This window comes from Pseudomonadota bacterium, from assembly GCA_039033415.1.
In the GTDB taxonomy this organism is placed as follows: Bacteria; Pseudomonadota; Gammaproteobacteria; order Xanthomonadales; family SZUA-38; genus JANQOZ01.
This window is the reverse complement of record JBCCCR010000006.1, coordinates 115344-173014: the sequence shown is the minus strand read 5'-3', so window position 1 is coordinate 173014 and position 57671 is coordinate 115344. Positions and strand designations below refer to the sequence as shown.

Here is a 57671-nt window from a genome sequence, read left to right as displayed (position 1 = left end):
AGTCCACGCTGGAGATTGCGGCCACCTGGCTGGCGCTGGGGCTCGATGTCGACCGCGCCACGTTCTACCGGCAATCGGACGTTCCGGAGATCCCGGAATTGACCTGGATCCTGGGCTGCGTGTGTGCCAAGGGGTTGATGAACCGCGCCCACGCCTACAAGGCCGCAGTTCAGGACAACGAAAGTGCCGGCGATGATCCCGATCACGAAATCACGATGGGGCTGTTTAGCTACCCGGTGCTGATGGCGGCCGATATTCTGATGTTCAACGCCACGCACGTGCCGGTCGGCAAAGACCAGAGCCAGCACATCGAGATGGCGCGGGACATGGCGCAGCGGTTCAACCATCGCTACGGTGAAATCTTTACGCTCCCCGAGGCGGTCATCGACGAGAGCGCTGCGGTGCTACCGGGTCTTGATGGGCGCAAGATGAGCAAGAGTTATGACAACACGATCGGTCTGTGGCTGAACGAAAAACAGCTTCGCAAGGCGATCATGCGCATAGTCACCAACTCCAAAGAGCCCGGTGAGCCGAAGGGCACCGACGAGTCCGCTCTCTATCCGATCTATGCACCGTTTGTCTCGGCGGATGAGCGACAGACCTTTGCGGAAGACCTAGCCGCCGGCCTGGCCTGGGGCGAGGCTAAACAGCGCGTATTCGAGCGGATCAATGAGGTCCTTGCGCCTGCCCGGGATCGCTATGCCCAGCTGATCGAACATCCCGCGGAAGTTGAGGCTGCGCTGGCCGCTGGCGCCGTCAAGGCCCGAGATGAGGCCGCCCCGCTGATGCACGCGGTGCGCCGAGCGGTGGGAATCCGGTCGCTGATATGAAAGCGGTCCTGCTGGTGGCCCTCGGCAGCGCCATCGGCGGTGCCTCCCGCTACGGCGTTGGCTTGTGGCTGACGCCGCTCGCCGGTCAGCGTTGGCCCTACGCAACCCTCGCGGTCAACGTCCTTGGCGCGCTTCTCATCGGTTTGGTGGCGGGTAACGCCGTGTCCGAAGGGCGCTGGGTGATCAACGAAAATTTTCGACTATTCTTAATGGCGGGTGTGCTGGGAGGCTTCACCACCTTTTCTGCCTACAGTCTGCAGACGCTGGAGCTGCTGCAGGCCGGCTACCCGGAGCGAGCGTTGCTGTACGCCCTGGGCTCAGTACTTCTATGTCTGGCGGGGGTAGCCGCCGGCTACTGGATCGCAACTTAAGGGACTTAAGCGTATGTGGGATTTCAAGCTCGGCGAAATCATTGGGTTGATCATGAAGACGCTGCCGTTTGTGATATTTCGGCTGGCGATCTACATGGGCATCACGCTGCTCTACATCATCGTCACCGGCGGCGGTGCGGGGATTGGATTTGTCGCCGGCAAGGTGGGCGGTGATCCTGCGGCGGGCGCCGGCTACGGCGGTCTGATCGGCTTTGGGCTCGTCAGTACGGTGCTCTACTTCGCCCGTGAATATCTGCTGTACATGGTGAAGGCCGGGCACATTGCGGTGCTTGAGCGGTTTCTGGCCGGTCAGCCGGTGCCGGACGGCAAAGGGCAGGTGGAATATGCTCAGGCGCGAGTCAAAGAAAACTTCGGTGAGTCGTCCGCGCTGTTTGCGGTCGATCAGCTGATCAAGGGGATTCTCAAGACCTTCAATCGCATCACCTTCAGCATCGCGAACTTTCTCCCGATTCCCGGCCTGGGCGGCGCGATGAAGCTGGTGAACGCGGTGCTCAACATGTCCATGACCTATCTCGACGAGGTGATCCTCGCGTATCACCTGCGCACCGGTTCAGACAATATCTGGCAGTCGTCCCAGCGCGCGCTCGTGCTCTACGCCCAGAACTACAAGTCGATCCTCAAGAACGCGGCGTTTCTGGCATTTTTTATCTGGCTGCTGACCTTCGGCGTATTTCTCGTGGTGCTGGCGCCGGTGGCGGGCCTTATTGCGCTGTTTCCGGCGCTGGCGGGTTTCTGGACCTTCGCCTTTGCCGCGCTGCTGGCCTACGGGATCAAGGCGGCGGTCATCGATCCCATTGCGATGACGGCCCTGATGCAGGTGTACTTCAAGTCGATCGAAGGTCAGGAGCCAAACCCCGAGTGGGAGCAGAAGCTGGCGGGCATGTCCTCCAAGTTCCGCGAACTCAAAGACAAAGCGACCAGCTGGGGCGGCGGGCCGTCGCCGGACCCGTCGCCGCCGCCGGCGGCCTGAGCAACGTAGGACTTGGGCTTGCTGCGCGCGGCGGTCCTCAGCGGCTGGCTGGCGTGGGGCGCTCCCGCCCCGGATTTTGACGAGTGCCTGTCCAGCGGCGCGGAGGACGCGCGACCGCTGGTCGGCGCGTGCGAGCGGTGGCTGGATGACACCGCGAGACCTCAGTCCGACCGAACCAAGCTCTACATCCATCTGGCCATGCTCCACGCCCAGTGGGATGAGCTGGTCAAGGCAAACCAGTACCTCGAAACAGCCCTCCTGCGCGACCCTGGCCTCCTGGAGGACAACCTCTATCGCTACAACTGGCTGAGGCAAAAGGGGATCATAGAACTTCGGCAGGAGGACTATCGGGCGGCGCTGCCGTATTTTGAGGCCGCGCTCCAAATCGTTCGCAGGCTCGGTCGAGATCTGCTCGCCGCCACCGTCCACAACGATCTGGGCACGATCCATCGGGAGATGGGCAACTACCGTGCATCGCTGGCGGCGTTTGAGCGGTCTCTTGAGCTGCTCAAGGCAGGTCCGGCGGATTATCGGAGCGGGCTGACCCTGGCCAACATCGCTGGCGTGTATCGTGATATGGGTAGCGTCGATGAGGCTCGTCTCTACCTTGACCGAGCGCTGGCGATACACCGGCGCGCCCAACAGGCGGACCCCGACTCCGCGGACTACATCGAAAGCTTTATCGCCCACGTCTACGAGGATCTTGGGGCGACCGAAATGGCGGCGGGCGAGCTCGCCACCGCGGCCGCTCACCTCGATGACGCTGCGAGGCGCTATCGGCAGCTCACGCGGAACGCCGAGCTTGCGCGGGTGCTGGTACTCAAGGGGCGTCTGGCCAATGCACAGGGGGATCCAGAGGGCGCGCTGGCGATCCTCGATGAGGCCACCGAACTGGTTCGCCGACTGGAGCAACGGCAGCTGCTCGAGCTCGAGCCCGAGCTTGCTCGGGTTTATCTCCAGCTCGGACGTGCCCAGGAGGCCAGAGCCATCGCGACAGGCGCGCTGGCGCGCGCACGCGAAACCCGACAAGCCCGTATCGCGCTTTCGCTGCAGCGGCTGCTGGTGGATATCCATACTTCCCTGAACGAGCCGGAGCTGGCGCTGGCCGCCATGAAGGATTACGTCGACGGCTATGAAAAGCTGCTGGAGGCAAAGTTTGCCCAGGATTTCTCGGCGCTCAGGACCCGCATCGAAATCGACGAGCAGCGGAAAGCCAACGAGCTGCTGGAGAAGGACAACGAGATCGCGGCGCTGACCGTCAGCCGCCAGCGAATCGCCCTGCTGTCAGCAGGCATGCTTGTGCTGCTGGCGGGTACCATCGTGACCTGGGTCTGGCGGAACAAGCGGCGCGCCGAGGCACACCTTCACGGCGAGCTGGCCGCCCATCGTTCCGAGCTGATGGACCTGTCGCGTCAGAGCGGTCGGCTGCTCGACCTGCTCGACAGCACTCCGTATCCGCTGCTGTGTATCGATGAGGGCGGGCGCATCGTGCACGCAAACGCCGCCTGTCGAGACTGGTTTCCGAAACCTTTTGCCGATGGTGACAACCTTCGCGCCGTCGATCCCGAGCTCCTGGCGCAGGTCACGCGGATTGATCCAGACACGAAGGACACCCATGAGCTGACCACAGCCGCGTCGCCTGACGGCGCTCGAGCCACGGTCTCGGTGCGGTCCCTGGATCAAAGCGACGGCTACCGGCTGATCCTGATCCAGTCATCCGAAGACGCGGCAACGGCGACGGCAGCGCTCGCGCAGATCGCGGACCAGTCGCAGCGGGCGGCGGAGGAAAATCGTGCCGCCTACCGGCAGGCCCTGGTCGATCTGATGCTCGCCTGCGTCAACGCGTGGGAGGCCGTGACCGGCGATGACCGGATCGCGTTGGCGGAGCAAAGCAGTATCTGGCAGGTGGCGATTGACGATGGCCGCGTCAGGACCCGCACAATGGAGAAGTATCTCTCTCTGCAGCGCTTGCCGCAGCGGCCGCGCTGGAGGCAGGTTGTGCGAACCTGTCGCTACATCCTGCTCAATTGCCAGCTTTCAGCGGCACAACGTCGGTCTCTCGAGGAGCTGCTTGAAGGGTTTCTGCGCCTCGAGCGAAGCCGTGCTCTGGAGTCGTAGCGAGCGATCGAGTAACCCAGCGGCTGGACCACCTGGGCCAGGGGGTGGAGATCACAGGCCCAGCTGGGCGCGCGCCATCCCCTCGAGCTGCTCGTAGCGGCTGCGCTCTTTCACCGCCAGAAGTTTCGGCAGGGCAAAATAGTTTTGCGTGATCAAACGCTCGAGCCGCGCCTGATCGCCCGCATCCCGGGACAACTGAAGGCGTGTCACTTCGTATTCGATCCGGTCTATCCGATCGTCCAGATAGTTGCGAATTCTTTCCACGGTAGCGCGGTAGTGTTTCTCGTTGCCCGGGTCGATCGAGTTGGAAAGCAGATCGTTCAGCGCGGCGACGGTGTCCGCCAGCTGCGCCGGGTCAAAGGGAGGCGGAGCGTCCCCCGCGGCGAGGCGTTTGAAGTTCTCGTGTGCCGTCACCAGCGCGTCGAGGTGTAGATCGAGCTGCTGGCGCTCGTCGACGGCAGAGCTGTCCCAGGGCCAGCGAGCCATACCCTGTGGCGTCCAGCTTAGCGTCAGCAACAATAAGAGAATGCTTGTGATGCGCGGCTTCATGGGCGTCCGTCCTTCTTGAGGTTGAGCGGAGAGAGTTTTTGGGTGGCCGCGAGGACATCGGGGGCCCGGTCCAGGATTTGCCGGTTTAACCAACCTTGTCGGTAGGCCAAAGCAGCACCTGCAGCGACCGCCGCCAGCAGCACCAGCCAAAAGAACGACGAGCCGGAGCTGTCCTCTGCGGGAAGATCCACCGCGACCTGCTGCGCTCGCGCCAGCTCGCGGGCGACCTCTGCCTGCGCCGCGGCCTGGGCAGCGCTGACCTCCTCGGCGATCCGCGCCTGATTCGCCGCGTTAGCCTGGGCGATGTCTTGTGTTAGGGCCGTGCGCTTCGCCAGGCGCTGCTCGGCCTCGCGACGACGCCTTTCGCTGATCGAAACCACTTCGGTGGACCCGAGCTCGCGGGCAGCGACGCTCGGCCAGTCGACCGAGGCCAGGTCGAGCTCAGGCGGGCGCTTGCCGGTTGCGGTGCGGTAGGCCTCCTGGGCCGAGCGATACATTTGATGGTAGGGCGTTGGGCCCTTATAGAGCAGGAGAGGCAGGGCAAAGTAATGCCACTCAACCATTTCTGTCAGCCGCGCCAGCCGAAAGTCGTAGTCGGTGGGATCAGCAGCCCGGCCCGAACTCAGGACGGCCGTGGTGACGGCGAGCCTGTCTGACAGCACGGGGTAGTGTGACACCAGGCCCGCAATCACCATCTCGTCGAACTCTGCCTTCAGCCGTTCCTCGTGCTCTGAGACGTGCTGATCATGAAAGGCGGCGTAGACCTGAGCCACCGCGGTGGCCAGCTCGGCGACTTCGCCGGTGGGAGGCAGGTTGGGCCTCGACGGAAAGTTGCGAAGGTAGGCGTACCAAGCGTCGACTCGGGCCAGATTGTCGACCAGCTGATCCTCGTAAGCGGAGGTTTGAGCCAGGGCAGGCGAGGCCGCTGCCAGCGCGAAAAATAGGGCGAAGAAGAAACACCGCATCATCGGTCCTCCAGTTGACGTCAGTATGTGTTGGGTGCGGGGCGGCGATCCGTCCGCCCATTTCGAAGAAGCATCGAGTGGTGCTCTGCCGACGGCAACAAAAAAGTCAGGAAATATCGGGAAGGTGGGGGTAAAACCGGGAAAATCGGCGTTTAGGTTATTGTTCTAGAAAAAGTTTTGCACCGCGGGCCGGCAACCGGCTGACGGAATCTACTGGCCAAAGCGGCGCCCACCGGAGGCCAGGTAGGCGGCCTCTTGCGGTGTCGACGGCCGCCCCAGGGCGACGTTGCGGTGGGGGAAACGCCCAAAACGCTCGATGATCTCGCCGTGAGACCGCGCATATTCGATGTTGGAGTCGAGAATTTTCCGGAGTTCGGGCGGGCATTGTTCCCGCAACTCACGCATCAGCTGCAGGGCCTGGCGCTGGCTCTCCATCGACTCGTGGTGTTCCAGCGGCATCAGGAAAAACACCGCCTCCAGCGGGTGGTAGTGGGCGAGGTCACCGCGTTCGAGGCCGCGGGCCACACAAGCTCGGGCCATTGCATCGCCGGCAAACGCTTGCGCGGTACCGCGATAAACGTTGCGGGTGAGCTGGTCGCTGAGAAGGATCAGCGCCAGGTTCCCCTGAGCGGTTGCGGTCCATTCCTCAAGGCCGCCGGCGAGCGCTTGCTCCACCGCAACACGCCAGCGCTCAATGATGGCCGCATCATTTTTCTTCCCGCCCCACCAAAGCGATTTTCTTTCCTGATATGGTTCAGGTCCAAACCAATAACTCAGTACCTGCGACGGGTGAATCTCAGTTGACATCGGTCACCACTTCGAACCCTAAACAATCTCTGGACGTCATGCTCTCGGATCTGATTTTCTCGGAATTTGAGCGGTACGGGCAACAGTTCAGGGCCATAACCCAGAGCAGCGGCCGGCGGTTTGAAACCCGCGACTGGGCCGGCGCGCAGGAAGACGCGCGCCGGCGAATCGAACTCTACGACCGCTTCGTTCTCGATACCATCGCCCGCATCGATCAAGTCCTGGGTGCGCAGGTTAGTGATGAAGCCCTTTGGGGTAAAGCCCGCAGCCATTACGAAGATCGGCTGGGTGACGCTATCGATCGGGAACTGAACAAAACCTTCTTTAACTCGGTGAGTCGTCGTCGGTTCAGCACCGTTGGCGTTAACGCCGCGCTGGAGTTTGCCGAAACTCAGCTTGGTCCCACGGATCATGTCAGCTCCCGGCCCAGCATTCTCCGCTACCCCTGGACCGGCGATCTTCGCGCAATCTGCCAGCAGCTGCTGCAGGATTATTCCCTGGGGCTGCCCTGGGAAGACCGTCAGCGCTGCGTGCGGCGGCTTGGGGACGCTATCACCAGCCAGCTGGCCCAACACGGTGGGGTATCGAGTATTCGCGATCTGGAGGTCATCCGGCCGCTCTTTTATCGCAATACCCGGGCGTTCATCGTCGGGCGAATCTGTCTGGCTGAAAAAAACTTGCCGCTGCTCGTCGCGCTGGAAAACCCGGCGCCGGGGATACGGGTGGACTGGGTCACCACCGCGGTCGACGAGGCGAGCTCGGTTTTCAGCTATTCGCGTTCGTACTTCCACGCTGATCTGATCAGCATCGCGGACGCGGTCAAGTTTCTGAAAGGGATCCTTCCCCACAAACCCGTGGAGGAGCTCTACAGCATCCTGGGGCGTGCCAAGCAGGCGAAGACCGAGCGATACCGAGGCATCTATCGCCATCTGCAGCGGGGCGAAGACCGCTTCGTGCCGGCCCCTGGCATCAAAGGGATGGTGATGGCGGTCTTTACGCTCGATAGCTACCCGGTTGTGTTCAAGGTGATTCGGGATCGCTTTGCCCCGCCTAAGAAAGTCACGCACCAGGACGTCAAAGATCGCTATCTGATGGTCTATACGCACAACCGCGCAGGGCGTTTGGTCGACGCGCAGGAGTTTAAGCAGCTGCGCTTTCCGCTGGATCGCTTCAGCGAGGAGGTGCTCACCGAGCTGCGCGAGGAGTGTGCCGACAGCGTGAGCGTTGTTGCTGGTCAGCTGGTGATCCAGCACCTCTACATCGAGCGTCGGCTAGAGCCGCTTAATCTTTACCTAAATCGCGTCGACGCAGAACAGCAGCGGCGCATTGTGCTGGACTACGGTCAGGCAATCCGCGATTTGGCCATGACCGATATCTTCCCCGGGGATCTGCTGCTGAAAAACTTCGGGGTGTCGCGGAGCGGTCGGGTGATTTTTTATGATTACGACGAGCTTTGCTCGCTCGACGAATGCCGGTTTCGCAACGTCCCACGGGCCCGCTATGAATTCGAGGAGTTTGGGAGCGACGTCTGGTATGAGGTTGCGCCGGAGGACGTCTTTCCGGCCCAGTTCCCGAGCTTTCTCGGTCTAACCCCTTCGCAGCTGGCGATCTTCCGCGAATCCCATGAAGACCTTCTCACCGCCGCCTTCTGGAACGGCTTGAAGGAACGGCTCGGCGCCGGAGAGGTCTTTGATGTGGCCCCCTATTCCGGCAGCTGGTATGGACAGAGCTGGCGCTGAGGCACGCTGACGGGGCCCGCCTTAGGATTCAGCCGCCTCTGATTCCAGCTGTCGTGCCCGCCGCCACAACTGATCGAGACATCGTTCCAAAACCTCCCGATCCGACGTGCTCAGGGCCTCGAGCAGCGCGTTGCTGTAGGCACTAGCGGTCGGCGCGATGTCATCGAGGATCGCCTGGCCTGCGGCGCTCAAGCGCAGCATCGATCGGCGTCGGTCTACCTCGTCAAACTCTCGCTCGATCAAGCCTCGACTGATCAGCGTTGCCACCGAGCGGCTCACCGCGACCTTGTCGAGTTCACCTCGCTGAGCGACTTCGCCGGCTGAAACGCCCGGATAACAGCCGATTAGACAAATGAGGCGCCACTCGCTGACCTTCAGCTGATAGCGCGAGGCGTAGGTTTCGGAAATGCCCGCGCTGACGCGATTGGACAGGCGGGATAACAGAAACGGGAAAAAGGACTCGAGCTGGAAGGCGTCAGGCATGCGGCGGGTGCAGCAAAATGGTGATGGTCGCACGTTTTGCGGCGGGCTGCAGCAGGCAGGCGGAGAACGGCATTGTCTGCCCCGACCCGCCGAAGAGCCATGGATCAACGGGGGCCACAGTCCGGCCGACGCGCATTTGGTAAGCTACCTTCCGAGGGGAGAAATAAGAAGAAGTAGGGAGCAGCAGCATGGATCTGAAGCTTTACTCATACTGGCGCAGCAGCGCCGCCTATCGGGTCAGGATTGCGCTGAATCTCAAGGGACTCGAGTACGACCTGGTGCCGATCCACCTGCTGCGTGACGGGGGAGAACATCATCGGGCGCCCTTTCTCGAGCTGAATCCTCAGGGTCTGGTGCCGGTGTTGACCGATGGTGGGAGGGTCTACCGTCAGTCCATGGCCATTCTGGAGTACCTCGATGAGGCCTATCCCGAAGCGCCTCTGCTGCCGTCAGAGATTCGCGCTCGCGGTCGGGTGCGGTCGCTGGCGCAGATCATCGCCTGCGACATTCACCCGTTGAACAACCTCCGTGTCAACATGTATCTCGACAAGGAGCTGGGCATCAAAGGCAAAGATCGGGTTCAGTGGATGAATTACTGGATGACCGAAGGCTTCTCAGCCTTTGAATCGATGCTGGCCGGCAGCCCCACCACGGGCGAATTCTGCGAGGGTGATACGCCGACGATGGCCGACTGTTTTCTGGTCCCTCAGGTGTACAACGCGCGGCGGTACGGCTGCGATCTCACCCCCTTTCCGCTGATCATCGACATCTGCAAACGCTGCGAGTCGCTGGCGGAGTTTCGGGTAGCCGCCCCGGAAAATCAGCCCGACGCTGAAAGCTGACCGGCAAGGCACGCGCGAGCGGCCGAGCAAAAAGCGAACCAGCAGCAGCGCTTTCGTTCAGCTTCGGCGTTCGATGCTGAAGCCCGCCAGGTAGGCGAGCAGCTCGGTGTCGCCAGGCAGCAACGTGAGCTGATCCCGGGCTTCCTCCACCAGCCGGTTGGCCATAGTCCGGGAGGCGTCCAGCCCGATGCAGGCAGGGTAGGTGGGCTTATTGCTGTCGCTATCAGAGCCGGACGGCTTGCCCAGTTCTTCGGTGCTGCCCTCGACGTCCAGCACGTCATCATGGATTTGGAACGCCAGCCCCACGGCTTCGCCGTAGGTGGTCAGCGCGGTTACGTGCGCAGCATCGGCGCTATAGAGCAGCGCCGGGAGCGCCAGTGAGCAGCGTATGAGGGCGCCGGTTTTCAGCCGGTGCATCCCGGAAAGCTGATCGAGCGTCAGCGTTTTGCCAACCGCCGCCAGGTCGACGGCTTGACCCCCGGCCATCCCCACCGATCCGCAGGCGTCCGCCAGCGCGGTCACCGCCACGTCGGCTTTGTCGGCGGCGCCTTGCACCAGCACCCGAAAGGCCAACGCCTGCAGGGCGTCACCCGCGAGAATGGCCAGGGCTTCGTCGAACTGTCGATGGACTGAGGGTTTGCCACGCCGCAAGTCGTCGTCATCCATCGCCGGCAGGTCATCGTGGATCAGCGAGTAGGCGTGTATTAGCTCCACCGCGGCTGCGATGTCGTCCACCTGGCGATCGTCCACCTTGAGAGCCGCGGCGGCACCATAGCTGAACAGGGGTCTGATTCGTTTACCGCCGTTGAAAACAGCGTAACGCATCGCCTCATGAAGCCGCTCCGGCGCGACGTCGGCGGTCGGCAGATGCGTCGCAAGTACGTCGTTAATTTGCCGGGTTAGCGCATCAATCCGAGTCTTCAAGCGGCCCGGCTCCCTCGTCGGCGGGTTGTTCCAGCAGCGTATCGACACGCAGCTGGGCGGCATGGAGGGCCACCTGGCAGGTTTTGGTCAGCTCCATGCCCCTTTCAAACTGTGCCAACGAATTCTCGAGCGTGAGCTCACCACTTTCCATCTGCTCCACCAGCGTTTCCAGCTCGGCCAGCGACTGTTCAAAATCTGGTGTGGAATCCTTTTTTGCCATCATGGTCTCGTGGTCTGATCAAGCGACGCATAATGGAATTGCCGGCGCCGAATAGCAACCGTTGCCGACCTCATGCGCTACACCGATTTCCAGGTCAGCTCCTGCTGGCGCTCACTTAGGAACGCCGCCAGGCGTCGGCTGCGCCACGCGTTACCGATCTGGACCAACAGTTCACCCTGAAAGACCAAGGGGGTCGCGGCGCGTGACCAGGGTGGAATACCCAGCTGCTGGAAAATTTTGCTCAAATTTCGGTGTTGACTATCACCCTCCCGCTTCACCGAGCGTCGAAGCAAACCGGTCGAAACCGTGAGCTCGGACAGCGGCTCCTCGCCCTGCCAGGTGAGCTTCGATCCATCGGGTAGCGTCAACGCAGGCTGGCTGGCCGGGGTCCAACGCAGCGTGTTGAGGGTGGAGGACGGTTGCGGTTTGTGGCGTACCAGAAAGAGATGGCGGCGATAGCTCCGCAGGTGGTGCTTCGCCAGCGACAGTTCGGGGTGGCGGTCGTCGGCGCAGGTGGCGCGCTGCTGGAGCAGCTCGCGGAGCCGGCGTGCCGGCGGTAGTTCGACGCCGTGGGTTGTCAGCCAGCGCTGCAGCACCAGGACCTGCGTCTCAAGTGATAGCGGATCCAGTGCCTCTGCGCTGATCGAAGTTGATGGCTCCGAGTGGACCGACAGGTGACGATCGACGAGCTCGTCCAGCGCTGCCGCGGTTTGGCTCTGGCGCTGGGCGGTGGCGGCGAGACTGGCTGCCGCGTCGGGCCAACGCTCAGCCAGCGTCGGCATGATGTGCTGTCTCAGAAAGCTGCGCCGCACCTCGGATGACGCGTTGGTCGGGTCTTCGAGCCAGGCAAAGTCGGACTTTTTGAGCAGAGCGATCAACGTTTCTCGCGACACGGCCAGCCACGGTCGGCAAACCTGGCCCCTACCCAGCGGTCGGAGGCGCGGGATGCCCGCAAGCTCGTGGCTGCTGCCGCCGCGCAGCGCAGCGAGCAGCACCGTTTCGGCCACGTCGTCAGCGTGGTGGGCCGTTAGCAGCACATCGTCCTCGCTCAACGCCTGAGCCAGCAGCGCGTAGCGGGCGTCCCTCAGCTGACCTTCGTTCGGCTGGCTGGGCAGCTGGTCGCTGGGGACAGCCAAACACTCAAAACGTACATCGAGTTTCTCGGCCACGTCGCGACAGTGTGCGGCCCAGCGATCCGAATCAGCATGAATGCCGTGATTGACATGGACCGCGCGCAGAGGTCCCCGGAAACACTCGATGGATTGCAGCAGCAGTGCGGTGGAATCCGGCCCCCCGCTGAAGGCGACGATGACCCGCTTGGGCTTCAGCTCGGCGAAGGCCCGTTGCAGTAGCTCGACGGGCTGGTCAGTCACCCTTGAAGCGACCGAGAGCCATCAGCCGCTGGTAGCGTTCGGAGAGGAGAGAATCGGTGTCCCGCGCTGCGAGATTCTCCAGTTTGGTACAGATCGCCGCCTGGAGCGTGCTAGCCATAGCCTTCGGGTCTCGGTGTGCACCACCGAGAGGCTCGGGCACAATCTCGTCAATCAGCTTGAGCTTCTTCAGCGCTTCGGAAGTGATTCCCATAGCGCTGGCGGCGTCCTTGGTCAGTACGAGCTTTTCCAAAGGATCGACGCACAGCCCTCCGGTGAAATCACCGAATAGGTGCTGTACTCCAGCATCATCAGGTGGTCGCCGACCCCAATGGCCAGGGCGCCACCGGAGCCCCCTTCGCCGATGACGCAGCAGATGATCGGCACGCGCAGTCCCGCCATGACCTGGAGGTTCTTAGCAATCGCCTCGCTCTGGCCGCGTTCCTCAGCCCCGATTCCGGGATAGGCGCCAGGCGTATCGATCATCGTGACGATCGGCAGGCCGAATCGTTCCGCGGTCTCCATGAGCCGCATCGCCTTGCGGTAACCCTCGGGCCGCGGCATGCCGAAGTTGCGCAGGACCTTTTGTTTGGTGCTGCGTCCTTTCTGCTGGCCGATCAGCATGACCCGATGTCCACCGAGCCTCGCTAGCCCGCCGACGATGGCCGGGTCGTCTTTAAACGCCCGGTCGCCGTGCAGCTCATGGAATTCTTCGGTCAGGTGCTCCACGTAGTCGAGGGTATAAGGGCGGTTTGGGTGCCGGGCCAGCTTGGAAATTTGCCAAGCATCGAGACTCGAGAAAATGGACTCGGTTTTGTTGCGCAGCTTTTCCTGCAGCCGCTCAACCTCTTCCTCGATGTTGATAGCGTTGTCAGAACTGACGTTACGGAGTTCGTGGATCTTGGTCTCCAGCTCCGCGATTGGCTGTTCAAAATCCAGGTAGTTGGCTTCGGATTGCGTCATGCGGCTAATTATACGCGTTATCGGTTTCCAGAAGCTCGCTGAACAGCAGCCGAGCGCCGGCCACGCCGGGGACGCCGGTCAGTCCTTCGAGCAGGCTCCGGGTGGGTTTGACGTTGAAGGCATCGCCGAGCTGGATGTGAGCTTCGGCCGTGTCGTTGTGGTAGCTCAGCACGACGGGCGTATTGCCCGGCTGGTGAGGCAGCAGCGTCTCGCGCAGCGCTGCGAGATCCAGCTGGGTGCGATTGAGCGTCAGGCGCAGAGCGCGAGCGTAGCTAGCGAGCGTGTCGTCGATCGTCTTCAGTCGCTCAACGCGCATCTTGACGCTGCCGGAGACGTCGTCCGGCAGCAGGTTTCCCTCAGCGACCACCAGCTGGTCATTGTTCAGCAGCTCAACGTTCTCACCCATCGCTTTGCCAAAGAACGCGAGTTCAATTCTGCCCGTACCGTCATCAAGCTGGGCAAACGCATTGCGCTCGCCGCGCTTGCGCAGCCCCATGATCAATCCGGCGAGGGTCGCCGGAACGCCGCGTCGGTTGTCGCTGTTGAGCTTGCCAAAGCGCTTGTCGATCCCGCCCAGCGGACAGTTGACCACGTTTTCCAGCGAGGACCGGTAAGGGTCCAGTGGGTGGCCCGACAGGTAAAGCCCCAGCGTGTCCCGCTCGCCGCGCAGGCGGCGGTCGTCGTCAAAATCGGCCAGCACGGTCAGGGTCGGATCGGCCTTCGCGACCGGTGCCGGCGCGCCAAACAGATCGCTCTGGCCGGCGGCTCGATCCCGGGCACTTTGCTCCGCCGCTTTCATTACCTCCGGCAGGGAGGCAAAGAGGGTGGCCCGGTTCTGGCCCAGGCAGTCCAGCGCACCAGCCATGATCAGGGCCTCTAGGCCCCGCTTGTTGAGGCGGGACATATCCACTCGGTTGCACAGCTGAAGCAGGTCGGTAAAAGGCCCGTGTTGATCGCGTTCCTCGATGCAGGCATCGATGGCGCTGCGCCCGAGGCCTTTGATCGCACCCAGGCCGTACAGCACCTGATGATCGTCGAGGGCCTTAAAGGCATAAGCGGACTGATTGACGTCCGGCGCTAGCAGCTCCAAGCCCATTTGCTTGGTGTCGTCGATCAGCACAACCACCTTGTCGGTATTGTCCATATCCGCGGACAGCACCGCCGCCATGAACTCGCCGGGATAGTGGGCTTTCAGGAACGCGGTCTGGTAGGACAGCAGCGCGTAAGCGGCGGAGTGCGACTTATTAAAACCGTAGCCGGCAAACTTTTCCATCAGGTCGAAGACCGACTCCGCCAGGGCGCCGTCGATCCCCCGGGCGGTAGCGCCGTCAACAAATATGGATCGCTGCTTGGCCATTTCCGCCGGCTTCTTCTTACCCATCGCCCGACGCAGGATGTCGGCGCCGCCGAGCGTATAGCCGGCCATCACCTGGGCGATCTGCATCACCTGCTCCTGATAGAGAATGACGCCGTAGGTGGGTTCGAGAATCGGCTCGAGCTCGTCGTGGGGGTAGCGCACCTCCTGCCGGCCGTGTTTGCAGTCCACATAGGTGTCCACCATGCCGGAGTCGAGCGGCCCGGGTCGGTACAGCGCCACCAGCGCCACGATGTCGTCGAAGCTGCCGGGCTGCAGTCGGCGAATCAGCTCTTTCATGCCCCGAGATTCGAGCTGGAAAACGGCGGTGGTCTGGCACGCCTTGAGCAGGTTGAATGCTGCCGCGTCGTCCATCGGCAGGGAGTCGACGTCGAGCGCCGGCTGGTCGGGCCGATGATTGATGGCGCTCACGGCCCAGTCGATGATGGTGAGCGTACGCAGGCCGAGGAAGTCAAACTTCACCAGGCCGATGGCCTCAACGTCGTCTTTGTCGAACTGGGAAACCACACTTTCACCCGCCGTCTCGCTGTAGAGCGGGGTGTAGTACTCCAGCGGGCGTGGTGCGATCACCACGCCGCCGGCGTGTTTGCCGGCGTTGCGGGTCAGCCCTTCGAGGGAGCGCGCGGTTTCCATGAGCTGCGCCACGTCGTCGTCGGTATCGACCCTTTCGGCCAGCTCGGCCGATTCTTTCAGCGCGCCTTCCAACGTAATCCCCAGCGTGTTGGGAACCAGCTTGGCGACCTCGTCGACAAAGCCGTAACGCAGACCCAGCACCCGGCCTGCGTCACGCACCACGGCTTTTGCCGCCATCGTGCCAAAGGTGATGATCTGCGAAACCTTCTCACGTCCATAACGTTCGGCAACGTACGCGATCACCTCATCGCGACGGTCCATGCAGAAGTCGATATCGAAGTCGGGCATGGACACGCGCTCTGGATTCAGAAAACGCTCGAAGAGCAGGTCGTGGTCCAGGGGATCGAGATCGGTGATGCCGAGTGCGTACGCCACCAGCGACCCGGCGCCTGATCCGCGCCCCGGTCCGACGGGAATCGACTGCTGGCGGGCCCAAGAGATGAAGTCTGCGACAATCAGAAAATAGCCGGGAAACCCCATCTGGCCAATGACGCTTAGCTCGTGACTCAGCCGCGCGTCGTAGTCGGCGCGGGCGATCGAGGTGGGCGGTCGAGACTGGAGACGTTCCTCGAGCCCCTGCAGCGACTGCTGTTCCAGATAGCTGGCCTCGGTTTGCCCATCGGGCAGCGGGAACGCGGGCAAAAAGTACTGGCCGAGCTCCAGGTGTAAATTGCACCGCTGCGCCAGCTCCGCCGTGTTCTCCAGCGCTTCCGGCAGATCGTGAAACAGCTCCGCCATCTCGCGAGCCGAACGCAGATACTGCTGATCGGAATAGTCCCGCGGCCGGCCGGGGTCGTCGAGCAGCCGACCCTGGTTGATACAGACCCGGGCTTCGTGAGCGGCGTAGTCCTGCATCGTTAGAAAGCGGACGTCGTTGACCGCCACCACCGGGCACTGGTGAGCATGAGCCAGCTTGAGGGCCTGCTCCAGATACTCTTCTTCGCCGGGCCGCCCAACGCGCGAGATAGCCACGTAAAGCCGATCGGGCAGTGCCGCTGCCCAGCGCGCGAGCGTGTCGCTGGCGCGGTTGGGTTTGCCGTCCGCCAGCAGGCGCCCCACGGGACCCTGCTGCTGGCCGGTCAGCACAATCAGCCCGTCGTTATGCGTCAGCAGCCACTCGGGGTCCACGCAGGGCAGGGCGTGTGACTGGCGTGTCGCAAAAGAGCGAGACAGCAGGGCCGACAGGTTGCGATAGCCGGTTTGGTTCTGGCACAGCACCGTGCAGCGCGCTGGGCTGTCGGCCTCCTCGTCCAGCAGCCAAAGATCGGCACCGGCGAGAGGTTTGATGCCGGCACCCTCCGCGGCCCGCACAAACTTCACCAGCCCAAACAGGTTGTGCTGATCGGTCATTGCCAGGGCCGGCATCTCCATCGCAGCGGCCTGCTGAACCAGCGGTTTGATCCGCAGCGTGCTGTCGACCAGCGAATACTCCGTGTGGAGCGACAGATGGGAAAACCAGGGGGTCACAGGAGCTCTCCCTGAATCATCGCTCTAACCGGCGCAAAGCTGGAGCGATGCAGCGGGGTAGGTCCCAAGGACCGCAGCGCGGCCAGGTGCTGCGGCGTGCCGTAGCCCTTGTGGCTGGCGAAGCCGTACTCGGGATATTGGCGGTCCAGCTCGGTCATGAGGTCATCACGGGCCGTTTTTGCGAGGATCGATGCCGCACCAATACACTTCACCAGCGCATCACCACCCACAATCGCTTTGCAGGGAAGCGTCACGTCAGGCGTTCGGTTGCCGTCGATCAGTACTTCTGCCGGCGGCTGCGCCAGGCGCTCTACGCAGCGCTTCATCCCGAGCAGCGTTGCCTGAAGAATGTTGATTTTGTCGATGGTCACAACATCGATCATTTCGAGGGTGTAGTCCAGCGCGCCGGCGCGGATCTTTTCCGCCATCTCCGCACGCTGCGGGGCACTTAGCTTTTTCGAATCATCTACCCAATCCCAGTTGAGGTCGGGATTGAGCACCACCGCGGCCACTGCGACTGGTCCGGCCAGACAGCCCCGGCCTGCCTCGTCGACGCCCGCAGTGTTCACCGCGACCCTCCACGTTCGGCGAGAAAGGCGGCCACCTCGTCGCCGGCGCTGGTGTCGGAGCGAAGGCTTTGATGAATTTCGGCAAATCGTTGGATCATATGGCTCCGGCGCGGCGAATCGGAGAGCAGCGCCAGCGCTTCCTCGGCCAGACCCTCGGGGGTCGCCGCAGCCTGCATCAGCTCGGGGACCAGCCGCTCTCCGGCCAGCGCGTTCGGCAAAGAAAACTGGTCGACCTTCATCATGCGGGTCACTCTTACGATCAGGTGGGTGATCGGCGAAATCCGGTAGGTGACCACCATCGGCGTCTTGCAAAGCAACGCCTCCAGCGTGGCGGTGCCGGAGGCGATAATGGCCGCATTAGCGGCGCAAAGCGCGGTGAAAGATTGTCCCTCCAGCAGCTCGACGCGATCCCCCAGCCCCTCGGCTGCCAGCATCTGGCTGAAGCGCTGTCGCGTGGCGGCCGTTGCGGTGGGGGTGACAAACCGCACCTCCGGCTTCTCGGCCAGGATGCGTCTCGCGGCGGCGGCGATCACCGGACCGAGGCGCTTGATTTCGCCGCCGCGGCTGCCGGGCAGCAGGGCGACCAGCTGCACGTCGTCCGGGATGCCCAGCTCCCGGCGAGCCGCGGCGCGGTCGGGTTCGAGCGCCACCGCCTGCGCGCTTGGATGGCCAACAAAGCGGGCCGGGACCTGGTAGCGCTCATAGATCTGCGGTTCGAAGGGAAACAGGGTCAGCATCAGATCGATACAGCGCCCAATTTTTCCAGCGCGGCCCTGACGCCAGGCCCAGATCGAGGGGCTTACATAGTGCACGGCGGGGATGCCTGCTGCCTTGAGCTTTCGGGCCAGTCCCAGATTAAAGTCCGGTGCATCGATACCAATGAAACAGTCCGGCGGGTCGTCCAGCATACGCTGCCGAATGGTCCGGCGCAGACGCAGGAGTTCCGGCAGGTGTCCCACCACCTCGGCAAAACCCATCAGGGCGAGCGCCTGACAGTCGTACCAGCTTTCGACGCCGGCAGCGTTCATCGCCTGGCCGGTAATGCCCGACAGCTTGACGTCCGGGTATCGGGCCCGTAGCTGACTTGCCAGGCCGGCACCCAGCCGATCGCCCGAGGATTCTCCGGCGACCAGCACGATGTGGCGCGGATCGGTGTTGCTGCTGACCATGCTCTAGCGCAGGATGCTGCGCTGGCTTTTCTGAATAAACTCCACCATGGGCGCCACTTCCTCCCATTCGGCGGCGAGCTCGCGGATCTGTTCCAGCGCCTCGCTCAGCGGCCGGCCCTGGGTGTACAGCATTTTGTACGCGCGCTTGACGGCCGCGATCTGCTCAGCGGAGAAGCCGCGTCGACGTAGCCCCTCCGAATTGATCCCGCGCGGCTCCGACATCTTGCCGGCGACCACCACGTAAGGAGGCACGTCCCGGTTGACGCTGGCACCCATGGCGGTGAACGCGTTTCGCCCGACCCGGCAGAACTGATGGATGAGGGAAAATCCGCCCAGGATGGCGTGGTCTTCGACCTCAACGTGGCCGGCCAGGGAAGCGCAGTTGGCGAAGGTGGTGTCGTTGCCGATGATGCAATCATGGGCGATGTGCACATAAGCCATGATCCAGTTTCGATCGCCGATGCGGGTGACTCCGCCGCCGCCCACCGTGCCGCGGTTGATGGTGCAGTACTCACGGATCGTGTTGCCGTCGCCGATTTCCAGCCGGGTGTCATGCTCGGGTAGAAACTTCTTGTCCTGTGGCTCTTCACCCACCGACGCGAACTGAAAGATCCGATTGTTTTTGCCGATGGTGGTGGGCCCTTTGACCACCACGTGGGGGCCGATCACCGATCCTGCGCCGATTGTGACGCCGGGGCCGATAAACGAAAACGGACCAACTTCGACGTCCTCGGCGAGCTCCGCTGTGGAGTCCACCACCGCCTGTGGATGAATCATGTAGCGCTCCGCTCAGCGCACAGGATCTGCGCGCTGGCCACCTTTTCGCCGTCAACCTCCGCGGAGCACTCGTACTGCCCCATGTTGCGCAGCATGCGCTTCAGGCGTACTTCCATGTGCAGCTGGTCCCCGGGGCCGACGAGCCGGGTGAAGCGAGCATTGTCGATCTTCACCAGATAGAACATCGGGCTATCCTGCGGGTCGTCGATCGTATTCAGGTAACACAGAACGCCAGCACACTGCGCCATGGCCTCGAGGATCAGCACGCCCGGCATCACCGGATGGTCGGGGAAATGGCCCTGGAAAAACGGCTCGTTGATCGTGACGTTTTTAATGGCCTTCACCCACTTGCCGGTCTCGTAGTCCACCACGCGGTCGACCAGCAGAAAAGGGTAGCGGTGCGGAAGCGCCCGGAAAATGGTTTCGATATCCACGACCTTACTGTTGTTGTCTTTGTCAGTCACTGGGAGTCCTTTTCAAGTTTAAGCAGGCGCCGGGCCAGCTGATCGAGATTGCGCAGCCGCGCCACGTTGCGGCGCCAGGTGCTGGCGGGCTGAAACGGAATGCCGGAGGAATAGGTGCCGCCGGGTTCCTTGATGTCGTGCGTCACCATGGTCATGGCGGTCACGGTCACGCCGTCAGCGACCTTGATGTGGCCGGCGAATCCGGCGCCGCCGGCAACCATGCAGTTGCGACCGATTCGAGCGCTGCCGGCGATGGCAACACAGCCCGCAATAGCGGTATGGGCACCGATAAAAACGTTGTGGCCGACCTGGATCTGGTTATCCAGGCGGACGTCGTTCTCGAGCGTCGTATTATCCAGCGCGCCGCAGTCGATGGTGGTGTTCGCGCCGATCTCGCAGTCGTCGCCCAGCTCAACGCCGCCCAGCTGCGGCACTTTCACCCAGCCGGACGCATCGCGGGCGAGCCCAAACCCGTCAGCCCCCAGCACGGCGCCGGGGTGGATGATCACGCGCTGACCCAGCTTGACGCGACTGACCAGCGTGACCTGCGCCGTGAGCCTGCTGTTGTCACCAATGACGCAGCCGGGGCCAACCACGCAGCCGGCGCCGATAAAGACGTTGCGCCCGATGGTGACGCCAGGCTCGAGGACACTGTTGGCGCCGATCCAGCACCCTTCGCCCAGCGTTACGTTTTCGCCGACGACGGCGCTCTGATGGACGCCGGGAACGAAGTGCCCACTCGGGTCAAAATTGGCTGCACCGCGGGCGTAATCCAGGTAGGGATCGGGGCTGATGATGACACCCCTGCTGTACCCCTCGCTGTCTTCCTCGCGCAGAATCACGGCGCCGGCCTGGCAGTCGTGGAGGTCCGACCGGTATCGTGGGTTGGCCAGAAAGCTGAGATCGCCCTCGCCGGCGCGGCTGAGCGTCGCGCAGCCGCTTAGCGGGAGATCCGGGTCGCCGCGAAACGGTCGACCGAGCTGATTCGCCAGCTCCTTTAGCGTCAGGGTAGGGGGTTCTGGGTGCATCTAGGCTGCTGGTCAGTTGACCGCCGTCGACGGGATGCGACTGGCTTCCTCCAGCCGTTCCAGCAGACGCTGGGTCAGATCGATGGACTCGGAATAGTAGATGGCCGGCGAGGCGAGGATCAGGTCATACCCTTCGTCTTTGGCATACCGCTCCACGACCACGTAGATTTCGTCTCGGAGCCTCTTCAGCTGCTCATCGTGCGCCAGCGACACGTCTTCAGCGAGGTCTTCCTTGGAGCGCTGGACGTCACGGCGCAGATTGCGTATCTGCCGCTCCAGGGCCTGGCGACGCTCTTCGCTCATCACGGCGGTGTCCCTCACCAGACGGTCCTCCAGCTCTTCCAGCTCCTTTTCATTGGTGTCGATTTCCAGGTAGCGGCCCTCAAAGCGGGCCTGCAGCGCTTCTTTGCGGATCTTCCGCTGGGGGGAGCTCTCCAGCAGGAATTCAAAGTCTACGTAGCCGATTCGACCGGGGGCTGAACCCTCAACCTCCTGCGCCTGCGCGACTCCTGACAGCACAGTAATGCCTGCCAGGAACGCTGCCAGCAGCAGTCGAAGAGAAATTGGCCGCTTGCTCAAATCACCGAAGACCGTTCGTACAAGGACCGTATGCTAGCAAAAACCCGTTGCTCAAGTCCTTGAACGGTTGCCGGATTCAGCGCATCGAGAAGCTAGAAAAAATTGCCAAAGGCAAACTGCAGCGTCTCGGTTTCGTCGCCAGGTTCGTCGTTCAGCGGCGCAACCAGGTTGATAATCACCGGACCGACCGGCGCCTGCCACTGGAGTGACAGCCCGGTGGTATAGCGCATCTGGCCCGCGTCGAACGCATCCAAATCTTCGTAGACCTGGCCGAAGTCGACAAACCACGACAGGCGGGTTGTGTTGCTGTTCTTAGCGAACGGTATCGGGAAAAACAGCTCAGCGGAGCCGGTAATTTTAAGGTCGCCGCCGATTGGACGGGGGTTTGGGTCGAAGATCGGCTCACCAGTATCGGGATTTTCTCCCAAGACTCGTGCCACCCTCGGTCCTAGCGTATTGTCTTCGTAGCCACGGACCGACCGCACGCCGCCGGCAAAAAAGTGTTCGAAGAACGGCAGACCGAACTCCGAGTCTCCGGCGTCGCCGTAGGTGTCGCCGTAGCCGAGGTCACCCGACAGCGCGAAGGTGAAGCTCCGGCTCAAGGGGAAATATTTGCGGGCGTTATACGACATCTTGAAGTATTCGATCGTGCTGCCCGGAACTGCAATTTCCAAACCCGCCCGCTGAATGGACCCACGCGTTGGGCTGAAGAATCGATTTCGAGAGTCGCGGGACCAGAGCAGCTCGGTACGCAACGTGAGCGCGTTGTCGATCGTCCGGTAACCGGTTTGATCAGGCGGCTGGTCTGCCGGTACGTCTGCCGGTGAGAAACAGTTCGGGTCGATCGCCGTGACCGGCGGGCCGGGGTCTGTCCGAAGGTCGCAGTACTCACCGAGATCGTAAAACACCAGTTCCTCAAAGATATCGGGTCCAACGCCCAGGAACGGCGTGATCGCCGTGTCCTCGACGCCGATCAGCAGCCTCACGCGATCGACTTCGGTGATGGGTATGCCGAAGCTCGTGGACAGCGCCTTGGTATCCGCCAGGTAGCTGGCGATGTTCGCTTCGCCCTGATCGAGCTCCCGGATACTGAGGTTGTATCCGCGGCTTACCCCGTCTTCTGTCCAATAGGGATCGACGTAGGACAGGTCGAAGCGGCTGAAAAACCTCGAATTCTGCAGGCTGACCCCAGCCTGTTTGCCGGAGCCCAGGAAGTTCTCCTGGTTAATTGACAGACTGCCGAGAATGCCCGTTACCTGGGAGAAACCTAGACCAAAGGTGAACGAACCGGCGGTACGTTCTTTGATCGCGATATTGACGTCCACCTGATCTTCCGAAACGCGGGGCGTTTCGATGTTCACCTCTTCGATGAAGCTGAGTCGCTGCAGGCGCAGTCGTGATCGATCGACCATGAACTGAGAAAACACCGACCCCTCAAACTGGCGCATCTCCCGGCGCAGCACCTCGTCCTTGGTCTTGGAATTACCCGTGAAGTTCACCCGCCGCACGTAAACACGCTGCCCGGGATCGACCAGCAGCGTAAGCTTTACGGTTTTGCTCTCTTTATCGATATCGGGAATCGGATTGATGTCGGCGAACGCGTAGCCGACGCCTGACAGCCGCTGGGTGATGTTTTCGGTGCTGGCCTCCAGCAGCCGACGGGAGAAGGTCTGTCCTTCTCGCAGCACAATGAATCGGCGCAGGTCTTCCTCCGGGAGAACCAGATCGCCGGTAATCTGGACCTCGGATATCGTAAAGAGGTCGCCCTCGCGAACGTTGGCGGTGATGTAGATGTCTTTGCGGTCGGGGCTGATGCTGACCTGCGTGGACTCGATCTCAAAATCGATGTAGCCGCGGTCCATATAGTACGACTGCAGTGACTCGAGATCCCCCTGAAGCTTCTCCTGCGAGTACTGGTCATCCCGGGAGTACCACGACAGCCAGTTGCCGGTACTCGACTCAAAATCCTCCAGGATTTCCTCATCGGTGAAGACCGTGTTGCCCACGACGTTGATGTGCTTGATCGTGGCCGCGTCACCTTCGGTGATTTCGATGTTGACGCGGACGCGGTTGCGCTGCAATTCGTCCACCGACGCGTCGACCAGCACGTTGTACTTGCCTCGGTTGTAGTACTCCTTCGTCAGGCTCTGCTGCACACGTTCCAGCGTTCGGCGTTCAAAGACGTCACCCTCCGACAGGCCAAAATCCGATAAGGCTCGGAGCAGGTCTTCAGATTTGATGTCCTTGTTGCCCTCGAGGCTGATTTCGGTAATCGCGGGACGCTCGCTGACCCGGACCACCAGGATATTGCCCTCGCGGTCAAACTCGATGTCTTCGAAAAAGCCCGTGCGGAACAGCGCCTGCATGGCGTCTGCGGTCTTGTCGTCGGTCAGCGTATCGCCAACCTCAACCGGCAGATAGTTGAACACAGAGCCCGCGGAAATACGTTCCAGCCCCTCAACACGGATATCGGAGATTTGGAACGGCTCAGCTGCGCTGATACAGACGCTGACCAGCAGCAGCATGAGCCCGATCGGCCATTGGCGCGCCGCCAGGCTTCGTTGATGGTTATCCATTTTCTGCAACACCTTTCTAGTCACGCCCTCGTTTTACCTAAGGCCGCCTGCAACGGTGCGCAGTTTACCCTGCCTGGGCCCACAGTTGTGGTGTTCAGCGCGATTTCCTGCCGTGCCGGCTGGCGAGGCCGAAGCTACGACATTAATCGTAAAATATCGTTATAAAAGGTGAGCGTCATCAGGCCAAACAGCATCGTCAGCCCGACGTATTGGCCGGCGATCTGGACTCTTTCGGAAACCGGTTTACCGGTGCCCCATTCAATTAGGTTATAGAACAGCTGACCGCCGTCGAGCATCGGTATGGGCAGAAAGTTCAGAATAGCCAGCGACAGGCTCAGCACGCCCAGGAAAAAGAGAAAGCGGGACAGGCCAAGGCGCGCGGAATCCCGGGCGTATTGTGCAATGGAGATTGGTCCGGAAAGATTCTTGAGGGATGCAGAACCGGTCAACATGCGCCCGATCAGCCCCACGGTTGCGGTGGTGATGCGATAGCTTTCTGAGAAGGCTGCGCCAACGGACTCCAGCGGTCCGTACTGAAAAATCGTCCAAAAACGCTTGTCTTCGGGGTCGTAGGGGTAGAGACCGAGCACATATCGCTGCTCTTCGCCACGGCCCGTCAGCTGAGGCTGCACGTCAAAGCGCATCCGCGTCTCCCCCCGTCTGACGACAACCTCCAGCGCCTCGTCGGGTCTGGCGTGACGCTGCACCGCCTCCGACAGGGCCAGCGAGGTGCTGACCGGGTCACCCCCGACAGTAAGGATCAGATCACCGGCCTGGATGCCCGCCTGATCAGCCGCGTCACCCTCGATAACCCGGTCGATAAAGGGTCGACCTCGAGAAGTGTGCAGGTTCAGACCGGTCTCCTCCAGCAGCTTTTCTTCGTTGAAGTCGTCCGGCAGCCGGGAAAGCTCGAGCTCAACCGTTCGCTGCCGGCCCGCCGCGTCTTCAGCGACGATGGTCACGTCGCGTCGGTCCAGCGCGTGGCCGAGGAGTTCGATGCTGGCATGCGTCAGCGTCTGGGTCTCGTTGCCGTCGACGGCAACCACCTGGTCACCACGCTGGAGCCCCGCCCGCGCCGCCAGACCGCTGGTGTCGCCGAGCAGGAGCCGGAGCTCCGAAACGCCGACCATAAACATCAGCCAGAAGGCGAACAGTGCAAAAAAGAGGTTAAAAATCGGGCCGGCAGCGATGATCGCCGAGCGTTGGCCCAGCGATTTGGCGTTAAAAGACTCGTGCCGCTCGACGGCCGCCACTGGCGTTTCGCGCTCGTCGAGCATTTTGACGTAACCGCCGAGGGGCAGCGCGGCCAGCACCCACTCGGTGCCGTTGCGCCCCACACGCCGCATCAGGGGCGCACCAAAGCCGACGGAAAACCGCAAAACCCTGACGCCGCAACGGCGAGCCACCCAGTAGTGACCAAACTCGTGAAACGTGACCAGAAGGCCTAACGCCACAATCAGCCACCAGACCGAGCCGAGAAATTCACCCATGCCTTGCACTTCCTATGATCTGTTGTAGTTCTTAAGCCCCATGACGCCACTTTTCAATAGGCCATCGGTTGGAGTGACCTCAGCGGAGCCAGTTAGACGCCGCTCTGAATCATCGGCCGGGATACCCCTCGGCCTCACTTAACGTCCAGGCACCAGGCTTGAGTGTCGGTCGAAACGGTTGAAGAAACCGTCGACGCCGGCCAGTGCCGGAGCGGTGCACCTTATTATTGGCGCTAACGCGGTCTGAAAAGCGACCCTCTTCTAGCCCAGGACCCTACCACCTCGTCAGCAATAGACCACAAAGGAAAAACGGCGCAGCGGCAAACGCGCTGTCGAACCGGTCGAGAATTCCGCCGTGGCCCGGGATGACGCGGCCGGTGTCTTTGAGCTGCCGCTGGCGCTTAAGTACGCTGATAAAGAGATCGCCCACCACAGAGATCGCGGCGGTCACTGCGGCCAACAAAAAAAGCCAGGCCCCAAGCTGCACTTCGTCGATCATGGCTTCGGGTAGATACCTCAGCAGCGCGGCGCAGGCCGCCGCCACGAGCAGCTGCCCGCCCAACACCCCTTCCCAGGTCTTGCCGGGACTGATGGTGGGCGCCAGCTTGTGGCGGCCGAACAGCCGACCGGCAGCGTAGGCACCAACGTCGGCGGCCCAAATAATCAGCAGGAATACGATTGTCAGGCCCACCCCGTAGGCGAATTGGTGGATGCGGGAAAGGCTCGTTGCGGCCGCCACCAGGACCATGAAACCCAGCGCCAGCTTGATCAGTCGCGCCGCACCGTCAGGCGCGCTCAGAAACTGGGTTTGTGCCAGCCAGCAGAGATTGAGAAGCCAGATGAGCATACCCAGGGATATGACGATCGGCGTCCACGCATGGTCAGCCAACAGCACCAGCGCCAGCACGGCGCCAGCGACCAACGCTCCCAGCAAGGCGCGCGTCGCGGGGTTTTCACTACCGGCGAGGCGGCCCCACTCCCAGCCTCCGACAGCGCCGAGCGCCGCGACAAAAAAGGCGTACTGCGCTTCATCGGCATACCAGACGATCGCCAGCATCGCCGGTGCAAACACCAGCGCGGAGATAACGCGGACGAGGAGTTCCAAGCGATTAACCTGTCAGATGGGTTTGCCGGCCTCAGCCGGCAGAGCGACAGGCCAGGGTCACCCGTTGCCCACCTGTTTTGGCGTCGGGACACGACCGAAGCGGCGCTGCCGAGACGCGTAGTCGTCTAGCGCCAGCTGAAGCTGTGCCGGGCCGAAATCCGGCCACAGCGTCTCGCAGAAATAAAGCTCCGTATAGGCGAGCTGCCAGAGAAGGAAATTGCTGATGCGCTGTTCACCGCCGGTGCGAATCAGCAGGTCGGGTGAGGGCAGGTCAGCCAGGGCAAACTCGGCTTGCAGGCTGCGTTCATCGATCTCTTCCGGTGCCATTTCGCCGCGTGCCACCTGCTCCGCCAGCTTCCGGGCGGCCTGCGCGACGTCCCAGCGGCCGCCATAATTTACGGCGATGGAAAGCGTCAAGCCGTCGTTGGCTTCCGTCTTGCGTTCGGAGAGCGCCATGCCGTGACGCAGGTCAGGAGAAAAGGCGGTGAGGTCACCGATGAACCGCAGTCGCACCTTATTACCATGCAGCTCGTCCACTTCGCGATTGAGCGAGCGCATGAACAGATCCATCAGGCGGCTGACCTCGTTGGCGGGCCGGTTCCAGTTCTCGCTGGAGAAAGCGAAGAGCGTGAGCGCCTCGATACGGCGTTCCGCGCACACACGGACCACCTCGCGGGCGGCCTTGACGCCTGCCTGATGTCCAAAGGACCTCGGCCGGCGGCGGCTTTGCGCCCAGCGGCCATTTCCGTCCATGACGATCGCGATGTGGCGGGGAAGATTCACGGCGGGTTGAGACCTTTGCTCAGATTTCCATCAGCTCGGCGTCTTTGGCTTTGACGACCTCATCGATCTGAGCCACAAACCGGTCGGTGAGCTGCTGGATCTCGGATTCAGCGCGACGCTCATCATCTTCGCCGATCTCTTTTTCCTTCTGGAGGTCTTTCGCCATGGAGATCGCATCGCGGCGAACGTTCCGAACCGCAATCTTGGCGTTTTCTCCCTCGTGGCCGACCACTTTGGTCAGCTCTCTGCGCCGCTCTTCAGTCAACGGTGGCAGGATAATGCGGATCGTGGTTCCCGCCGTGTTGGGGTTGAGACCCAGGTCGGACTCCATGATCGCTTTTTCGATCTTCGCCACCATATCTTTTTCCCAGGGCTGCACCGTCAACGTCCTGGCGTCGCTGATGGAAACGGAGGCGGCCTGAGAAAGGGGCACGTCGCTGCCGTAATAATCCACCTTGAGGTGGTCCAGCAGGCTGGTATGGGCGCGGCCGGTGCGAATCTTGGTGAGCTCTACCTTCAGGTGCTCAACGGCTTGAGTCATCCTCTTTTCAGCGTCTGCCTGAATCTCCGTGAGCATGTTGAAAGCCTCCCATGGCAAAAATATCTCGCCAGTCTAGCAAATTGCGGGCAGGGCACCGCCTGCCGTGGTTGGCCGCGTTTAGGCGACCAGCGTGCCGATCGGCTCTCCCTGCATGATCCGCAGCAGGGCGCCAGCGTTATTGATGTCAAAAATTCTTAAAGGCACCGACTGGTCTCGGCACAGGACAATCGCCGAGGTGTCCATGACCCGCAGATCTTTTTGAATCACCTCGTCGTAGGATAGCCGTTCAAACCGCTCGGCGTTAGGGTTGGATAGCGGGTCTGCGGAATAAATTCCGTCAACTTTTGTTGCCTTTAGCACCAGATCAGCGCCGATTTCCACCGCGCGGAGGCTGGCGGCGGAGTCGGTGGTGAAGAAGGGATTCCCGGTGCCTGCCGCAAAAAGCACCACGCGGCCCTTTTCCAGATGCCTGATCGCTCGCCGGCGAATGTAGTCCTCGCAGACCTCGTTGATCTTGATCGCCGACATCACGCGCGCCGTGACCGAGATTTTTTCGAGCGCATCCTGCATCGCCAGCGCGTTGATGACGGTCGCCAGCATGCCCATGTGGTCACCGGTGACGCGATCCATGCCGGCGGCGGCGAGGCCGGCGCCACGGAAGATGTTTCCCCCTCCGATGACAATGCCGACCTGCACCCCGAGCGCTGCCACCTCCCGGACTTCCCGGGCGAGCCGCTGAATCACCAGCGGGTCAATGCCGTAATCCTCATTGCCCAGCAGCGCTTCGCCGCTGAGCTTAAGCAGGATACGCCGGTACTTCAGAGGCTCAGCGTCCGCCATCAGGTGTTGTCGTCGCCCAGCTGCTTGCGCACTTCCTCAGCGAAATTTTCTTCGACCTTTTCGATGCCTTCGCCCACCTCCAGCCGATGAAACTCGACCACCTTCGCGGCGTGTTGCTTGAGCAGCTTCTCCACGGTCTGATCGGGGTCTTTGACAAAAGGCTGCCCGAGCAGCGTGATCTCAGCCAGGTGCTTGCGGAGCCGGCCGCCAACCATCTTTTCGATGATCTCCGGAGGCTTGCCAGATTCGGCGGCCTGGGCGACAAGGATCTCTTTCTCTTTTGCCACCTCAGCCTCAGGCACGTCGTCGGCGCTGATGTAGGCTGGATTGGTCGCCGCGATATGCATCGCCACGTCTTTGGCCAGCTCGTCAGAACCGCCTTCCAGCGCGACCAGCACGCCGATTCGACCACCGTGGATGTAGCTGCCGACCACGTCTTGACCGGCAATCCCTGCGAGGCGTCGAACCTGGATGTTTTCGCCGATCTTCGCAACCAGTGCCTGCCGTGCTTCCTCGAGGGTCGCGGCGCCGCCCGCAGGCAGGGCCATCAGGGCAGTCACGTCCTCGGCGCCGCCGAGCGCCGCCTGTGCAACTTCGTCAGCAAACCCGAGGAAGTTGTCGTCTTTCGCGACGAAGTCAGTTTCGCTGTTCACCTCCACCAGCACGGCGCGGTCGCTGCTGGTGGCCGTGACAATCTGCCCTTCAGCTGCAACTCGACCGGCTTTCTTGTCCGCTTTGGCCAGACCCGTCTTTCGCAGGTGTTCGGCGGCTGCTTCCAGATCACCGTCGGTTTCCACGAGTGCTTTCTTGCACTCCATCATGCCAGCGCCGGTGCGCTCGCGCAGTTCTTTGACCAGTTTGGCTGGTACAGCCATGATCGTTTCTCCGTTTGTTTAGATTGCCGACGCGCCCGAATCAGGCGTCGTCGTCAGCTTCAGCTTTCTTGGCGGCCGTCTTCTTCGCGGCGGTTTTCTTAGCCACTTTTTTCTTGGTGGTCTTCTTTGCCTGCTTAGGCTCGGCAGCTTCCTCTGCATCAGCCTTGGGCGCCTCAGCGGCAGCCTCGGCTGGTGCGTCGGCGCTCGCCTCTGCTTCGGCCGGCGCATCGCCTTCAGCAGCGGCCGGTTCCGGCGCAGCTTCAGCGGCTGCTTCAGCCTCTTTGGTGGCCTCCGGGGCAGCGGCTTCCTCGGCGTCAGCTTTCACCGTCTTCGGCTTGCTGGCCGTCTTCTTCCGAGGCGTCTTCTTGCGTGCAGGCTTAGCGGCCTTGACCGGCTTACCGTCAGCGTCGAGCTCGACAAACTCGTCGGACCCTTCCTCGGCCTGGGGCACAGACGCTCGACCTTCCAGGACCGCGTCAGCCACGAGCTGCGTGTAGAGCGTAATCGCGCGGATGGCATCGTCGTTGCCGGGGATGACGTAGTCGACCTCGTCCGGGTCGTTGTTGGTGTCGACGATCCCGACAATCGGAATCCCGAGCTTGCGCGCTTCCTGCACCGCGATGTTCTCGTAGCCAACGTCCACAATAAACAAGGCGTCAGGCAGGCCGTTCATGTCTTTGATGCCGCCCAGGCTCTGCTCGAGCTTGTCGCGCTCGCGGGTCAGCGACAGCACCTCTTTCTTGATCAGGCGCTCGAACGATCCGTCGCCGGCCATCTCTTCGAGCTCCTTGAGCCGCTTGATCGACTGCTTGACGGTGCGGAAGTTGGTCAGCATGCCACCGAGCCAGCGGTGCGACACGTGTGATACGCCGCAGCGCACAGCCTCTTCGCGAACCACGCTGCGGGCGGCGCGCTTGGTGCCCACAAACATGATCTGGCCGCGGCGCGCAGCGACGCCGCTGATGAAGTTCAGCGCGTCTTTCAGCAGCGGAAGGGATTCTTCCAGGTTGATGATGTGAATCTTGCCACGGGCTCCGAAGATGAACGGGGCCATCTTGGGATTCCAGTAGCGGGTCTGGTGACCGAAGTGTACGCCGGCTTCGAGCATCTGGCGCATGCTAATACTAGGCATGTTGTCTTACCTTTCATGACGCGAGGCATCGCCCTGCGGTCGGCAGTCGATGATCCTCTGGGTTAGTCCTCCGCAGACCCCATGCAGCAACCCGTTGTATTGCCATTAAGCTGGCGTCGGGCACCCCGCTGCACGTGTCGGCCTGCGTGTGAATTTACCGCGCAGCTTTGCGCGGCGCGCGAATTATAGAGGTCTGGCGGGAGCGGGGCAAGCGGGCGCTGGCCAAGTTTCGCACGACCCTCTCCGGCGGCGCCGACGCCTCGTGCAGGGTGCCGCAGGCCTTGGGGCGCCCCGGTACTGGTTCGACTGACGGCATTTGCTTACCATAGGCGTCCGAAATGACGCGACGGGTCGCCCGGTTTTTGCCCGTTGATCAGCACACAAAGGTCAACCCCAGACGCAATGTCCATCACCCTGAAATCGCCAGAGCAAATCGAGAAGATGCGAGTCGCCGGTCGGCTGGCCCGTGAAGTGCTGCACATGATCGAGCCTCACGTTCAGCCTGGCGTCACCACCGAAGAGCTCAATCAGCGCTGCCACGACTTCATCGTCAACGAGCAGCAGGCAATTCCCGCCCCGCTTAACTACCGCGGCTTTCCCAAGTCGATCTGCACATCCGTCAACAACGTGATCTGCCACGGTATACCGGGTGATAAAAAGCTCAAGAATGGCGATATCGTCAACATCGACGTGACCGTGATCAAAGATGGGTTTCACGGCGATACCAGCAAGATGTTCGGCGTGGGTGAGACCGGGGTTCTGGCGAAACGGCTTTGTAAGGTCGCTCACGAAGCGATGACTATCGGCATTGAAATGGTCAAGCCCGGTGTGCGGCTGGGTGACATTGGCCACGCGATCCAGGCGCATGTCGAGAAGAATCGCTTTTCTGTGGTGCGCGAGTACTGCGGTCACGGGATCGGCGAAATCTTCCACGAGGACCCGCAGGTCCTGCACTACGGCCAGCCAGGAACCCGGGAAGAGCTGATTCCCGGCATGACGTTTACCATCGAGCCCATGGTGAATGCCGGCAAGCGCCAGTCCCGGCTTTTGCCGGACGGCTGGACGGTGGTCACCAAAGACCGCAGCCTCTCGGCCCAGTGGGAGCACACGATCGGCGTAACGGATGACGGTTTCGAGGTCTTCACGCTGGTTGAAGGAGAATCCATCTGATCCTGCCGTCGGCCGGTGAGCAGGCTGACATCGGCTGGGATTGGCCGCCCCTCGCCGACGACGCGACCGCCAAAGTCCTCCGCAGCTGGCTTGATAAGGTGGATGAAACGCTCAATGCGGCGTTTCACGATCAGGTCGATATATCTCGCATCGTTCATGGCCGGGCCCAGGCCATGGACCAGCTGGTGGTGGCGCTTTGGCGCCGAATTCTGGATCCATCGGCTCGCATCTCGCTGCTCGCCGTCGGCGGCTACGGCCGCGGTGAGCTCCACCCATTTTCCGATATTGATCTGCTGATTTTGCTGCCGAACGGCAAGCCCCCGGAAGCGGTCAGCGGCTTTATCACGCAGCTGTGGGACCTGAGGCTCGAGGTCGGGCATTCGGTGCGCACGGTTAAGGAGTGCGTCAAGGCCAGCCGAGACGATGTGAGTACCGCCACCACGCTCATGGAAACTCGGCTGCTGGCTGGCGATGAGATCCTGCCGCAGCAGCTTCGCCAGGCCCTTTCCCCCAAGCGCATCTGGCGCGGTGAGGCCTACTTCCGGGCTAAGCTTGCAGAGCAGAAAACCCGCCACAAGCGTTTCGGTGGCACCGCCTACAACCTGGAGCCCAATGTTAAGGAGGGACCAGGGGGGCTGCGCGATATCCAGACGATCGCGTGGGTGGCGAAACGACACTACGGCGCGGAATCCCTCCTGGAGACCGCGCGCGCCGGCTTCCTCACCGAGGAGGAGTACCAGGCGGTGATGGAGGGGCAACGCTACCTGTGGCGGGTCCGGTACGGCCTCCACCTCGCGGCGAAGCGTAAGGAAAACCGGCTGCTTTTTGCGCACCAGCGCGAGCTCGCCGCCCAGTTCGGCTTTGCCGACGTGCCCGGCGCCAATCTGGCGGTCGAGCAGTTTATGCAGGATTATTTCCGCCGCGTCATGCAGCTGGAGCGGCTGAACGAGCGCCTGCTGCAGGCTTTTGATGAGGATATCCTGGGGCGACGCAAGCGCAGCAGCCTGACCCGCGTCGACGACGACTTTCAGGTTCGGCAAGGCTATCTGGAGTTTGCGAGGCCAAATCCGCTGCCCGAGAACCCGCTGCTGCTGCTAAGACTGTTTCGGGTGCTGCAGGAAATTCCGGAGCTGCGCGGGGTCCGCGCCGATACGCTCCGGCAGCTTCGGGCCTCTCGGTCCCTCATCGATGAGTCGTTCCGCCGCAGCTTGGAGGCGCGCCAGATCTTTGGCGACCTGTGGCGAGACGGACGCCGGCTGCCGGAAATCCTGGAAAAAATGCATCGGTATGAGGTGCTCGACGCGTACCTGCCGGTGTTTCGGCAGATTGTCGGCCGCATGCAGTTCGACCTTTTTCATGTGTTTACGGTCGATCAGCACACGCTTGAGGTCATGAAGTATGTGCACTACTTCGCTACCCGGCGGGACGACAAAACCTATCCGATGGCCCACGACCTGTTTCGATCGCTCGCGGCCCCGGAAATTCTCTATCTCGGCGCGTTTTTCCATGATATCGCCAAGGGGCGGGGCGGCGATCACTCCGAGCTTGGAGAGCAGGATGCGCGCACCTTCTGCGCCGACCACGGGTTTTCCGAGAGCGACAGCGCGCAGGTCGCCTGGCTGGTTCGCCACCACCTGCTGATGTCGATGACTGCGCAGCGTCAGGACATCGCGGACCCGGCCGTGGTGGCGCAATTCAGTGAGCTGGTCGGCACCCGCCGCCGGCTCGACCTCCTGTACCTGCTGACGCTGGCGGACATCTCCGGCACCAGCATCAAGCTGTGGAATTCCTGGAAGGCCCGACTTTTGTCCCAGCTTTATGTCCTGACGGTGGAGGCGCTGGAGCGTGGCCCGAATAATCTGGCGGAACGCTCGGACACCATCGCTGACACCCGGGCGCGCGCCAGCGTGCTGCTGGAACGCGAGGGGATTGGCGCGGCCGCTCGCGAAACGCTGTGGGGTGACCTGAGCGACGAGTATTTTTTGCGCCACACGCCCGATCAGGTTGCCTGGCACACCCAGGAGCTGATGATCGACGGTCCGCAGGGGCCGGTGACCATGCCGCTGGTCGCCATGCGGCAGTCGGCCGATAGCGGCGCTGCGGAGCTGATGGTGTACGCGCCGAACATCGAAGGCACGTTTGCCAGCATTGTGGACTGCCTGGGTCGCAGCGGGCTCAGCGTGGTGGACGCTCGAGGTTTTACCACCGCTGACGGGCACGTGCTCGACACCTTTCTGGTGCTGGATGCCAGCGGCTCGGCGACGCTCGACAAGGCGTCGGTGCAGCGGCTGAATCAGCGGGTGCTGGATCGGCTGCGTCGTCTGCCCGACTTTGAGCCGACCAACCAGGGGAGCCGTATGCCGGCCCGCCTCAAGCCGTTTCAGCGTCGCCCAAATATCTGGTTTCGCCCCGACGCGGCCGGCCGATTCACGGAAATGGAGGTGTTCGGCTCCGACCGACCCGGACTGCTGGCGATCATCGCCGGCACGCTGATGGCCCAGAAGGTGCGTATCCACGGCGTTCGGGTGGTCACGCTGGGCGATCGAGTAGAAGATGTGTTTGTGATCAGCGATCGGGACGACCGGCCGCTGGACGAAAAGGCCAGTCATCAGCTGGAAACCGCTATACAGGAAGCCCTGGAAAATGCCTGAACTCAACGTGGAATCACTGCAATCGAGGATCGACGAGGCGTTCGAGCGACGAGCTGAACTGTCCCGCGACGAGCTCAAAGCGAAGGCAGGCGACGCCGTGGCACAGGCTATCAGCAGCCTCGAAGCGGGTACGCTGCGGGTCGCGGAACCGGGCGCCCGCGGCTGGCAGGTCAATCAGTGGCTGAAGAAGGCCGTGCTGCTGTTTTTTGCGCTCCATGACAATCGCGAGATCGACGGCGGCTACACCCGCTACTTCGACAAGGTGCCGTGCCGCTTTGCCAGCGATGATGATAGTGTCGCCGCCACCGGAGCGCGCATTGTGCCGCCGGCGACGGTTCGCCGAGGCGCTTATCTGGCGCCCAACGTGGTCGCCATGCCGAGCTATATCAACATCGGGGCCTACGTTGACGCCGGCACGATGGTGGATACCTGGGCCACCGTGGGATCCTGCGCCCAGATTGGCAAGAACGTGCATCTGTCTGGCGGTGTGGGTATCGGCGGCGTGCTCGAACCCCTTCAGGCTGGCCCCACCATCATCGAAGATAACTGTTTCATCGGCGCTCGATCTGAAGTGGTCGAGGGGGTGGTGGTCGAAGCGGGCTCGGTCATTTCGATGGGGGTGTTCATCGGTCAGAGCACCCGGATCTATAACCGGGCCACGGGGGAAGTCAGCTATGGCCGCGTCCCGGCCGGCTCGGTGGTGGTCTCGGGGTCGCTGCCGGCGGCTGACGGAAGCCACAGCCTCTACTGCGCCGTGATCGTCAAACAGGTGGATGAAAAGACCCGCGCCAAGGTGGGCATCAACGAACTGCTGCGGTCCGGCGAGTGAAGGTCTACGGCATCAAGCAGTGTGATACCTGCCGCAAAGCGCTGAAGTTTCTGGACGGACAGGGCGTCAGCTATGAGTTCGTCGACCTCCGGGAGTCTCCGGTCTCCAACGGCCAGCTTGAGAGCTGGTTTGCCGAACTGGGCGCGGACAAGCTGATCAACCGCCGGTCCACCAGCTGGCGCCAGCTCGCGGGCGACGAACAGGAGCAGGTTATGGCGGGTGACGTGGCGCTCCTGGCGGCCAACGTCACGCTCATCAAGCGCCCGCTCGTCGACTGGGGTCGGGAGCTGTCGGTGGGCTTTAGCGAAGCGCAGTGGCGGGAGCGGCTGTAACCCAGCTTTGATTGCTGCCTGAGCCGCAAATTCACGCGCTGTTGCCGATTACGGCGCTAGCCTCCCGCGCTCACTGATCTTCACCACGGAGCTCGCGTGTCCGAGTCGTTGCGCAGCGGCCTGCTGATCACCGGCAGCCAGCTGTTCCCACCCAACCTCCTGCCCGACGACGCCGGGCCAGTCTTCATGTGCGAGGACGTGGGGCTATGCATCTACGTCAAGCACCATCAGCAGAAGCTGGTGCTGTTCCTGGCCGCCATGCGCGAGTACGCGGATGAGCTGGCGCGGCGGGATTTTGACGTCACCTACCGGCAGCTCGACCCGGCATCCGAGGAGAGTTACGAGGATCGGCTCGAGGCGTTTGTCGCCGCCAACGGGCTCCAGAAGCTCGTCTGCTTCGAGCTGGAGGACCACTTCTTCGCCGAGCGCATCAGCGATTTTTGCAATGTTCATGATCTTGGGCTGGAGACGCTTCGCTCACCGATGTTCATGAGCAGTCGGGACGACTTCGCGGGCTATCTGGACTCGGTGAAAAAGCCGTTCATGGCGGATTTCTACAAGCGACAGCGCAAATCGTTTGGCCTGATGATGGACGCTGACGGCAAGCCGCGCGGGGGGCAGTGGAGCTTCGACCAGGACAACCGAAAGAAGCTGCCAGCGAAGCTGGACATTCCGGCGATGCCTGAGATGGCCTGGACCGACCATACCAAAGAGGTGGTGGCGCTGGTCAAAGAGCACTTTGCTGACCACCCGGGCAGGGCGGATGACTTTTGGTGGCCGGTCACCCGGCGCTCCGCGCTGGTATGGGTCAACCGATTCATCGAGGACCGGCTGCCTGATTTCGGGCGCTACCAGGATGCCCTGAGCAAGCGCAGCGATACCGTCTTTCACGGGGTGATTTCACCGATGATGAATCTCGGATTGATCACCCCCGCGGAGGTGCTCGAGCGGGCGCTGGAAAAGGCGGAGCGCGACGATATTCCGCTCAACAGCCTCGAGGGGTTTGTGCGGCAGGTGATCGGCTGGCGCGAGTTCATCCGTGGCGTCTACCAGCATTTCGATGAGGAACAGCGGCAACGTAACTTTTGGAACCATCATCGATCGCTCACCGACGCCTGGTTCACCGGTGAGACCGGGATTGAGCCGCTCGACCACGCGATCGACACCGTGAATAAGCTCGGTTGGTCGCACCACATCGTCCGGCTGATGGTGGTCGGCAACCTGATGAACCTTTGCGAAATCGAACCGCGCCAGGTCCACGACTGGTTTATGGTGACTCACGTCGACTCGGCGGATTGGGTCATGGGCCCGAATGTGTACGGCATGGCGCTGTTTTCCGACGGCGGGGTTTTTGCGACCAAACCCTATATCTGCGGCTCGAACTATTTGCTCAAGATGAGCGATTATTCCCGGGGCCCGTGGTGCGACGTGGTGGACGGCCTCTACTGGCGTTTCGTGGATCGGCACCGCAGCTTTTTTGCCGGGAATCACCGCCTGTCGATGATGGTCAAAACGCTGGACCGAATGAAAAGCGAGCGCCGCGACGGCATTTTTGCCGCCGCTGAACAATTCTTGAACGACTACACCGCCTGACGATGACCGACTCAAACGCACCCGTAATCTGTTGGTTTTTCAACGACCTAAGGCTCAGCGATCACGCCGCGCTGGCGGCTGCCGCCGAGCTGGGCCCGGTGCTGCCGATTTACATTCGCGATCGCGCAGCGGCCGGCACCTGGCAGGAAGGCGGCGCCAGCCGGTGGTGGCTGCATCACAGCCTGGACGACCTCGCTCGGCGAATCCGGGAGCAGGGCGGGCGGCTGGTCCTGGCCGACGGTGCCGCCGAGGAGATCCTGGAGTCGGTGGTTGAGGCGACTGGCGCCCAGGCAATCTTTTTTTCCCGGGCCTACGAGCCCTGGGCCGCTGAGCAGCAGCGGCGCGCGCATGCGCTGCTGGGTGAGCGGCTGAGCGTCAAGCGTTTTCCCGGCCGGCTGCTGCTGGAGCCCGAGCAGGTTCGCACCAACGATGGTCGCCCGTACAAGGTGTTCACGCCGTTCTGGCGTGCCTCGCTTGCGCAGATCGGCGATCGGGCCGCGCGTGAGATGCCGGATCAGCTGGACTGGTATGAAGGCGATAACGTCGCCAGCGACGATCTTGCCGCCTGGGCGCTGCTGCCGACGAAACCCGACTGGGCCGGTGGCCTGCGGGAGAGCTGGCAGCCGGGCGAGGCCGGTGCCCACGAGCGGCTCCGCGATTTTGTGACCCACGCAGCGGATGACTACGCTGAAGGCCGCGATCGGCCCGGCAAAGACCACACCTCCCGGCTTTCACCGTACCTGCACTTCGGTGAGATCAGCCCAAACCAGGTTTGGCAGGCGCTCAAGATGGCCGCCGGCTTTGGCGAGGTCAGCGGGCAGGCGAGCGACGCCTATCTTCGCGAGCTGGGCTGGCGCGACTTTTCGTACCATCTTCTGACGCTGTTTCCCGAGCTGCCCGAGGCAAATTTCCGCGACCAGTTCGATCGCTTTCCCTGGCGAAGCGACAACGTCGAGCTGGAGCACTGGCAGCGGGGCCAGACCGGCTATCCGCTGGTGGACGCGGGCATGCGTCAGCTGTGGCATACGGGCTGGATGCACAACCGGGTTCGTATGGTGGTGGGCTCGTTTCTGGTGAAACACCTGCGCCAGCACTGGCGTGCCGGTGAGGACTGGTTCTGGGATACGTTGGTCGACGCAGACCTTGCCAGCAACGCCGCTAGCTGGCAATGGGTTGCCGGCAGCGGCGCCGACGCTGCGCCTTACTTCCGCATCTTCAATCCGATGAGTCAGGGCGAAAAATTCGACCCGGATGGTGCCTACGTTCGACGCTGGGTGCCGGAGTTGGCAAAGGTGCCGCAGAAATTTCTGAATCGCCCGTGGGAAGCGCCGGTGGAGATCTTAAGAAAAGCTGGCGTTGAGCTCGGGACGGACTACCCACATCCCATCGTCGACCACCGAGAGGCTCGGGAAGCCGCGCTGGCGGCGCTTCAGGAGAGCAAGGGCTAGCCTAAACTACCGGGCCTGCGGCGCCGGCCGCTGCGCCTCAGTGTGAAGCGCTTCTTCTCGGGAGCGTCTCGGTGAGCGAGATCCCCTCATGCGCGGCCACCTCGGTGAGCGCCGCCTCAAAGGCAGCGCGTGCTCGTGATGCGGTGAGGTGGAGGTTGCGGTGAATCTGGGCGTCGGCGGCGTTTTTTGACTCGCAGTTGGCGCTGTACGCCTCGAAATCCATCAGCGTTGCGACAATCTCCGCAACGTGCCCCGGACACTCACAGCCGATGCTCGGCTGGATGGTCATCAGACGCGCCAGCAGCTCCTTGCTGTAGCGCTGCGGCGGCGGCCTGTCGCCATTGAGGTTCGGTTCGGTTCGCGCGGCCACCATCGATACGACCTGACGCTGCAGCTCCTGGTAATCGACCGGCATACGCAGGCAAATCACGTCAGCGGCGCGCAGGCGGGCGGCGTCGGTGCGGGTGCTGAATCGATAGAGCACCACCAGACACCGGGCGCCCGTCAGCCGCCGAATCGTGTGCAGCGTTTCTTCGGGCTGCTCCCCGAGGCTGCAGGTTTCAACGATCACCGCGTCAGCGCGCGTCCCGTCGAGTTCAGCGGCATCGCTGCCGCTGGCAATGACGTCCAGCGACGGGGACAGCGGGTTGTGATACTCCAGCAGCGCGGGCAGGAATTCTCCCAGCACAGCTACCTTAAACGCGTTTTCGCTTCGCGGCTCGCGGGGCATCAGGGTTGCCAGCGAGCGGGCTTTGAGCCGTTCGGTTGTGAGTCCAGCCAGTTCGCTGATGCTGTGGCCGGCGTCGACCAGCTCCTTCAGCAGCGTCAGCCGCGCCACCTGCACGCTCGTGTAGCGGCGGTCACCGCCGTCGCTGCGCAGCGGCGTCACCACCTGATATCGGTCTTCCCATTTGCGGAGGCTATGCGTGGTTAAGCCCGTCAGGCGGGCAACAGCCCCGATGGAGAACAGATTGTGAGCATTTTCGGCCATAGTCATTGGACGGAGGTAACCATAAAGGCGAAGATTCTAGACAAAATTCTTCGACAAGTCCTCCTATTTGGGCAAGAAATTAGAAAAATCTGAAAAGCGTCTAGATTTTCACCGGAAATTCACGAGCATTGTCTAGAATAGGGGTTGTTGAAAGCGGGGGCCCGGCCGAACGTTCCTCCCCATTCTCCCCTCCCTCGGTCGGGTCCCCTCCCTCTACAAAGCTACGCCCGCGGCATTCCTTAATTTTCTCCCTTAAACGCGTTGCCGCACGTTTGGACGTCGTCCTTTTTGTCCATGGCGACCGCAAAAAAAAGGCGCTGAACCCGCAGGCCAGCGCCTTTTTCGAAAAAGGTTTGGGTTTTCTAGCGAGCGATTGCCGCCTGGATGGCCTTGACGAGTTCAGGATCGTTCGGCTGCGTTCGGGGCGTGAAGCTCCGGATTAACTTGCCGTCGCGCCCAACTAGGTACTTCTGGAAGTTCCAGGTCGGCGCTTTATCGGCCGCCGCGAGCTGCTTGAAAAGCGGATGTGCGTCGCCGCCTTTGACCAAGGTCTTCTCGAACATCGGAAACTCCACGCCGTAGGTCAGACGACAAAACTCCTCGATCTGCTCTTCGGTGCCAGGCTCCTGACCCATGAAATCGTTGGAGGGGAAACCCAGCACGGCGAAACCCTGCTCGCGGTATTCCTCATACATGGCTTCCAGACCGTCGTACTGAGGCGTATTGCCGCATTTGCTTGCCGTGTTGACCAGCAGCAGTACGTCACCTTCGTAGGTTTCGCACAGGTTGACAGAATCGTCGGACGCGAGCTTACGGAAATCGTGGTTGAGTAGATCGCAGCTCTGGCCGGAGGCGGCCAGTAGCAGTATTCCCATTAGGCTTTGCATGGTGCTGTCTCCAAAAACCGCGAACGGTATTTCACGCCCGGTCAACCGCTTGTGAAGGTTGGCAGACGGGGCAGTAATAAAGCCGCCGACCGGAGGCTTCGATGCGCCTCACCAGCGTGCCGCAGCGGTGACACGGAAGCTCCGCGCGCGCGAAGACAAAATGCCGCAGCGCTGCCCGCTTGAATCCCTGCTTCTTCAGCTTGGCGGCAATTTTGGGGTCGTTGGTGATGCCCCCGGTTTCGTAGCTTCGCTGCGTGATGAGCAGCGTTTGTTTGGCCAGCTTTCGCACCTGAGCGTCGCTGAGATCCGCCAGACGACAATCGGGCGGCAGCCCGGCGCAGAACAGGATTTCCGACCGCAGATAGTTACCCGTGCCGGCAACAAAATGTTGGTCGAGCATCAGGGCGGCCAATGACCGCCTGGCGAACCGCGGCTGGCGAAAGTGTTTGAACAGCTGCTGGGGCGTCGGATCATCGGAAAGCACGTCAACGCCCGCGCGGGCAAGAAACGGGTGCTCCTGCAGGCGGTCTGACTCGAGCACCCGGATCTCGGAGGCGCTGTATAGCAGCGCCGCACGGTTCTCCGTTTCCAGCTGCCACCGCAAGCTTCGCCGGGTGTTGGGATGCCGGTCTCGCGCCACAAAATACCAGCGCCCGTAGAGCTGGTTGTGGCTGTAAACCGTGAGACCACAGTCAAAGGCGGTCAGCAGCGCCTTTCCCCTGGTCTTCACGCTGATGACCCTACTGTTAGTGAGTGCTGCCGCGTGTCGTTGCGCGTCGGGATGGGCAAACCACACGGTTTCCAGCGGCTCCCCGAGCACGGTTTTGGCCAGCTTGTCGGCCACACGTTTAATTTCTGGACCCTCAGGCATGCCTCATGGAATCAGAGCAACTGTCCCCGCTTCGTGAACGTTAATGAGCCGAGAGAGAGAATCAAAAAACTGTCGGGTCTGTGGCCGGGTCATCACCTGGCGCAAAAAGTGGGCCCGAGACTGGGACCAGGTGCGGTATTGCTCCAAAGCCTGCAGCCAGAGCGGGCTCCGCGACGAGGACCAGGAGCTGGAGGCGGCGATCGTGACGCTGCTAAGCGAGCGGGCCGCCGGTGCCACTATTTGTCCGAGCGAGGCCGCGCGACGCGTTGCACCCGATGAGGACAACTGGCGGCCGCTGATGGAACGGACGCGGATGGCTGCCCGTCGGCTTCACCACGTGGGGCGACTGGAAATCCTTCAGCGGGGACGCCCCATCGATCCCTCCAGGGCAAAAGGCCCGGTGCGCTTGCGCCTGGTGAAATAGCTGGCTGACGGGCCCATCACCGCATCCCCTTGAGATCCCTCTATGATCGAATTTTTGCCGAGCCGACAAGCCGGCCTTGAGCGGCTGGACGCTTTTTTGCCGCGCGCTGGTCGCCGATACCAGCGCGATCGTAACTTCGACCTGGGTCCGGATCGTCGGGACAACGTCTCGTGTTTGTCGCCGTGGCTGAGCCATCGGTTGCTGAGCGACTGGGAGGTTGTGCAGGCTGCGATGGATCATCACGGCTTGGATGCTGCCGAGAAGTTCGTCGACGAAGTGATGTGGCGCACCTACTGGCGTGGCTGGCTGGAGCAGCATCGTCAGGTTTGGGACGATTATCAGGCAACCCTGAGCGCTCCTTTGCCGGCGGCACTGGAAAAAGCCGTGGCGCGGGCGACCGCCGGCCAGACGGGTATCGAGTGTTTTGACGTCTGGGCTGATGAGCTGACCCGCTTTGGTTACCTGCACAACCATGCCCGCATGTGGTTTGCGAGCATTTGGGTCTTTACGCTCAAGCTGCCCTGGGAGCGCGGTGCTGACTGGTTTTTGCGCCATCTCGTCGATGGCGACGCAGCGTCAAATACGTTGTCGTGGCGCTGGGTGGCGGGGTTTCAAACGGTCGGCAAAACCTATCTCGCGCGCGAAGACAATATTCGCCGCTTCACCGAGGGACGCTTCTCGGAGACGCCTGGGCTCGCTCAGAGCGCCGGCGAGCTTCCGGACGTGGAGCGCCCCGCGCTTAACGCTGTTGAGCATCAGCGGGATGTCATTGACGGTCGTGCCGTGTTTCTTCTGACGGAAACCGACCTATTCCGTCCAGAGCTGGACGCCGGTTGCGAGGTTGCGGCTATCGGATCGCTGTCGCTGCGGCGATTCAAGTCAAATCAGCTGCGGGGTGACGTCGCGGATTCTTTCAGCGGCGGCGCGTTGTCGGACGCCACCGCGAGGCTGAACGATCGCTTTGGCGTGGGAGCGTCAAGCTCACTGGCCGACGTGGGTGAAGTGGTGGCGTTTGCCAGAGACCACGGTGTGGCCAGCGTGGTCATGAGCCGCTGCCCCGTCGGGCCAGGACGTACGCAAATCGACGACCTGTCCAACCGGTTGGCCGACGCAGGGATTCGATTTAAGGAGATCAGCCGGCGCTGGGATGAAGTGTGCTGGCCTTACTGCAAGAAAGGGTTTTTCCAGTTTCGGCAGCGGATCCCGGAGATTGTCGCCGATCTGTCGCAGTTTCCCGGAGCGTGAAGCTCCGGGAAACTCGAAAGGCAAGCTGGCTTAGCTTTGCGGCGGCAGGATCACTGCGTCGATCACGTGGATCACGCCGTTGCTGGCCATGATGTCCGTCGCGGTCACGGTGGCTTGATTCACCTTCACGGTGCCGCCTTCCACGGCGATGCTCACGGGGCTGCCCTGGACGGTGGTAGCTTCGGTCAGGTTAACCACGTCAGCGGCTTTCACTTTACCGGCCACCACGTGATAGGTCAGAACCGCCTTCAGCTGGTCGATGTTCTCGGGCTTCAGCAGCGTTTCGACCGTGCCGGCCGGCAGAGCGGCAAAAGCGGCGTCGGTGGGCGCAAAAACCGTGAACGGGCCGTCGCCTTTCAGCACGTCGACCAGGCCAGCGGCGGTCAGGGCTGCGGCCAGCGTCTCGAAGCTGCCTGCGGCAACAGCGGTGTCGACAATGTCTTTCTTTTCGTGGTGACCCGCCAGGGCCGGAAACGCCATCACGGCGGTCAGAACAGAAGCAAGAAGAAATTTCATGAGTGATGCTCTCATCAGGTTTGGGAAGAGCGGCGAGTAGAACCCGGAGATCATGCTTTTGCGGTTAAGCCGACGTGACGAGCGCCTTGATGTACATGAAATTGCCGTGAATCTATTGAGGGTGGTGCTGGTCACACTCTGGACGCCGCGCCACTCCCCCAAAAGCCGCTCAGCATTAGGTATACTCGCCCGCTTCCAATCCCCGTCATCCGCTGCAGGAGACTCCGAAAAGCATGGACATGAAGAGACTGACCACCCTCGCCGCAGCCATCGCTGTAGGCCTCAGCTCCACCGCCTCTGCGCAGGTTCTGGAAGAAATTGTCGTAACAGCCCAGAAACGCTCTGAAAACCTTCAGGACGTGCCGATTTCCATCGCCGCGCTAGACAACAGTACGGTGACTGCCGTCTTGTCTGGCGGTGCCGATGTGTTGGCGCTGTCAGCGCGCGTCCCGGGACTCTATGTGGAGTCTTCCAACGGTCGCGTCGCGCCGCGTTTTTACATTCGTGGCCTCGGCAACATCGATTTTGATAACGCCGCATCGCAGCCGGTGTCGGTGATCATGGACGATGTGGTCATGGAAAACGTGATCCTGAAAAGCTTCCCGCTCTTCGATATCGACCAGGTTGAAGTGGTTCGGGGGCCGCAGGGAACGCTCTTCGGCCGAAACACGACAGCAGGTCTGGTGAAGATCGACTCAAAAGGGCCCAGCCAGGAATTCGAGGCCGATCTCGGTTTGACGGTTGGCCGGCTAGGCACCGTGATTGCTGAGGGCGGCATCGGTGGCGGTTTGTCCGAGACGCTGTCCGGTCGCATCTCCTTCCTCGCCAACCGGCGCGATGACTGGATCGACAACCTGTTTACCGGTGCTGACGACGTCGAAGGCGGGCACGAAGAGTTCGCCCTGCGCGCCAAGCTGCTGTGGGAACCGAGTGACGATCTGAACGCGCTGTTTACCCTCCGGTGGCGCGATCTGGACGGTCCCGCTTCCTATTTCCGGGCCAACATCCTGACGCCGGGCAGCAATCGCCTGAATCAGAACTTCGACCGCGACGGCGTCTACCACGATGCCGGCCAGGCGATCGGCGACATGGAGCAGTGGGGCTTCACCGCCAAGGTTAACTGGGATCTGGGTGACATGGTGCTCACGTCCATCACCGGCTTCGATGACGGCGAACGTACGGCGTTTGGCGACATCGACGGCGGGTTTGGCGCGGGTTTTCTGCCGGTAGAGTTTCCCGGGCCGATTCCCTTTCCTTCAGCTACCGGCGGCACGGCCGACACCGATCAGTTCACCCAGGAAATTCGACTGGCCAGCGACACCGCTGAATCGTTCCGCTGGCAGGCCGGCTTCTATTATTTCGAGAGTGAGCTGACTGACGTCACCGACCCGGGCTTTGTGCCGCCGTCGACCATCACGCGCGATGATGAGCTGTGGGCGCTGTTCGCACAGGGCGCCTGGGACCTCAATGACCGCACTACGGTGACGGCCGGCATTCGCTATACCAATGACGAAAAAGAGCTCAACGCGTTTAACAACCCCGGTGCTCCGGTGCCGACCACTAACCTTGAAGACGATGAGCTCAGTGGCGACATCAGCCTGACTTACCGCGTCAACGACGACGTCAACGTGTTCGGCCGCTACGCACGAGGCTTCCGCGGCCCGTCGATTCAGGGCCGGGACATTGCGTTTGGCGGACAGCCGTCAACCGCCGCGTCCGAGATCATCGATTCGCTGGAGTTCGGCGTCAAGAGTCAGCTGTTTGATGACCAGCTGCGGGCGAACGTCACGGCTTACGTCTACGATATCGAAGACCTGCAGCTGACCGCTGTCGGCGGCACCGGCAATAACGTTCAGCTCGTCAGCGTCGAGGGCGGTGCCGGGTACGGTATCGAGGCCGACATCCAGTGGGCCGCCTCTGAGAATCTGACGATCGCCGCCGGTTATGCCTATAACTACACCGAAATCGAGGATTCCAACCTCCTGGTGCCGGTTTGTGGTTCCGAGATCTGTACCCCCACCGATCCGCTGGTGATGTCACCGGCCGGTCTTGTGGCCGAGGTTGACGGCAACCCGTTCCCCAACGCGCCGCGCTCGACGTTCAACGTGACGGCGGACTACGTTTATCCGCTGAGCAACGGTAACGAAGTGTTTTTTGGCCTCGACTACGTTCGGACCGGACGCACGGAGATCTTTATCTACGAGAGCCGCGAGTTTAACCACAGCGGTAACTCCGAGCTGGGTCTGGAAGTTGGCTACTCGATGAACAACGATCAGTATCGTTTCTCGTTGTTCGGTCGTAACGTCACCGACGAAGAAAACCTGATTGGTGGTATCGACTTCAATAACAACACCGGCTTCGTCAACGAGCCTCGAGTGTGGGGCCTGACATTCCGGGGTCGGTGGGAATAAGACAACGCGCGAAGCTGTAATCCCGCAAAAAAAATGCCCGGCGAGAGCGCCGGGCAAGCGGGGAGGGTCAAACTGAATTGTCCATCTGCATCAGACTGCCATCTGATGCGGGGCGAAGCATAGCCGATCAATGTTGCGGCTATATGAAAACGACAACTTCACAAGACTCAACCAGGAGGGGACCTTCCATGGTGATGAAACAGTTTCGTGCGGCCACATTCCCACTGAAATCGCGCGCGCTCGCCGCGGCGTGTCGCAGGCTGACCCGCGGTGCCCAGCGGGGTCAGCTGCCGGCGCGCGGTGACGTGGTCCGCTTGGCGCTCGCCTGGGGCAACCTGGGTTACGCCGCGGGCTTTTCTTACCTGAACTTTGTCGCCGGCCACGTCGGCCGTAACCCAGGCCCTATCTTGGAGTGTGGCTCCGGAGCCACAACCCTGCTGATGGGGGCCCTGACGCGCCACCGACAAACGCCGATACGCGTGCTGGAACACAACCGCGACTGGTACGACTACCTGTGTCGGATTCTCGAGGCTCTGCGGTTCGAGCATGTTCAGATGCGGTATGCACCGCTCACCGACTATGACAACTTTCAGTGGTATCAGGCACCTGCCCAGATCGTTGATCCGTTTCGTCTAGTGGTCTGTGATGGCCCGCCAAGTTCCACCTCTGGAGGGCGCTACGGCCTGGTGCCCGTCATGCAGGACCAGCTCGCTAAAGATTGCGTCATCCTGCTCGACGACACCCATCGTCGCGGCGAGCAGGACGCGATCGCTGGCTGGCAGCGTCTGGGTCAGCTTCGCGCGAACCGGCAGGGTCGATTGGGCCGCTTTGCTGAGGTATCACTCGGGGTCACCAGCGCGGCGCAATGAGCGGTGTCCTGGTCACCGGCAGCAGCGGCCATCTGGGCGACGCACTGGTCCGCCGACTGACCGGGGAATGCCGCATTGTCGGCTTGGATCTGACCCCTTCATACACTACCTCACACGAGGGTTCGGTCGACGATCCCGAGCTGGTGGCCGAGTGTATGCGCGACGTGTCGGTGGTGTATCACACCGCCACCCTGCACAAGCCGCATGTGGCCACCCACAGCCGCCAGCAGTTTGTAGATACCAATATCTCCGGCACGCTGACGCTGCTGGAGGCGGCCCTGCGTGCTGGCGTCAATGCCTTCATTTTTACCAGCACCACCAGCGCGTTTGGGGGCAATCTGAAGCCTCCGGCCGGCGAGCCTGCGGCCTGGATCACCGAGCAGATGCCCTCGGTGCCCAAAAATATCTATGGCGCCACCAAAACCGCTGCGGAGGACCTCTGCCATCTATTCCAGCGTCGCTTCGGCTTGCCGTGTCTGGCGCTGCGCACCTCGCGGTTTTTCCCCGAGGAAGACGACAGCCGGGAAATCCGGGAATCCTATGAGGACGCCAACGCCAAGGCGAATGAGTACCTGCACCGCCGAGTCGATATCGCGGATATCGTTGACGCTCACCTGCTCGCGGCGGAGAAGGCGCCTGAGCTGGACTTCGAGCGTCTGATCATCAGCGCAACCACGCCGTTCCTCAAGGAAGACCTGGAACTGCTGCGCCGGGACGCGCCGGCGGTTCTGAAGCGGCGGATTCCTGCGTTTGAGGCGATTTATCAGGAGCTGGGTTGGAAGATGTTTCCGACGCTCGATCGGGTTTACGTCAACGAGCGGGCTCGCTCGATCCTGGGCTGGCGACCCAAATACAGTTTTGAAACGGTGCTCAAGGCGCTGGCCGAAGGGCGCGATCCTCGGAGCGAGCTGGCGCGGACTGTGGGCAGTAAGGGCTATCACGACCAGTCGTTCGATGAGGGTCCTTACCCGGTAGAGACTGAGTGAGTTCAATGGATCTGGTATTCATCCACGGCCCGGCGGCGGCCGGCAAATACACCATCGGTCGGGCGCTGAGTGAACTCACCGGTCTGCCGCTGCTGCACAACCATCTTGCCGTCGATGCGGCCAGCACGTTATTCGAATTCGGTACGCCGGGATTTCAGGAGCTGCGGGCGGCGCTGTGGCGAAGCTGTTTTGAGGCAGCCGCCCGGCACCGCCGATCATTCATCTTTACCTTCCATCCAGAGGCCAGCGTCGACCCGGCGCTCATCGATCAGCTGACTGCGGCGGTCACCGATCCGCACGGTCCCGCAGGCCACGTGCATTTTGTGGCGCTGACGGTCAGTCGTGATTCGCTCCTAGGGCGCCTGGACAACGCCAGCCGGCACGAGTTTGGCAAGTTGACGGACCCGAAGCTGTACGCGGAGATTGAGCGCGCCGGTGGCTTCGATTTTCCCGCGTTGCCCGAACCGCTGCTGACCGTCGACACGGATCGCTACAGCGCCCAGGCCGCAGCCGAGCTGATCTACCGCGGGCTGGTCGACGCGGGTGCTGACCTTTGAAGCAATCGGGTTCCGGTACGGATACTGAACCGGACTCTGAGCCAGACTCTGACCAAGGGCAGCAGGCGGCCGACGAAAGTAACCTGCCTTAACGGCACGCCGGCGGCGGCGGGCTAAACTACTCACTGAATTCTCCGATTGAGTTGTCGTTGTCGATGAACCACTCACCGTACATCCAATGGAAAGCCCGACCGGCCAAGCTTACGCGCACTCTGTTGGCCGGCGTGGCCCTCACGGCTCTGCTGGCGCTGCCTTGGCCAGCACCGGCGGAGGAGGCACTGTGGTCTGCCGTCGGCGGTAAGGCGAGCTGGTGGTTCGACGCCAAAGCACTGCAAAACCTCGGTCTCAAAACGGAGGGAGCAGACGAACCGCAGGCTGATGGCCGCGGCAGGCTGAAGCTCGATGTGCCAATCAGCCGGACCGGCACGCTGGAGTTTGACGGGACGCTCGGTCGCTTTAACCGGCTCCGCGGCGGCTCGCTGCTGCTCGACGGAGGATCGGTGCTTGCGGGTCCCGGGGGGCGAGTCGACCTGCGTAACCTCCGGCTCACACCGCTTGCCGGTACCCGGGACACGGCCCTCGCGGCGCGGCTGCCGGGCGGCCAGGTAGCGCTGACGCTCCGCTATGGACACTTCGAATATCTGCCGACCGCGTCGCGCCTCAATGCCCACATCATGGACGCATTTGCCGGCCCCGCGCTGGCGGTTGCCATCGGCGGCGCCGAGGCGGAGGGTCAGTATGTCGGGCAGGTGAGCCTGTCGCTGGAGGTCATCGCGCCGCAGCGGGCGGCGGCAGCCAAGCAGACGGCCTGCGGCGCTAGCCCCAACTGGCCAACGCTTCCCGGCTTTGCAGCAAACCTCGAAATGCAGGCGATCGACCAAATTGTGGAGACGGCGACGAGCCGAGCCGGCGGCCGGGTCGCCATCACGCCGTCCGCTTTCTTCCGCAATATCGGCAATGCCGACATCCCCTGGTACTCCATGTTCACCGTGCCGAGCTCCGACAGCGTGATCGGTAATGAGGGGCCGGATCAGAACGACGATCCCGACTGCCTGGATAACGGCAGCGGCCATTGCCAGCCCTACGGCGTAGATCAGGGTGGTTTGCTGGTCTGGAACGTCTACCGGCTAACAGACGGCGTGCTGGAGCAGCTCGGTCGGTCGGCGGTGAAACACGCCTGGAACTCGATCAACGGGAGCTGCAGCTGTTCCGGTGGCAGGATCGTTGGCGCTGGCTGCACGGACCTCTACGGGGTCGGCAACAACTCGGACCGGGACGTCCTGGGTCCGCGGAGCGAGGTGGTGCCCGCGCAGGCCCTGTGGGAGAGCGTCGATTCGATCTGGGACGGCGACGGCGACGGTCGGTGCGATACGCTGAACCCCGGCGGTTTCCCGCACGACGCTTCCTGGTGCCGCAATACGCCCACCGACGAGTTCGATCGGCGCTTGGTCGTACAGGAGGCTGATCTTCAGGACCCGGCGGCCCGCTACTTCCTGGAGGCCTGGTACCTGGTGCGAGATGACGCCGACGTATTTGATTCGATGGGCTTTCAGGAGATCAGTCCCGAGTTTGTGCCCGGGCTGGGCGCCAACGGGATCTGGCGTTTCCCCTGCACCAACGGCAACTGCAGTCAGACGTTTGTCGGCGGCCCGGTCCTCAACCGGTTTGTCGATCACGGTGCACCGACCGCAGACCAGACGTCGGACGAAGCGGCGGGACCCGAAGGGCATTACCGTCTCGCCAGCGAAGTGACGCCGCTGCCGGGCGGGCGTTTCCGCTATCGCTACACGCTCATGAGCTTTGACTACAACCGAGGCTTTCTGGGCGCCTCCATACCCTTAAGCGCGGGGGCAGACATCGACGCCGCGTACTTCACCGACGGTGACCCGGATCCCGGCAACGACTGGCAGCTGACTATCGACAGCAACTCGGTTGACTTCCTGGCGCCAGCCAGCGGGAACCTATCCTGGGGTGGCCTCGTCAGCTTCGGCTTCGACGCGGCGTCACCCCCCACCGAACAGCCGGTCCGTTTGAGCATCGATCTCGGCTCGGTGCCTGGCACCACCACACTGAGGGCTGCCGCGCCGGTGGAGCGTATTTTCGGCGACGGTTTCGAAACGCGCTGACCAGCGCTCACTGGGACCGGGTCAGCGTCCTGCAGTAGACTAGGGCCTCAAACAAGAATGAGGCCTTTTCCATGACCGAACATCTCGCGCACACCGTTGCCGGCGGCGGGGAGCCCGCTGGCCAGATCGAGGTCCGCTGCCCCTTTGATGACGAACTGCTGGCCACGGTGGAGACCATTGGCGAGGAATTGGCTGAAAAGGCAATGGCCACAGCCCACGAGCTGTACCGGGACCGATCGCAATGGCTCCCGGTAACTCGCCGGATCGAGATCCTCGAAAAGGTCGCCGAACTGATGCGCGCGAGGGCGGACGAGCTGGCGCTCACCGCGGCCTCCGAGGGCGGTAAGCCACTGCCCGACTCGATTGTCGAGGTGAATCGCGCGATCGAAGGCGTTCACCTCTGCGTGGACGGGCTGAAAAACCAGGCGGGTCGACAGTACCCGATGGGCGTGTCGGCCGCCTCAGCCAACCGCCTGTCCTTTTCGATCCATGAACCGATCGGCGTGGTGGTGGCCGTCAGCGCGTTCAATCACCCGCTGAACCTCATCGTGCATCAGGTGGGACCCGCGGTGGCCGCCGGCTGCCCGGTGCTGGTCAAGCCCGCCAAGGCGACGCCAATTTCGTGCTTTCGCTTTGTGCATATGCTTCGCGAGGCCGGCCTGCCGGACGAGTGGTGCCAGATTGCCATGACCGAAAGCAACTCCCTGGCCACCAAACTTGTCAGCGACCCACGGACCGGGTTCTTCAGCTTCATCGGGAGCTCGGCCGTCGGCTGGATGCTCCGCTCGAAGCTCGCGCCTGGCGCGCGCTGTGCCCTGGAGCATGGCGGCGTGGCGCCGGTGATCTTCGCCGCGGACGCTGACCTCGACGCGGCAGTGCCGCTGCTGGCCAAAGGCGGCTTCTATCACGCCGGTCAGGTCTGCGTCTCCGTACAGCGGGTCTACGCCCACGAGAGCGTGGCGAAGGACCTGGCGACCCGGCTTGCGGCGGCAGCCGATCAGATGACGGTGGGTGATCCGCGGAGCGCGGACACCGAGGTTGGACCGCTCATCGATCCGGGTGAGGTCGACCGTATCGACGGCTGGGTCAAGGAAGCTGTTGAGGGCGGAGCCACCCTGGTAACCGGCGGCGGCCGGATCGACGGCAACTGCTACCAGCCGACCGTGCTGCTGGACCCGCCCGACGGCGCCACCATCAGCGGCAACGAAGTCTTTGGTCCGGTGGTTTGCGTTTACTCGGTGGCTGATGAGGACGAGGCGCTCCAGCGGGCGAACTCCCTCGACGTGTCTTTTCAATCAGCCGTCTTTACCCGCAGTATCGATACCGCGATGAAGGTCTACCGCGGCATCGACGCCAGCGCGGTCATGATCAACGACCATACGGCCTTCCGGGTGGACTGGATGCCGTTTGCCGGCCTGCGTACCTCAGGCCACGGGGTGGGCGGTATTGAGTTCACCTTTGAAGAGATGCAGGTCTCGAAGATGGCCGTGCTTCGTTCGCTCGAACTGTAGCGGTGATGAGGGGGGTTGACGTGCGGTACGCTGGAGGCAAGCGATGAATATTCCCGGCTGGGTGCTGACCACCCTGGAGATCCTGACCGGCCTGTTTATCCTCGTGCTGGGGGTGGGTTTCCTGGTGCTGGTTGCGCTGTTTTTCATCGACAAGTTCCAGACGGAAAGCACCGTGAAGCGGAACTACCCGGTGATCGGGCGGTTTCGGTTCCTGTTTGAGCACCTCGGGGAGTTCTTTCGGCAATACTTTTTCGCCATGGATCGCGAGGAGATGCCCTTTAACCGGGCTCAGCGTTCCTGGGCTTACCGCGCCGCCAAGGACGTGAACAACACCGCCGCCTTCGGTTCAACCAAAGACCTGCGGCCGGAGGGCACGGTGATCTTCGCCAACTGCCCGTTCCCGCCGCTGGAAAGCGAAAAGCCTGAGGCAACCCCAATCCTGTTTGGGCCGGATTGTCAGCACAGCTTTCGCACGACGGCGTTTTTTAATATCTCCGGCATGAGCTATGGGGCGCTCTCAAAGCCGGCGGTCCAGGCCCTGTCCTTTGGCGCCGCCAAAGCGGGAATCTGGCTCAACACCGGGGAAGGGGGGCTGGCGCCGGCCCACCTCCAGGGTGGTTGCGACATCATCTATCAGATCGGCACCGCCAAATACGGCGTGCGGAACGAGGACGGCGAGCTGTGCGATGAGCGCCTGGCTGAGGTCGCGGCCCACGAGCGGGTCAAGATGTTTGAGCTCAAGCTTGCGCAGGGCGCCAAGCCCGGTAAGGGAGGCATCCTGCCAGCGGCCAAGGTCACGCCGGAAATTGCCAAGATCCGCGGCATTCCGGAAGGCGAGGCCTCGGTCAGCCCCAATCGGCATCGCGACATCAGCAGCTGCGAGCAACTGCTCGACGTGCTGAACCGGATCCGGCGAGTGACCGGGAAACCGGTGGGGATCAAGGTGGTGCTGTCGAGCGCCAGCTGGCTGGACGAGCTCGCGCAAGAAATCCACTCGCGCGGCATCGAGGCCGCGCCCGATTTTATTACCGTGGACAGCGGCGACGGCGGCACCGGTGCCGCGCCACAGCCGCTGATGGATGAAATGGGGCTGCCGCTGCGCGAGGCGCTGCCGATGCTCGTTGACAAGCTCAACGAGTACAGCCTGACCCGGCGGGTCCGGGTGATTGCCTCCGGCAAACGGGTGACGCCAGCGGAGGTGGCCTGGGCACTGTGCGCGGGCGCTGACGTGGTGACCAGCGCGCGGGGCTTCATGTTTGCGCTCGGCTGTATCCAGGCGCTGCAGTGCAACAAAAACACCTGTCCGACCGGAATAACAACCCACGACAAGACGCTGCAGCGGGGTCTGGTGCCGAAAGAAAAATCTCGGCGCGTGGCGAACTATGCCAAAAACATGGTCAAGGAAGTGACGATCATCGCGCACAGCTGCGGCGTCAGCGAGCCGCGTCGCCTGGCCCGTAAACATGCTCGGGTGGTGAGCGACAACGGCCTCTCGATCCCGCTCAACGAGCTGCATCCGGACGTGCCGCCAAGGGTGACCTTCCCCGGTCGGGCCGCCTAGCCCGAAAGCTGGCTGAAATCAGTCGACGGTTTTGATCAGCTCGCCGGGCTGCGGTTCGCCGCGCGGATAGGCGCCGTTGATCAGGCGTAAATTCTGCTCGGGATAGGTGGAAATTGCCGATTCACGAGCAAGTAGGTTGTAGGTGGTTCCCTGCTCGACGCGCACAATTTTCAGCTTCGGTGCTTCCGCCAGCGAGATGTCGGTTGGATCCATTCGATCGAAGCTGAAAATGGTCGAAATGAACTCAGCGTCGGAGGCGATACGGCTGAGGTCTCGCTTGCCGGTCCCGATAAACACGTAGGCGCGCCGGAAGCGGTTGTCCAGGATCGCCGCAACCCGAGCTGGCCGGTTGCCGAACGGCCCACCGGAATACCGGGAAATGGTTGCGATATGGGCCCGCATGCCCGCGATCGTGATGTCTTTGCCGTCGACGAGCTTCTCGACGCGATACTTCTTTTTGATCACGTCAGACGCGGTCATCTTGCGACCCGGCACGACCACGTCAACCTGCAGCGCGGCGTCGTTGGTCTCCGACAGGGCCTGGATCTGGGAAGACTTACCGCCGACGCGCCAATCCTCGGGAAACTTCATCTTGATCGCGTACTTGCCGTTGTAGAAGTAGTTGCGGCGAACCGTCCCTGGCGTCCTGCTAGGGCCAAACGCCATGCCGTCGATCATGTCCAGAAAACGCTGCTGCTCGTCCGCCCGGATCTCTGCCGGCCGAAACTTCTGCGCGGCAATCAGCGCTTCGCGAAACCGCTCGTCGTTGTCCGGGTGGGTTCGGTTGGTGCCGTGAGGGACTCGAGGATCACGCTTTTCGATCCGCGCGCGCTCGAATTCAAACTGTTCCCGTGTTTTCAGGAGCGCCACGGTGTCGCTGATCGCCTCGGTTGAGTAGCCCGTTTTGGCCATAAACTTGGCGCCGAGCGCATCGGCCTCCAGCTCCTGGTCACGGCCGTAGCCGGTCACCATGACGTCGCCGACAATATTGGCGGCCTCGCCGCCGATGTTGCTGCGTGTGGCAATTGCGGACAGCGCCGCCAGCGCCCCCCACATTTTCTGTTTGCTTTGCCGCTTCAGACTGTGGCGCGCAGTAACGTGGCCGATTTCATGGCCCAGTACTGCCGCGAGTTCTGCTTCACTGTTGAGGTGGGCCAGCATGCCGCGGGTGATGTAGATGTAGCCTCCCGGCAGCGCAAACGCATTCACCAGCTCGTCGTCCAGCACCGTAAAGGTGTACTGGATGTCCGGCATGTCGCTGTTTCGGGCAATTTCCTGCCCGATCTCGTCCACATATTCCTGGAGCTGAGGGTCGGGGTAGGTGGTGACCTGAGCCATCATCCGCAGGTGCAGCTCCGCGCCTAGCTCGGCCTCTTCTTCGATGCTCATCAGCGCCTGAACCGGCCCGTTGGCCACCAGGCCCAGGAGCAGCAGGGGGATGAATCTAGCGAAGGTTTTTGCCACGGCGATGCCTCAAGTTCCGATGTCTACTCATGATAGACCACTCGAAGCAGCGATTGGTTTCAGGGGCGAGGCTTAGCGATCCGGCGCCTTCCGCGCCGTTTGGCGGATCACGAGGGTCAAAATAGTGCCGGTCACAAGGAAATTGATCAGCTGAGGCCAGCCGGAAAACCCGTAGCTGGGGTCGTCCAGCAAGTAGGCGTGACCCAGAATCGGCAGCATCACGCCCGCGATCAAGAGAAAAAAATTGACGCTGGACTCGGCCAGCGCCACCAGCTGGCTGGTTTGAGGCACCTTCCACAGCAGCACGGTGCAGCCCACGAGAAAACAGTAATACAGAATCCGATGGCCTGGGTCGGCCAGGCCAGCGACGCGGAGATTCAGGTCCAGTACCCAGTCCAGCAGCATGAACAAGGGCGTCAGCAGGTAGTAGGCCCGGATCAACCCGGTTCGCTACCGGGCTTGCTGACGATGCGCAGCACGACATAGCCAAGGACCGCGGCCAGGCCGGATCCCATCAGGATCCCCAGCCGGTCATAGACAAAGTTTTCGGCACCGGTTTCCTGAAACGCCAGCGAGGCAATAAACAGGCTCATGGTAAAGCCGACGCCGCACAGAATCGACATGCCGTAGATCTGCGGCCACCGCAGTCCTTCGGGGAGCTTGGCGATCCCGGTGGCGACCAGGAGACCGATCAGCGACATCACGCCAAGCTGTTTGCCGATAATCAGGCCGAGCATAATGCCCAGCGTGATGGGGTGCCCGAGGGCATCCAGCGAAAGGCCGCCCAGTGACACCCCCGCATTAAAAAACGCGAAGATGGGCACCACGGCGTAGGCGATCAGCGGGTGCAGGTCGTGCTCCAGCGTCTCGAGCGGTGAATGGTCGGTATCCGGGAGCTTCATGGGAATAAACATTGCCACCGCGACGCCGGCCAACGTGGCGTGGACGCCCGATTTGAGGACGCAGACCCAGACCAGCAGCCCGACGAACAGGTAAGAAGTGATGCCGGAGACGTTGCGGAAGTTCATTACGGCGAGGATGACCAGTCCGATCGCCGCCAGCCCGAGTGCCATAACCGAGATGTTGTTGGAGTAGAACATCGCGATGATGATGATGGCTCCGAGATCGTCAAAGATGGCGATCGCGAGCAGCATCAGCTTGAGGGCGTTGGGCACCCGATTGCCTAGCAGCGCGAGAATCCCCAGGGCAAAAGCGATGTCGGTTGCCGCTGGGATAGCCCAGCCGGCCAGTGCGTCAGCATTGTCCCAGTTGATCCAGGCGTAGATCCCTGCTGGCACCGCCAGCCCCCCGACAGCGCCCGCCAGCGGCAGCGCCACCTGCGCCGGACTGGAAAGCTGTCCCACGAGGATTTCGCGCTTGACCTCCAGGCCGACAAGCAGAAAGAACATGGCCATCAGGCCGTCGTTGACCCACAGTAGCAGCGGTTTGTCGATGGCAAAGGTGCCGATGCTGATCGCCAGTTTGGTGCTGAGCAGCAGGTCATAGGTGCTCGACAGTGGGCTGTTTGCCACCACTAGCGCGGCGAGGGCTGAACCGATCAGGATGATCCCGCTGGCCGATTCCAGCTTGATGAATTCGCGCATCAGGTTTAACGGCATGGGGCTTGTGCTCGATAGGCGTGAGTTAAGGCGCGTATTGTCCAAAAAATTGTCCCGATTTGTTAGCCCCTGGAACGACTTGCCAGGAAATTTGCTAGCATGCGCGGCCTGTCACGCTGGAGCCCGCCGATGCAACGAAGATCTTTCCTGAAAGTCACCGGCCTGGGTCTAACCAGCATGAGCGTGCCCTTGAGCACCACGGCGGAGGAAGCGGCCAGCCTGCCGCTGGCCCTTGAGACCAAGCGAACGCTGGCCGACGTGGCGCTGGAGTCGGCCAAGGCCGCTGGGGCCAGCTACGCAGATGCGCGAATCGGCCGATACCTGAACCAGTACCTTTTTACCCGCGAGTCGCGGATTCAAAACATCGTCAACACTGAGTCGAGCGGTATCGGCGTCCGGGTCATCGCCAAAGGCACCTGGGGTTTTGCGGCAACCTCCAAGCTGGACGCCGACTCGGTGGCTGCTGCTGCCCGTCAGGCGGTAGCGCTGGCGGTGGCGAACTCGAAGGTACAGTCGCGGCCGGTGCAGCTAGCGCCGGTCAAGGGGGCGGGCGAGGTGACCTGGGGGACACCGATCAAGCGGAACGCCTTTGAGATTCCCATCAAAGACAAGGCGGAACTCCTGCTGGAGGCCAACGCGGCGGCGCTGGGTGCCGGCGCCAGCTTCATCAGCTCCAGCCTGTTCCAGGTGAACGAGCAGAAGTATTTTGCGTCTACTGACGGCACCTATGCTGACCAGGACATCCATCGCATCTGGGCGCCGTTTACGGCCACGGCGGTGGAAAAGAGCACCGGCCGCTTTCGATCGCGCCAGGCCATCGGCGTTCCGATGGGCATGGGCTTTGAGTACCTGGAGCCCGATCCGGCCGAGCGCATCGACGGCGTCACGCCACGGTACCGCTGTGCCTACGACCTGATCGAGGATGCCCGGCAGGCGGGCCGGCAGGCCAAGGAGAAGCTCACGGCCAAGTCCGTGGAGCCGGGTAGCTATGACCTGGTACTCGATCCCACGCACCTGATGCTGACCATTCACGAG

General features: G+C 62.2%; 50 protein-coding genes and 2 pseudogenes (2 of these 52 cut by a window edge). 22 read left to right on the top strand and 30 right to left on the bottom strand.

Features of this window, described 5'->3' with window-relative positions:
• The 4 genes in view from trpS to AAF358_06635 are tightly spaced (at most 18 nt apart) and all read left to right on the top strand, a layout consistent with a single transcriptional unit that may run on beyond the window.
• Nucleotides 1-830, top strand: partial view of a tryptophan--tRNA ligase gene (gene trpS / locus AAF358_06650; protein MEM7705213.1) — the 3' portion only. The gene continues 187 nt to the left of window position 1, outside the view; only the last 830 of its 1017 coding nucleotides appear in the window; the start codon falls outside the window, past its left edge; it ends in the stop codon at nt 828-830.
• Nucleotides 827-1201 (top strand): fluoride efflux transporter CrcB, encoded by a 375-nt coding sequence (gene crcB, locus AAF358_06645; protein ID MEM7705212.1) that lies wholly within the window; start codon nt 827-829, stop codon nt 1199-1201. The genes trpS and crcB overlap by 4 nt, the downstream gene beginning before the upstream one ends.
• Nucleotides 1202-1214: 13 nt before the next feature.
• The gene (locus AAF358_06640; GenBank protein ID MEM7705211.1) at nt 1215-2192 is read left to right on the top strand and encodes a hypothetical protein; all 978 of its coding nucleotides are present in this window, start codon (nt 1215-1217) and stop codon (nt 2190-2192) included.
• An 18-nt stretch (nt 2193-2210) separates the two neighbouring features.
• A complete protein-coding gene (locus AAF358_06635) occupies nt 2211-4310 on the top strand; it encodes a tetratricopeptide repeat protein (GenBank protein ID MEM7705210.1) in 2100 nt (699 codons plus the stop codon).
• A 51-nt stretch (nt 4311-4361) separates the two neighbouring features.
• On the opposite strand, the gene AAF358_06630 is transcribed toward AAF358_06635, so the two are convergent.
• From AAF358_06630 to AAF358_06620, 3 genes are all read right to left on the bottom strand, one after another.
• Entirely contained in the window at nt 4362-4859 is a 498-nt protein-coding gene (locus AAF358_06630) for a hypothetical protein (GenBank protein MEM7705209.1), read from the bottom strand.
• Nucleotides 4856-5827 carry a hypothetical protein gene (locus tag AAF358_06625; GenBank protein MEM7705208.1) on the bottom strand — a complete coding sequence of 324 codons (972 nt, stop codon included), beginning with the start codon at nt 5825-5827 and terminating at the stop codon, nt 4856-4858. Before AAF358_06625 ends, AAF358_06630 begins: the two co-directional genes overlap by 4 nt.
• A 207-nt stretch (nt 5828-6034) precedes the next feature.
• Nucleotides 6035-6631, bottom strand: a complete 597-nt coding sequence (locus AAF358_06620) for a DUF924 family protein (GenBank protein MEM7705207.1) — start codon at nt 6629-6631, stop codon at nt 6035-6037.
• On the opposite strand from AAF358_06620, the gene aceK reads away from it, so the two are divergent.
• Nucleotides 6625-8370, top strand: coding sequence for a bifunctional isocitrate dehydrogenase kinase/phosphatase (gene aceK, locus AAF358_06615; GenBank protein ID MEM7705206.1), 1746 nt, complete (start codon nt 6625-6627; stop codon nt 8368-8370). The genes AAF358_06620 and aceK overlap by 7 nt on opposite strands.
• Before the next feature lie 21 nt (nt 8371-8391).
• Here aceK and AAF358_06610 read toward each other — a convergent pair whose 3' ends face one another.
• Entirely contained in the window at nt 8392-8853 is a 462-nt protein-coding gene (locus AAF358_06610) for a MarR family winged helix-turn-helix transcriptional regulator (protein MEM7705205.1), read from the bottom strand.
• Nucleotides 8854-9047: 194 nt separating this feature from the next.
• Between AAF358_06610 and maiA the strand changes: the two genes are divergently transcribed.
• Nucleotides 9048-9695: a maleylacetoacetate isomerase gene (maiA, locus tag AAF358_06605; GenBank protein ID MEM7705204.1), complete on the top strand. Its 648-nt coding sequence runs from the start codon at nt 9048-9050 to the stop codon at nt 9693-9695.
• 57 nt (nt 9696-9752) lie between these two features.
• Here maiA and AAF358_06600 read toward each other — a convergent pair whose 3' ends face one another.
• The 19 genes and pseudogenes from AAF358_06600 to rpsB all read right to left on the bottom strand — a co-directional run bounded on the left by AAF358_06600 (nt 9753) and on the right by rpsB (nt 30575).
• On the bottom strand, nt 9753-10619 hold the full coding sequence (locus tag AAF358_06600) for a polyprenyl synthetase family protein (GenBank protein MEM7705203.1): 867 nt from the start codon (nt 10617-10619) through the stop codon (nt 9753-9755).
• On the bottom strand, nt 10603-10839 hold the full coding sequence (locus AAF358_06595) for an exodeoxyribonuclease VII small subunit (protein ID MEM7705202.1): 237 nt from the start codon (nt 10837-10839) through the stop codon (nt 10603-10605). The genes AAF358_06600 and AAF358_06595 overlap by 17 nt, the downstream gene beginning before the upstream one ends.
• Nucleotides 10840-10916: 77 nt before the next feature.
• Nucleotides 10917-12212 carry a tRNA lysidine(34) synthetase TilS gene (gene tilS / locus AAF358_06590; GenBank protein ID MEM7705201.1) on the bottom strand — a complete coding sequence of 432 codons (1296 nt, stop codon included), beginning with the start codon at nt 12210-12212 and terminating at the stop codon, nt 10917-10919.
• A pseudogene (locus AAF358_06585) lies at nt 12205-13172 on the bottom strand (acetyl-CoA carboxylase carboxyltransferase subunit alpha). The gene tilS and the pseudogene AAF358_06585 overlap by 8 nt, the downstream one beginning before the upstream one ends.
• Nucleotides 13173-13176: 4 nt before the next feature.
• Nucleotides 13177-16647, bottom strand: a complete 3471-nt coding sequence (gene dnaE, locus AAF358_06580; protein ID MEM7705200.1) for a DNA polymerase III subunit alpha — start codon at nt 16645-16647, stop codon at nt 13177-13179.
• Nucleotides 16644-17216 carry a ribonuclease HII gene (locus AAF358_06575; GenBank protein ID MEM7705199.1) on the bottom strand — a complete coding sequence of 191 codons (573 nt, stop codon included), beginning with the start codon at nt 17214-17216 and terminating at the stop codon, nt 16644-16646. The genes dnaE and AAF358_06575 overlap by 4 nt, the downstream gene beginning before the upstream one ends.
• Complete coding sequence (gene lpxB, locus AAF358_06570) at nt 17213-18385, bottom strand: lipid-A-disaccharide synthase (protein ID MEM7705198.1); 1173 nt, start codon at nt 18383-18385, stop codon at nt 17213-17215. Before lpxB ends, AAF358_06575 begins: the two co-directional genes overlap by 4 nt.
• Nucleotides 18386-18388: 3 nt before the next feature.
• Entirely contained in the window at nt 18389-19162 is a 774-nt protein-coding gene (gene lpxA, locus AAF358_06565; GenBank protein MEM7705197.1) for an acyl-ACP--UDP-N-acetylglucosamine O-acyltransferase, read from the bottom strand.
• The gene (fabZ, locus tag AAF358_06560; protein ID MEM7705196.1) at nt 19159-19626 is read right to left on the bottom strand and encodes a 3-hydroxyacyl-ACP dehydratase FabZ; all 468 of its coding nucleotides are present in this window, start codon (nt 19624-19626) and stop codon (nt 19159-19161) included. The genes lpxA and fabZ overlap by 4 nt, the downstream gene beginning before the upstream one ends.
• Complete coding sequence (lpxD, locus tag AAF358_06555) at nt 19623-20654, bottom strand: UDP-3-O-(3-hydroxymyristoyl)glucosamine N-acyltransferase (GenBank protein ID MEM7705195.1); 1032 nt, start codon at nt 20652-20654, stop codon at nt 19623-19625. Before lpxD ends, fabZ begins: the two co-directional genes overlap by 4 nt.
• A gap of 12 nt (nt 20655-20666) precedes the next feature.
• Nucleotides 20667-21233, bottom strand: coding sequence for an OmpH family outer membrane protein (locus tag AAF358_06550; protein MEM7705194.1), 567 nt, complete (start codon nt 21231-21233; stop codon nt 20667-20669).
• A 92-nt stretch (nt 21234-21325) separates the two neighbouring features.
• Entirely contained in the window at nt 21326-23809 is a 2484-nt protein-coding gene (bamA, locus tag AAF358_06545) for an outer membrane protein assembly factor BamA (GenBank protein ID MEM7705193.1), read from the bottom strand.
• 134 nt (nt 23810-23943) lie between these two features.
• Complete coding sequence (gene rseP, locus AAF358_06540; protein MEM7705192.1) at nt 23944-25299, bottom strand: RIP metalloprotease RseP; 1356 nt, start codon at nt 25297-25299, stop codon at nt 23944-23946.
• A 274-nt stretch (nt 25300-25573) separates the two neighbouring features.
• Entirely contained in the window at nt 25574-26404 is an 831-nt protein-coding gene (locus AAF358_06535) for a phosphatidate cytidylyltransferase (GenBank protein ID MEM7705191.1), read from the bottom strand.
• A gap of 57 nt (nt 26405-26461) precedes the next feature.
• Complete coding sequence (gene uppS / locus AAF358_06530) at nt 26462-27187, bottom strand: polyprenyl diphosphate synthase (GenBank protein ID MEM7705190.1); 726 nt, start codon at nt 27185-27187, stop codon at nt 26462-26464.
• A gap of 19 nt (nt 27188-27206) precedes the next feature.
• Entirely contained in the window at nt 27207-27764 is a 558-nt protein-coding gene (frr, locus tag AAF358_06525; protein MEM7705189.1) for a ribosome recycling factor, read from the bottom strand.
• An 81-nt stretch (nt 27765-27845) separates the two neighbouring features.
• A complete protein-coding gene (gene pyrH, locus AAF358_06520; GenBank protein ID MEM7705188.1) occupies nt 27846-28568 on the bottom strand; it encodes a UMP kinase in 723 nt (240 codons plus the stop codon).
• Complete coding sequence (gene tsf / locus AAF358_06515) at nt 28568-29446, bottom strand: translation elongation factor Ts (GenBank protein ID MEM7705187.1); 879 nt, start codon at nt 29444-29446, stop codon at nt 28568-28570. The genes pyrH and tsf overlap by 1 nt, the downstream gene beginning before the upstream one ends.
• A 436-nt stretch (nt 29447-29882) precedes the next feature.
• Nucleotides 29883-30575 (bottom strand): annotated as a pseudogene (gene rpsB / locus AAF358_06510) (30S ribosomal protein S2).
• 402 nt (nt 30576-30977) lie between these two features.
• Here rpsB and map point away from each other — a divergent pair.
• From map to AAF358_06480, 6 genes are all read left to right on the top strand, one after another.
• Complete coding sequence (gene map, locus AAF358_06505; GenBank protein MEM7705186.1) at nt 30978-31745, top strand: type I methionyl aminopeptidase; 768 nt, start codon at nt 30978-30980, stop codon at nt 31743-31745.
• A 98-nt stretch (nt 31746-31843) separates the two neighbouring features.
• Nucleotides 31844-34396, top strand: coding sequence for a [protein-PII] uridylyltransferase (gene glnD, locus AAF358_06500; GenBank protein MEM7705185.1), 2553 nt, complete (start codon nt 31844-31846; stop codon nt 34394-34396).
• Nucleotides 34389-35225, top strand: coding sequence for a 2,3,4,5-tetrahydropyridine-2,6-dicarboxylate N-succinyltransferase (gene dapD, locus AAF358_06495; protein MEM7705184.1), 837 nt, complete (start codon nt 34389-34391; stop codon nt 35223-35225). The genes glnD and dapD overlap by 8 nt, the downstream gene beginning before the upstream one ends.
• Nucleotides 35222-35557 (top strand): Spx/MgsR family RNA polymerase-binding regulatory protein, encoded by a 336-nt coding sequence (locus AAF358_06490; protein MEM7705183.1) that lies wholly within the window; start codon nt 35222-35224, stop codon nt 35555-35557. The genes dapD and AAF358_06490 overlap by 4 nt, the downstream gene beginning before the upstream one ends.
• A gap of 96 nt (nt 35558-35653) precedes the next feature.
• The gene (locus AAF358_06485) at nt 35654-37150 is read left to right on the top strand and encodes a cryptochrome/photolyase family protein (protein ID MEM7705182.1); all 1497 of its coding nucleotides are present in this window, start codon (nt 35654-35656) and stop codon (nt 37148-37150) included.
• A gap of 2 nt (nt 37151-37152) precedes the next feature.
• On the top strand, nt 37153-38598 hold the full coding sequence (locus tag AAF358_06480; protein ID MEM7705181.1) for a deoxyribodipyrimidine photo-lyase: 1446 nt from the start codon (nt 37153-37155) through the stop codon (nt 38596-38598).
• A 37-nt stretch (nt 38599-38635) separates the two neighbouring features.
• Here the strand turns inward: AAF358_06480 and AAF358_06475 are convergent, their stop codons facing one another.
• The 3 genes from AAF358_06475 to nei form a co-directional block, all read right to left on the bottom strand.
• Nucleotides 38636-39595, bottom strand: a complete 960-nt coding sequence (locus AAF358_06475; GenBank protein MEM7705180.1) for a MerR family transcriptional regulator — start codon at nt 39593-39595, stop codon at nt 38636-38638.
• A 356-nt stretch (nt 39596-39951) separates the two neighbouring features.
• Nucleotides 39952-40464: a glutathione peroxidase gene (locus AAF358_06470; GenBank protein ID MEM7705179.1), complete on the bottom strand. Its 513-nt coding sequence runs from the start codon at nt 40462-40464 to the stop codon at nt 39952-39954.
• A 43-nt stretch (nt 40465-40507) separates the two neighbouring features.
• Nucleotides 40508-41347, bottom strand: coding sequence for an endonuclease VIII (gene nei / locus AAF358_06465; GenBank protein ID MEM7705178.1), 840 nt, complete (start codon nt 41345-41347; stop codon nt 40508-40510).
• 43 nt (nt 41348-41390) lie between these two features.
• On the opposite strand from nei, the gene AAF358_06460 reads away from it, so the two are divergent.
• Both AAF358_06460 and AAF358_06455 read left to right on the top strand, forming a co-directional pair.
• The gene (locus tag AAF358_06460) at nt 41391-41771 is read left to right on the top strand and encodes a DUF2256 and DUF3253 domain-containing protein (protein MEM7705177.1); all 381 of its coding nucleotides are present in this window, start codon (nt 41391-41393) and stop codon (nt 41769-41771) included.
• Nucleotides 41772-41813: 42 nt separating this feature from the next.
• Nucleotides 41814-43016: an FAD-binding domain-containing protein gene (locus AAF358_06455; protein MEM7705176.1), complete on the top strand. Its 1203-nt coding sequence runs from the start codon at nt 41814-41816 to the stop codon at nt 43014-43016.
• A 30-nt stretch (nt 43017-43046) separates the two neighbouring features.
• Here the strand turns inward: AAF358_06455 and AAF358_06450 are convergent, their stop codons facing one another.
• On the bottom strand, nt 43047-43532 hold the full coding sequence (locus AAF358_06450) for a fasciclin domain-containing protein (protein ID MEM7705175.1): 486 nt from the start codon (nt 43530-43532) through the stop codon (nt 43047-43049).
• A 239-nt stretch (nt 43533-43771) separates the two neighbouring features.
• Here AAF358_06450 and AAF358_06445 point away from each other — a divergent pair, with 239 nt between their 5' ends.
• From AAF358_06445 to AAF358_06415, 7 genes are all read left to right on the top strand, one after another.
• Entirely contained in the window at nt 43772-45943 is a 2172-nt protein-coding gene (locus AAF358_06445) for a TonB-dependent receptor (protein MEM7705174.1), read from the top strand.
• Between the two features lie 194 nt (nt 45944-46137).
• Nucleotides 46138-46812 (top strand): hypothetical protein, encoded by a 675-nt coding sequence (locus AAF358_06440; protein ID MEM7705173.1) that lies wholly within the window; start codon nt 46138-46140, stop codon nt 46810-46812.
• Entirely contained in the window at nt 46809-47798 is a 990-nt protein-coding gene (locus tag AAF358_06435; GenBank protein MEM7705172.1) for an NAD(P)-dependent oxidoreductase, read from the top strand. The genes AAF358_06440 and AAF358_06435 overlap by 4 nt, the downstream gene beginning before the upstream one ends.
• Nucleotides 47795-48355 carry a shikimate kinase gene (locus AAF358_06430; GenBank protein ID MEM7705171.1) on the top strand — a complete coding sequence of 187 codons (561 nt, stop codon included), beginning with the start codon at nt 47795-47797 and terminating at the stop codon, nt 48353-48355. Before AAF358_06435 ends, AAF358_06430 begins: the two co-directional genes overlap by 4 nt.
• Before the next feature lie 155 nt (nt 48356-48510).
• Nucleotides 48511-50481 (top strand): hypothetical protein, encoded by a 1971-nt coding sequence (locus tag AAF358_06425; GenBank protein MEM7705170.1) that lies wholly within the window; start codon nt 48511-48513, stop codon nt 50479-50481.
• Between the two features lie 71 nt (nt 50482-50552).
• A complete protein-coding gene (locus tag AAF358_06420) occupies nt 50553-51992 on the top strand; it encodes an aldehyde dehydrogenase family protein (GenBank protein ID MEM7705169.1) in 1440 nt (479 codons plus the stop codon).
• 43 nt (nt 51993-52035) lie between these two features.
• Nucleotides 52036-53553 (top strand): FMN-binding glutamate synthase family protein, encoded by a 1518-nt coding sequence (locus tag AAF358_06415; GenBank protein MEM7705168.1) that lies wholly within the window; start codon nt 52036-52038, stop codon nt 53551-53553.
• An 18-nt stretch (nt 53554-53571) separates the two neighbouring features.
• On the opposite strand, the gene AAF358_06410 is transcribed toward AAF358_06415, so the two are convergent.
• The 3 genes from AAF358_06410 to nhaA all read right to left on the bottom strand — a co-directional run bounded on the left by AAF358_06410 (nt 53572) and on the right by nhaA (nt 56636).
• Complete coding sequence (locus AAF358_06410) at nt 53572-55017, bottom strand: M48 family metalloprotease (GenBank protein MEM7705167.1); 1446 nt, start codon at nt 55015-55017, stop codon at nt 53572-53574.
• 72 nt (nt 55018-55089) lie between these two features.
• A complete protein-coding gene (locus tag AAF358_06405; protein ID MEM7705166.1) occupies nt 55090-55458 on the bottom strand; it encodes a hypothetical protein in 369 nt (122 codons plus the stop codon).
• Entirely contained in the window at nt 55455-56636 is a 1182-nt protein-coding gene (nhaA, locus tag AAF358_06400) for a Na+/H+ antiporter NhaA (GenBank protein MEM7705165.1), read from the bottom strand. The genes AAF358_06405 and nhaA overlap by 4 nt, the downstream gene beginning before the upstream one ends.
• A 129-nt stretch (nt 56637-56765) precedes the next feature.
• Between nhaA and AAF358_06395 the strand changes: the two genes are divergently transcribed.
• Nucleotides 56766-57671 carry the 5' portion of a TldD/PmbA family protein gene (locus tag AAF358_06395; GenBank protein MEM7705164.1) on the top strand. It continues 714 nt past the right edge of the window, so 906 of the gene's 1620 nt are visible here — the first part of the coding sequence; its start codon is at nt 56766-56768; its stop codon lies beyond the right edge, outside the window.

Bases quoted from the DNA above. Each gene is read 5' to 3' on its own strand.
- crcB (MEM7705212.1), top strand. From the start codon at position 827: ATGAAAGCGGTCCTGCTGGTGGCCCTCGGCAGCGCCATCGGCGGTGCC.
- AAF358_06640 (MEM7705211.1), top strand. From the start codon at position 1,215: ATGTGGGATTTCAAGCTCGGCGAAATCATTGGGTTGATCATGAAGACG.
- AAF358_06630 (MEM7705209.1), bottom strand. From the start codon at position 4,859: ATGAAGCCGCGCATCACAAGCATTCTCTTATTGTTGCTGACGCTAAGC.
- AAF358_06625 (MEM7705208.1), bottom strand. From the start codon at position 5,827: ATGATGCGGTGTTTCTTCTTCGCCCTATTTTTCGCGCTGGCAGCGGCC.
- AAF358_06620 (MEM7705207.1), bottom strand. From the start codon at position 6,631: ATGTCAACTGAGATTCACCCGTCGCAGGTACTGAGTTATTGGTTTGGA.
- AAF358_06610 (MEM7705205.1), bottom strand. From the start codon at position 8,853: ATGCCTGACGCCTTCCAGCTCGAGTCCTTTTTCCCGTTTCTGTTATCC.
- AAF358_06595 (MEM7705202.1), bottom strand. From the start codon at position 10,839: ATGGCAAAAAAGGATTCCACACCAGATTTTGAACAGTCGCTGGCCGAG.
- lpxB (MEM7705198.1), bottom strand. From the start codon at position 18,385: ATGGTCAGCAGCAACACCGATCCGCGCCACATCGTGCTGGTCGCCGGA.
- lpxA (MEM7705197.1), bottom strand. From the start codon at position 19,162: ATGATTCATCCACAGGCGGTGGTGGACTCCACAGCGGAGCTCGCCGAG.
- lpxD (MEM7705195.1), bottom strand. From the start codon at position 20,654: ATGCACCCAGAACCCCCTACCCTGACGCTAAAGGAGCTGGCGAATCAG.
- bamA (MEM7705193.1), bottom strand. From the start codon at position 23,809: ATGGATAACCATCAACGAAGCCTGGCGGCGCGCCAATGGCCGATCGGG.
- rseP (MEM7705192.1), bottom strand. From the start codon at position 25,299: ATGGGTGAATTTCTCGGCTCGGTCTGGTGGCTGATTGTGGCGTTAGGC.
- frr (MEM7705189.1), bottom strand. From the start codon at position 27,764: ATGCTCACGGAGATTCAGGCAGACGCTGAAAAGAGGATGACTCAAGCC.
- pyrH (MEM7705188.1), bottom strand. From the start codon at position 28,568: ATGGCGGACGCTGAGCCTCTGAAGTACCGGCGTATCCTGCTTAAGCTC.
- map (MEM7705186.1), top strand. From the start codon at position 30,978: ATGTCCATCACCCTGAAATCGCCAGAGCAAATCGAGAAGATGCGAGTC.
- dapD (MEM7705184.1), top strand. From the start codon at position 34,389: ATGCCTGAACTCAACGTGGAATCACTGCAATCGAGGATCGACGAGGCG.
- AAF358_06480 (MEM7705181.1), top strand. From the start codon at position 37,153: ATGACCGACTCAAACGCACCCGTAATCTGTTGGTTTTTCAACGACCTA.
- AAF358_06475 (MEM7705180.1), bottom strand. From the start codon at position 39,595: ATGACTATGGCCGAAAATGCTCACAATCTGTTCTCCATCGGGGCTGTT.
- AAF358_06470 (MEM7705179.1), bottom strand. From the start codon at position 40,464: ATGGGAATACTGCTACTGGCCGCCTCCGGCCAGAGCTGCGATCTACTC.
- nei (MEM7705178.1), bottom strand. From the start codon at position 41,347: ATGCCTGAGGGTCCAGAAATTAAACGTGTGGCCGACAAGCTGGCCAAA.
- AAF358_06460 (MEM7705177.1), top strand. From the start codon at position 41,391: ATGAGCCGAGAGAGAGAATCAAAAAACTGTCGGGTCTGTGGCCGGGTC.
- AAF358_06455 (MEM7705176.1), top strand. From the start codon at position 41,814: ATGATCGAATTTTTGCCGAGCCGACAAGCCGGCCTTGAGCGGCTGGAC.
- AAF358_06450 (MEM7705175.1), bottom strand. From the start codon at position 43,532: ATGAAATTTCTTCTTGCTTCTGTTCTGACCGCCGTGATGGCGTTTCCG.
- AAF358_06445 (MEM7705174.1), top strand. From the start codon at position 43,772: ATGAAGAGACTGACCACCCTCGCCGCAGCCATCGCTGTAGGCCTCAGC.
- AAF358_06440 (MEM7705173.1), top strand. From the start codon at position 46,138: ATGAAACAGTTTCGTGCGGCCACATTCCCACTGAAATCGCGCGCGCTC.
- AAF358_06435 (MEM7705172.1), top strand. From the start codon at position 46,809: ATGAGCGGTGTCCTGGTCACCGGCAGCAGCGGCCATCTGGGCGACGCA.
- AAF358_06425 (MEM7705170.1), top strand. From the start codon at position 48,511: ATGAACCACTCACCGTACATCCAATGGAAAGCCCGACCGGCCAAGCTT.
- AAF358_06420 (MEM7705169.1), top strand. From the start codon at position 50,553: ATGACCGAACATCTCGCGCACACCGTTGCCGGCGGCGGGGAGCCCGCT.
- AAF358_06415 (MEM7705168.1), top strand. From the start codon at position 52,036: ATGAATATTCCCGGCTGGGTGCTGACCACCCTGGAGATCCTGACCGGC.
- nhaA (MEM7705165.1), bottom strand. From the start codon at position 56,636: ATGCCGTTAAACCTGATGCGCGAATTCATCAAGCTGGAATCGGCCAGC.